Here is a 57,671-nt window from a genome sequence, read left to right as displayed (position 1 = left end):
CAATGCTGTCAAGCCCGACATTGTCAGTGTCTGTGTTCCGCCCCATATCCACGCACCTGTCGTGATGACGTGTGCGGAGAGCGGAGTGATGGACGCCATCCACTGCGAAAAGCCGATGGCAACGAGATGGGAGGACTGCCAAAAAATGGCATCGGCCTGTAAGCGGGCCGGCATCCAACTCACATTCAATCATCAACGGCGGTTCGGAAAGCCGTTCCGGAAAGCAAAGTCGCTGCTTGAAAACGGAAAGATAGGCTCGTTAGAGCGAATTGAACTCGGTGGGAAAAATCTATTTGATTACGGGTCGCACCTGTTTGACCTCTGTGGGTACTTCACCGATCAGGCGATGTCGAAATGGGTGATGGCTGGGATCGAATACAGCGAGGAAAACGTGCAGTTTGGGGCCCACAACGAGAACCAAGCCATCGCGCAATGGCGGTACACGAACGGAGTCGACGGACTTGCATCGACAGGCGACGGTGGCATTGTCGACTGTCATATGCGGTTACTGGGCTCAGACGGAACGATAGAAATCGGTGGTGAGGTTCCGCTACGAGTCCGAGCTGGTAAAAGCTGGACGACGATCGATACCGGTGGAGAGGACGTACATGGTCCCAACGAAACAATATTCGACGCTGCAAAACAGAAGATCAGCGCTCGAATACCGGGAGCCACTGTAGAAAACGCGAGACCCGAAAGCTATATCGACCGTGCCATAGCGGACACCGTCGACGCACTTGCCACAGGCCGTGAACCTGAACTTTCAGCTGACAACGCACTGCAGGCAACGGAACTTATATTCGGATGCTGGGAGTCGGCTCGGCGGTGCGGGCGAGTCGATTTCCCGCTGGAGATTGACGACAACCCGCTGGAATCAATGGTCGAAAGCGGACAAGTGCTCACAGCTGACAATCAGTAAATCTAGTGCACCGAACAGTTGCACACTGAGAGGGTCCGTCAGGATACCCCCTCATAGGTCGGCTGCGTTACAGTTACCCCGCCCATAACAAACAGACGGTATCCGAAGTATGTAGCAACAGAGAGTCTATGCAGGCACAGCAATACAGAGTATTGAGTCGGGAGAGCGAACTGGTGTCCGGTAATCGGCCAGATGTCGTGGCTCGTCACATACGTGACGGGGAGTTCAAGCGACGATGCTAGATAAACTGAAACAGTTGATAAAGCGACTGCTCCCAGCCAGTGATGATATTATGGAGCAGGCTGTGAAGAGTGGCGTTTGGGTCGGCGTAATGAACGTCACTGAGCGGGGGCTAGAGTTGCTATTGCTGGTCATCGTTGCTTCACTGTTGTCTCCGCGTGCATTCGGGTTGATGGGGATTGCGCTGTTAACACTCTCCTCACTCAAGAAGTTCTCTGAGTTGGGTATCAAGTCTGCTCTGATACAGGCCGAGGAGGACAACGTTGACGACGAGCTCAACACGGCCTGGACAATCGAGACAGCCAGGGGGACCGTAATCGCCGTGATCCTGTTCCTTGGAGCCCCGTTTATTGCATCGTTGTTCAACGAACCTGCGGCGACCGACCTGTTTCGGGTCATCGCCCTCTCGCCGTTTATCGTTGGGTTACGAAACCCCGCTGTCGTCTATTTCCAGAAGAGTTTAGATTTCCACAAAGAGTTCGTCTACAGAGTCAGCGGCGCGGTGGCGTACTTCGTCGTCACTGTAGGCATAGCTCTGTATGAGCCAACTGTCTATGCACTGGCAATCGGATACATCGCCGGCGACGCAGCCCGGTTCCTCGTCTCGTATATCGCAGACGGATACCGGCCATGGCCGTCGTTTGACGTCGATGTTGCGAAGAAACGGTACAGTTTCGGGAAATGGGTTACCGCCAACTCGATCCTATACTTCCTGTACAGTAGAGGGGACGATGCGTTTGTCGGCTGGGCGCTCATGGCAAGTGCATTGGGATTTTACCAGCTCGCTTACCGGCTCTCGAACGCGCCGGCGACCGAAATCACACAGACAATCTCGAGTGTAACGTTTTCAGCGTATTCGAAGGTGCAGAACGATGTCGAGAAGCTACGGTCCGGATACTTCCAGACGCTCAGAATGACCACATTGGCTTCGTTCCCAGCAGCGATGGGGATCGCGGCAATCGCACCCGCGTTCGTCGAGGCGTTTTTTACCCCCGAATGGCAGCCGATGATACCGGTAATGCAGTTGCTAGCTATCTATGGGCTATTGCGTTCAATGGGTGCGACGATGGGACCGGTCTGGAAGGCAGTCGGACGGCCTGACTATATCGCTAAGCTCTCCGCTGTACGTGTCGCCCTCATTACGATATTCATCTACCCAGCCACGATGATGTATGGGATCGAGGGCACCGCAGCCCTCATTACGGGCATCTACATCTTCCCGATGATGCCGATAGACACCTATCTTATTGCCCGGACTGTCGAAGCGTCTCCGATTCGAGTCCTCAAGGAGGTCTCGTATCCACTGGTGGCAAGTCTTGGGATGGGAGCCGCAGTGACCTACGTCTATCAGACAGTGACTCTTAATGCGCCGGTATTGGAGTTTATCCTGTTAATTCTCGTGGGTATCGGAGTGTATGTCGCACTGGCTCTGGCCCTCATGTTTAGTTTCAATTGGGAAGTCAAGCAGAACCTCGAATCAATATTCGATGCGTTGGCGTGATCAAAATGAGACAGACAATCCAAATCAATCGACCTGGCGAACAGAGGAGTGAAGCGCGATGAAGCGACGAACAGTGCTTGCTGGCGTCCTCCCGTTTTTACAGGGTACGCGTTGGTTAGATCAGCTGCTGCTTGTCAATCAAGGAGAGGTAGTTCAAAAACGGTTTGTTGGCATCGCTGAAGGGGAGACGACTGAGATCGCCGTCATCGACGATGACGAGACAACTGTTTCGTCCGAGCATGAGGGACAGCTCGGGCAGTCACCAGGGGAGATACCGCCAGAGGTTGCAACTTCGATACGAAAAACCTACGACTCTATACAGTTCCACGTCACAGTCGATCACCACAACAGCAGTTTCAAACTGTTCAGTCGGACTGGAACAATGGATTACCGGACATCAAGAGCGCTCTACAGCGGTACCACAGTGGGGGACCACATTTCGTTTCAGACATCTCTCCTGAACGGTGATACCATCATCTCACTGTCGTGTCTGGCAAACGAAAAGGAGTCCCTACAACGTCGGTGTCGAGTCGGAGTCGAAGACCCGACCACGGAATGACCACTCCAGCGTAGAGACTCGTTCAGGAATATTGCGTAGAGCGTGGCCGCATTTTTCACAGAATATTCCTCTGTGAATATACTGCTACATCAGGTCCAGCAGCAGGGTTTGTTTTCGAGTGAATGCATCCCAAACTTGAATACCGAAGTACCGGACGGAGTGGTTCAAGAAATTCAATCAGCACCATATTAGAAGTCAATAGCGCAGTTGCTAAACCGAATATACTTCAAGAGGCCTGACATCCCACAGCTAAAGATGTGAGTGACAGCCATCCGTTAATCACTGCTGAGAATAGCTGGTACATCGGACGGACTGGTAGGAGCTGTGAACCCTATTGCGAATGGCTCGAACATCTTGAATCCACAAGAGAACTTGAGCGGACGACCTCGTTGTCTCTGAAACAAGACCCAGTGATGTAGGTCTATTGAGTTCCAAACAAGACTGATCTGATTGCCACGAGTTAGGGGTCTAGCTGATGGTAGGACGCTCTTAATATTCCAAATATACAGCAACACAACTATACCAGATAAGATATAATTTCTCAATTGCTATTTTCAAACATAAGATTTTCTCGAAATGTGGTATGCAAGAAAGTAACGGATGGAGATCAAGCTATGTAAACGAGATCTAACCGGTAACAACGAATAAAATAGTAAATAGGGATTACCGGAGTGTGACCAACGAAGAACAGAATCGCTCGTGCGACAGTGGTGAGGTGTCGCGAGATGAAAGTAGTACGACGGGATCGACCATCGTAGACCGCCGCACGTACATGAAAATAGCAGGCGTTGCCGCCGCGTCCTTGGCAGGATGTGCCGGTAAAGATGATCCTACCGCAGGGGGAGCGGCAACAAAATTCGGCTACGGTGGTGAGCCTGCAGTTACGACGCAACTCGCCGCAGTCGACGTTTCGAAGGTGGCCGAAGATACCAGCATGGCAAGTTCGGTCAGCAGGCTCAGCATCGATTCACCGCTCTCGACAACACTGTCTCCAGGTTCCTCTGACCTTTTTGCGTTCAGGCCCGACAGCGGAGATGTAGCGGTTAAATTTACGCCAAGTGCAGATACGGGTGCTGCGGCGCTTGGGATGTTCAATCCCGACGGTGAACTACTCTCCCAGGCGTACGCGAGTTCGGATGCCCCGGTGTATCTGCCGGAGTCTCTCTCAGACAGTGGCACGCACTACCTGCAAGTAATGGATATCAGTCGAAGCGGTGGCGATTACTCACTAACCATTTCGACGGACAGCACGACACAGTCTCAGTCACCCTACGAGGGGACTGTCAGAGCAATTCCTGGTCGTATTCAGGCACAGAATTTCGACCTTGGTGGCGAAGGCGAAGCGTACCATGACACGTCTGGTGGAAATATCTACGGTTCATCAAGCCGAGATACAGACGTTGATATCCGGCCAACAGAGGACGAGTCAGGGAAATACAATATCGGCTACTTCCAGACCGGTGAGTGGCTCGAGTACACACTCGACGTCTCACCCGGAACGTACGATGTTAGGGTCCGAGTGGCCTCGGCACTTTCTGACGGGCGACTCGAACTGTCTCTTGGGGATCGTACCCTCACAACCGTCACTGTCCCTAACACAGGCGACTGGACCTCGTGGGAGACAGTCACCGTAGAGGACATCGAAATCGAGTCCGAGCAGCAATCGACGCTTCGCGTCGAAGCACTAGATTCCGGTGTGGAATTCAATTGGGTCGAATTCGATAGAGTCGATGCACAGAAGCCGTACAATGGGACTCTAGCCACGATTCCCGGACGCATCGAGGCACAAAACTACGACACGGGTGGTGAGGGGGTATCATACTCTGATACGACTGCTGGAAACGAATACGACACCAGTTACCGTGACACCGATGTCGACATTAGAGAGACCCAAGACGACTCCGGGGAATACAACATCGGGTACTTCGAAGACGGCGAATGGCTCGAATACTCGGCCGATGTTTCGCCAGGACAATACGACCTCAGGGCTCGTGTTGCAACAACGCGAGACGATAGACAACTCAAGTTCTCTCTCGGCGATCGGGAATTAGGAACCGTTGACGTTCCCAACACGGGCGGATGGACCTCGTGGGAGACTGCAACACTGGAAGACGTGACCATCGATGCCGACGGACAGCGGGTGCTTCGGGTCGAAGCTATCGGGTCCGGCATCGATTTCAACTGGGCCGAGTTTGAGGTCGTCGGGAATCAGCCATTCGATGATATCCCGACGCTTCCCGGCAGGATACAGTCACAAGCATACGACCTTGGCGGAGAAGGCGTGTCGTATCACGATACTACTGCCGGCAGTGAGTATGGTCTTGGCTATCGGGATTCTGATGTCGATATCCGAGAAACGCAGGACAGTTCCGGGACGTACAACGTTGGGTATTTCGAGGACGGTGAATGGCTCGAATACACCGCGGAGGTGCCGGGCGGAACATACGACATCGACGTTCGCGTCGCGACGACACGCGATAACAGGCAATTGCAGTTCAGCCTCGACGGTGAGCAACTTGGGACAGTAGATGTCCCGAACACCGGCGGCTGGACGACCTGGGAAACGGCGACGCTTCCTGACGTGACGGTCCAAGATGATGGCGAGCACGTCATCCAAGTGAAAGCAGTTGGCTCCGGCATTGATTTCAACTGGTTCGAATTCAGCGAAGCGACCGAGACGGAGACACCAACTCAGACGCCAACGGAAACTGAGACACCAACTCAGACACCAACGGAAACTGAGACGCCGACTGAAACCGAGACAGCGACCGAGTCAGGTACTGACGACTTTGGCAGTGAAGGCTACGGGATGGGTGGGTACGGGGGTACCCAGTAACGCGACAAATCAATGGCAGAACGATACAACACGCCCGCAGAGGGCACGCTCGATTGGCACGTACCGCTCAACGAAAACTTCGAAAAACTCGACAGCCACGTCGAACTCCGGGATGCAGAGTCCAATATCAGCCAGTACGAACCGAAGACGGGGTCGAAGTTCTTGGCGACCGATACCGGTACGGTATACATTGGCGACGGCAGCAACTGGAACCGCGTTGGGAGCCTCAGTGCATCCGACGATTCCGTTTCTGAGGCCGACGACGGGTCGCTCATCGCACCGCCGGGCGAAGTACAGTCCGTAATCGATCAGGCGTCTAAGTCACACACCTGGGCACAGGGCCCGAGCCGAACTGTGAAGCTCGTCTCCGGTGAGAACTACTTCCCATCGGATACTATCAGACTGAAGCGGAATGTCCGGCTCGAATGTAACGGCGCTCGGATCATTCCGGAAGGCGACTTCAATGTCATTGAGATGTACCGCGGGACGCAGCTCATCGATCCGTTCATTGACACCCGGTCGGTTAATTGGAATTCGACACAGGTCGTCGTCGGCGCATCGGACGCAGACAAAATTGAGCTGGCGAACCGCGCAACCGTTGAAGACGCCTATCTCTGGGGAACACCCGGCGAGGGCATCGGACTCCAGTTCTTGGGTGGTTCGAAACCCTGCTCGATGCAGGTCGCTAGCGGAACAATACACGGGTTCGATATCGCGATCGACCTCTATGCCAGCGGCAACGATTACAGTGGACAGGGCGACTGGTCGAACGGGAACCAGTTCTACGGCTCACTGGAAGCCTTCCGTGTCGGCGTCAACCAGCGCTCTGAGGGAGCTGAAGTCTCGGGGAACGTCTTCAAGTTGATGGTCCAGCCTGACAACGATGTGAGCGAATGGCTCTGGTACATGGAGGACGATCCCCGCTCCGATAGCGATCGAGACGACAATATGTACCGGAAGTCGGGGAACACCATGATGGTGTATCCGTGGGACAACAACAATTATATGGACAACAATCCGTTCGCTGAGAGTGGCGATCGGAAGCCACCAGTGTGGTATATCGGCGAGGGGATAAACTACGGTAATTCACTCGTTGACCAATCCGGGAAGCTCGGAAACCAGTATATCGTCAATAATTCTGATTACCCAGATCGAAATGGGATCTTCACCTATCATGGTGGGAAGGTCACCGGCACCAGGCAGTTCTCACATCCGCCTGCGTACCAACGGAACAGCGAAAGTCGGATGTGGCACGAAGACTCGAAGAACTAATCCCATTAGGACTACTTAGGCGCTCGTAGCCGACAGGGAAACTATTTACTCAGCCTCATTTCGTGACTGAGGATGCCAATTTCGGCTATCGTTTTGCTGGTATGCTGGTTGTGTCTCAAACTCTGTTGTACCCACGACAAAGCCACCATGTGCAGTGAAGATGCCGTTCCTGTCTGGCGTATCTGAATTGTTGAGCACGTATTGGTTACCACGCACCCCGCTCATATCTAAGAGTGAGTTTCCGTACCGGCGACCACGCCCGATAAACCAGAACGGCGCATCTCGATCGCTCTCCGAATAATATGAGTTATTCCGCTTGAATGACGATACGTCCCAGGGATATGCCATTACCGTATTGCCTTTCATAACGAATTTATTATCATCTCGGGACTCTCGTGGGTCGGCCTCCATTTTCCAGAGCCATTCACTTACCTCTGGTTCGGGCTGCGTCTGTATGCGAACGGTATTCCCACTGACCTCCGCACCGTCCGACCGCATACTAATCCCGATCCGGAAGTCCTGTATCCGTCCCCAGAACTGATTCCCGTTCGACCAGTCACCTTGTGGATCGCGGTTCTCACCAGCAGCGTAGAAGTCTACTGCCCGGTCAAACCCATCAAGGGTCCCGTTTGCGACCTGCATCGAGCAGGGTTTCGAACCACCACGGAACTGTATTCCGATACCCTTGCCTGCGTCTCCAAGAAGGTATGCGTCTTTTACCCAGGCACGGTTGGCTGTATCTAATTTCTGTGCGTTTTGAGGGCCAATAACGACCTGTGTCGAACTCCAACTCTTGCCCCGAGTGTCGACAAAGGGGTCAATTAGAACTGTATCACGGGCGAGTTCGAAGACGTTGAAGTCACCCGTCGGGACTACTTTCGCCCCATTACATTCCAGTCTGACACCTCTCTTTAGACGGACCGTCTCGGATACTTCGTACGTCTCACCGGAGACCAGCTTGACGGTCTGTGCAGGAGCCTGTCCGAACTCAGACCCAGTAGATGCGGTATCGATAACGTCCTGTAGTTGTCCTGGTTGCGCGACGAACGTGCCGTCACTCATTACTGTGGCTCTCTCGCTGCCCTCAGTAAGTGAGACGGAACGCGCGCGCCCTGCCGCGCTGCCAAACTCCAGCCACTCCTCTCCGTTTCCGATAAATATACGTCGCGAATCTGTTGCGAGGAACTTGGCACCCTCCTTTGGTTGATACTGATCTAGGTTTTCAGCAGCATCTTTGATCTCAACTTCCGTGTCGATACGTGAAAAATTCTCGTTCAACGGGACATGCCAGTTCTGTGCTCCGCGATCCGGGCGCTGGTAGCTGTGGTTCGGTGTCTCTTTAGCCATATCGGTCACTTTACACAAGGCAAGTAAAATATACTGTTGCTACTCTCCCGGTGGATTTTCCCAGGGCTATTACTCAATCAGCGGTTGTGCGTAGGCGGTCTCTTCGGGTCTCGTCTCAAGTTCCCGATACACTCGCTCAAAGCCATCCACCATCGATTCAATCGTAAACTCACGTGCCGCCCGCTGCCGTGCAGCGGTTCCAAGCGTTTCAGCAAGTGACCGGTGCTGATGTAGACGGATAGTCGCCCACGCAATTTCGTCAGGTGACTGTACGTCGACGAACAACCCAGTCTGGTAATTCTCCAGCAGATCATTCGTGCCGTCCACAGGTGTCGCGACGATCGGAAGCTCCGCAGCCATCGCCTCGATCACTGCACCGGGAAGCCCCTCGTAATGAGAGGGAAAGGCGAAGATGTCAATCGAACCGAGAAGCGCTGGGACATCTTGCCGCGTTCCGAGGAAATGAACCGAATCAGCACATCCGAGTGAATTGACCCGCTCCATCAACCGCTCCCGATCGGCACCATCACCGACGAATACAAGATGTGCGTCAGGGATCTCAGCGACGATAGTGGGCCACGCATCAAGCAGATCAAAGTGGCCCTTCCGCTCAACAAGACGGCCGACGGTTCCGACTACAGTGGCCTCCGTCGGGATGTCCAGCTCTGATCGCAGGTCCGCCGAGTCTGTTGTCCGGTACTGTTCGATGTTCCGGCCGTTGTACACCACCGCCACGTTTTCTTCCTCTGCACCGCGTTCAACAGCGTAGTCCCGTCCCGCTGTGGAGTTCGAAACAATCGCGTTTGAGAGCGGTATCGTCATCCGGTCGATAACGCGGCGTGCAAGCGGTTCGTCGTTAGGCACCTCGCGAACCCCAGTGATAATGGTTGTAGAACAGAATACGCCGGCGATCCTGGCAATTACGTTGTCGTAAAAAAGAAACGACTGTATGATATCGGGTTGCTCACGACGGGCGACGATGCAGAACTTGAGCGGGGCGAACAGATAGACGAGCGGGCTTTCGACTCCGTCTATTGCCCCGTTCGAAATACGACCAGCGTCAGTAAGCGACCGAACGGTGACTTCATCCGAGAGTTCTGATTCGAGTGGGTTCGTCGAGAATATCGTCCAGATAGTGATGTCGTACTCCTTGCCATTAACTTCATTCGCTAAATCAACGAGTGTTCGCTCGGCACCACCGACTACAAGTGCGCCGATAAAGTACCAGAGAGTCGTACGCTCTGCTGTCATTCGGGAATCACTCCGTTGAGTTGTCTGGTATTTATGAGATGAGGTGTGGTCTTCATGTTCATACGAACGGTCATACTCAAAGGTAACCCATGTTTTCGAGCTGTTCTGTCGTCCCGTCGTCAATGTCACGTACTGTCTCCTCACTCTCCCCGGAGAGGCGGTCCGCTATCTCCACCCGCGCTTCGTCCGCAGTAAACTGTGGGTTTCCGTACGACTGATGTCCCGGCAGAAACCGACGGTATGAGTCTCGAACCTTCCGGTTGTGGAAGACCTGTCGTCCGAAGGGTTTCTGCAGTAGTAGTGCCATGTAGATAATCGATGACGTTATTTTGTGTCCATCCACGAACGTGTGACCACCGTGTTCATCCCAGAGACTCTTGATTGTCCGCTCAAACCCACCAGTGAGGCTGACGAACTTCTCGGCGGGCCCTGGTAACGAACCGTATCGAATGTGGTTCAGGTGCGTGTAGCCGGTTGTCCTACCCGCTCCTTCGTTGGTCCCGTCTACCTTCCCGAAATCAGGTTGCGTGGCCATCGCGCTGGCGACTGTCGGTAGGATGTCTACATGGTGTAGGAGCCCGTTCTCACCCGAAGAAGCCAAGTCCGGATGAATGAAGCTCGTCGGAACGTATACGACTTCAGGCGTCGCGAGATGTGTGTGTCCGAAGTACCCGTACTCTCCGAGTACCTCACCGTGGTCACTGGTATAGACGACGAGAGTATCTTCTCTGAGCCCTCTGCGTTCAAGCGTCCGTAGGACACGCTTGAATTCTTCGAACGAGCGGTCTACACCCTCGTAATAATCTCTGCGTGCCGTTTCCGGGTCCGAGGATATGCGCCAGAGGTATTCAAGAGCAGTTTCGTTGCGGTATTCGTAGTCGTCCCAGTCAAATCCGTTGTACGGTGCGTGGCCACCAGGCCGACGCGCAACGTGAACGAAGGGGGGTTCAATATCGTCAATCGATTTCCGTGGGGGATCAGCAAACATCTCCGCAATACTGTGGTTCATGCCGCCTTGAGCAGCTATCGAAGCCTCGTGGTCCGCAATATCGAATACCGAGCGGACGTTCGCAGGTACAGAATGCTTGAAGCTGTGGATGTTACTGTTCGGTGGTAACAGCCCAGTCAATAGACTCCCAAACGATGTGGGGGTGTGCGTTGATGCTGCAATCGTTTTGTGGGTCTGCCCGAGTTCCGCAAGATCATCGTTAACTGCGTTATATCTGACAGCGTCGTCAACGTATATGAGGACGTTCTCTACGTCGATCTCCATGCTACCAGAGGGTGGCTACTACAACAATATAGTAAAGATACCCCTACGAAGTATGAAACAGCAGGTAAAAACGCTACCAAGAGACGAGAGATCTATCGAGAATATCTCATTTCGTAATTGCTTCACTTTTGATTGAGTTGAGCGTCTTCATCGCGTTTTTGGCCGGCATATAACTAAATCTGCCCCCGAGCGAAGCAAGTGCAAACAGCCACCTATCGGTTCGAAACGGCCAGTAATACACTGATTTGAGTAGGTGCGTTCTCGCATCTGAGTATGCTCTGGTACGTAACGCTTCCTGTCCAAGAATGAACAGGAGTGACGCGAGAAAGGCCCGCTCGTATTTTCGTCCGTATCTCGCAGCGAGTTCCCGGTGTTTCTCAACCATCAGCGGATAGGAGATATCCCGTTTCTCAGCATAGTTGTTGCTGATTCGGTCCGCCTCTTCAGGACAGTGCCGATATGTCAGCACTTCTGGAATCACGCGAAACTCGGTATGTAGTGAGAGTCGTATCAGCCACTCTCTATCTTGCCAGCTGGGAAACCGCTCGTCAGGGAGTCCGGCCTGTGGAATGATATCGGCCGCAACCATCAGCGTCGAGAATTCACCGAACGATTCCCCCAATAGGAGATCTTTGGTAACATTTCCTTCCGCCGTGAAGATAACGTCACGTGTGTAGTCTCCGTAATCATACTCGCATCCGGTGTAGACTACGCCGACACCGTCAGCACTATCTTCCAACTCAGCGACCTGTCGAGCAATCTTTTCCGAGTCCCAGGCGTCGTCGTCATCTAGTAACGCGATGTACTCGCCTTCTGCTCGCTCAATACCCGTGTTCCGTGCCTGGTTCGCTCCTCTGTTCTCTTGATGACGGACACAGTTGATCTTAATGCTCTCTAGCGGCTCTCCGGCAAGTGTATCGGCTGCCAGCTGCGGGGAATGATCATCAACGACAATGAGTTCGATGTTCGAGTATGTCTGGTTCGCGACACTCCGTGCTGCACCTCGAAGTTTGTCCGGTCGCTTGTATGTCGGGAGAACAACGCTGACGAGCGGATTTGGCATATGGCTGGTGGTGATTTGCGGTATCGAAGTAAAGTTAGTGTCTGGCTATGCGTGGCTCTGCTGGCTAATTTTGGGGCGCCACGGACCAGCCGGTGAACCCTCCATTAGCGTATACCTTGTTCGCCGTTGGATCGTTGTGCATTCTCGCCAGACTGTCTTCGCCGTATCGGAATAGATAATCCTGTTGGTCTTTTGTATAATATGATGCGGTGTGCTGTTTGACATCGTGTGTCTTCGTGACGACGTAGCTTCGTCCAAATGTGTCAGAGGCAATAATGTCCGGACTGAAATAGCCGAGGTTCCGTGGCAAGTTATTGTCCATACTGAAACTCTGTGGGTAGTAGCGCGGATGGTTTGTGCCCAAGACGAACGCTTCCATCTTGTGTGACGTGTCCATTGCATGAATGGGAACTCCTTCATCAATATTCGCTGCCATGAATTGTGACCCGTCGTACTCGGCGTATGTCATGTGACGGTTTGGCTCGTAAGCAGCATTTGCAGCGAGACAGGCGCTTAAAAGCACGAGTACGGTCAAGGCAACGGTGATGGCCGAATGGCGCCTAGCAGCGGTATGGATCAGTGCCAGCCCTGTAAGGACCGCAGCGAACAGGAGGGCATATCTGTTGACTCTGATTATTCCCTTCACGATGAGATTGCTCAGAAGGAAGGTCGCTGCGATACCGAGTCCTGCAACGAAGTGAACCGAAGCGAAGCCCCAATCGTACCGCATCCCTTCGGAGAGAAACCAGTACAAGGTCAAGAGGACGGCTACCCCGGCGATAGCGAAGTAAATTGTAGTCGACCCGTATAGGGTGATGAATTTCTCGGCGAGTTGTAGAGGTGAAAACTGGACTGAGCCGGCTCGCTGTACCTCTCTGGCCGCTGGATTTACCTCATCTTGCGACGTGGCGATTTTTATTATAGCTTGGCGCGTCTGACCAAAGTTTGTGAGCCAGGCAAATAGGAGCGGAAGGAAGGCCACGCCAAGCCGGGGGCTGAGTTGCGGAGTGGATGATAGGGAAAGCCGTCCGAATACCCCGGAATAGATAGAGGTCAACAGTAAGACACCCAGCATAAACAGAGTTGTCATCGGGTGTGAGTAGATGATGAACAAGCCGACCAAAAGAATCAAAAGAAGGTACTCGGTGTCGTTACTCCGTCGGTAGAGTTCTGTGAGCGTAAGCAGAACCGGAACGATCATGAATGAGTTCATCGCCGGGTGGTTTGAGAGGTGGAAAGTCGTATAAATGAGAGTGCTTCCGGCTGCTAATCCGGCCGCTAGACTCCCCCGTTTGCCAGAGAGCGTCTTCACAAGGACCCCGATGCCGATGATCTGGAGCGTCGTAAACAACAACGCTGCCAGGTATGGCATCGCGTCAATCGGGACACCTAGCATCGTCATCTCGGCCATCAGCACGTGTTCACCAGGATACCAGATTCCGGGAAGTGATCCTGTTTCGAGAATCGCCCTGACATCGCCGAAGTGTTGCAGTGCATCTGCTGTTCCCTGTCCGTAAAACCGATAGCCGCGAGCTTTCGGGAGGAAGAAATACAGCGCGTAGTTTGAAAGAACGAGGCCAAGGCCATGTCGCCAGTACCTCGTTTGCGTAATAGCTGCTGCTATCAGGGTCAATATTCCACCGACCATGATCGAATAGAAAGTGAACCAGAACATCTGGGACAGTCCATCGACCAGAGAGGTTTCATATCCAGTTACTGGTTGAATGGACAGGAAGAGCGCGCTCTCGAGGACAAGGACCCCGGACAGTAGTATGACCAGATATTCCTGTATATCACGGTTGGCGAACTCAAAGCTGTCGAACGATTCCCGGTCAAGATCAGTCTCGTGACTCATTTATTACCCTTCTGACCCGCTACGCAGTGTGAGACCCACGTCTTGCCCAACCTTGCGTAGGGTAGATATTAAGTAATCAGCGACTAACGCTTCTGAGGCTATCGCCCTCACCAAGATCATGTTCCGACCAGTGTCAATAGACCGTCTGAACCGCAATGTCGATTGGGCCACAAAACACGGCATGGATGTGGAACTGTGCAACCTGAATCAGTCGAGGCTCGACTCGCCATTCGTTCAAATCTCGTCCTTGATCACGGGTGTAGGGCTGCTGGTCGACTCCTTCTGGTCTCGAATCACAGAGTCACCGATTTCAGCCACTTGACCCAGTATTTCTGTTGTTTCTTGCACTGTCTCTTCCCAGTTGTAACGTGTCGTTACGATTTCGCGGCCGTGTTTTCCCAGTTCTGAGAGACGGCCCTGATCGCTGAGTAAGTCAGAAATCGCCGTCGCGAATCCCTCGACATTGCCAACTTGGACTGTTTTTCCGGTTTGATTGACTATTTTTGAGGTCTGTTCGAGATCGCTGGCAACTACTGGAGTTTCACAGGCTAAAGCTTCGATAACTGTCCGTGGAAAGCCTTCAGTCCGACTCGGAAGAACGAATAGGTCCGCTGCTCTGAATACCGAAGGCATTGCCTGATAGGGGACCCGTCCGAGGAATGTTACAGCATCTGTCAGCCCCTTATCAGCGACAGTCGATTCGAGACTGTCGCGGAGCGGGCCATCGCCACAGAAAAACAGCGATGCGTCCGGACAGCGCTCTTGTATCCTATCGAATGCAGCTAACACGTCTTGGGGCCGCTTTCCGTCAACTAAGCGGCCAACAAATACGATTGCCTGGCCACTCTGGTGCGCGATATCGGGATGGGCCTGTCCAGCAGGTGAAAAGCGGTTGGTATCGATTCCATTGTTTACAACCGCGATGTCAGCGTCAACACCAAGATTACGGAGTTTGGATTGCTCAACATCTGTGTAGCAAAGCGTAACATCAGCCGAATTATATGTCCACTTACCCAGCGTGCGAAGGTGTGCACGTGAGAACCAGAACGGACCTCGTTGTGAGTTGAGGCCGTGGCACGTGATTGCAATTGGGATGTTAGCCATTCGGCAGTACAGCGCGGCCACGTTACTGGAGAAGAACAGGTGAGAGTGGGTGTGAACCACGTCGTAGTCTTCCATACCACGCAAATCACGGACGGTGTTAGCGAAGATCTGATTGCCGAGGAGCTCTAGCTTTGGCGGTTGTTTGATCAGAGTGTATCCCTCTTGGTTAGTGACCTCTCGCTCTTCCACATCTTCCGAGACAGTCAAGACGGTGACCTCGTGCCCCATCGCGGCCTGATCACGGCTCAGAGCATGTATGTGATATGGCGCACCACCGACGGTTTCAGGGAAGATGTCTTGGGCGACCCGGAGTATGTGCATTTATTTCGCCCGACTCTTACAGGTAGACGGGTATAGTTAATAGTCCGATTTTTTGAGTAATAGGCCTCTATAGAGAGTACAAGAAACCAGATTGTGGTGAGCAGTCACACTAACTCCGGGCTCCGTATGCCTATTCGAGGACTCCCTGTTCTTGCATACGCACAGCCCAATGTTTGAAAACGTATACGGTCCAGAGGAACCGCGAGTGATCATGGTTTCCATCGAGGTGCTCTTCGAATAGGTCTAAAATCGCAGCAGTATCGAGAATACCCAGGTCGGTAGAGCGGACCATCGAGACGAACTCATCAGCAAGTTCGTGTTTGAACCACTCACCGATTGGCATATCGAACCCGTGTTTGTTTCGCTGTAAGATAGACTCCGGCAGCACATCATCAAAGGCTCGTTTCAGCACACGTTTTCGATCGCGGCCAGTTAGTTTGTGATCCGTCGGGAGACTGAGTGCATACTCAACGACATCAGTATCAAGGAACGGAACACGAACCTCAAGTGAGTTGTACATGCTGGCCTGGTCGACTTTCGTGAGCATCTGATCTGGGAGTGATAAACGGGTATCGACAGCCTGTATCCGTGCCAAACTCTCTCTATCAGTCAGCTCAGGGGATATCGCGGCATGCTGTGTCCGGAGAGTGGTCTGCCCAGCCTCGATTGGGTCAACGTTCGTCACGGACTGGATAGCTTGGTCATCGGATACGCGCATTAAGTCGAAGTGACGTTCCGGAACCGATCGTTCTCCGCTTCGGTTTATGAACCACTGTCCTTTGTATACGGCGTCGCCGATTGCAGTCCCACGTGAGGCTGGTAGTGCATTTACAGCCGGTTCGACGGCGTATTTCCGTATCTGAGATGGAAGCGCCCGATAGTATTTTGACAGGGACTCGACTCGGTACTTATCGTAGCCAGCGAACAGTTCATCGGCACCGTCCCCTGAGAGTGCGACCTTGACGTTATTTCTCGTGGCTCGAGACACAGCGTAGCTCGGCATCAGTGCCGGGTCAGCGAAAGGTTCCCCCAATTTATTCAGGACATCCGGCACGGACTCGCGTACGTCATTCGCTGTGAGCGTGATCTCGTGGTGGTCAGTGTCGTGGAACGAAGCCACCTCTCGTGCCGCCCAAGATTCGTCGAACCGATCCTGATTGAAACCGACGGTAAACGTCTTCACGGGCTCATCAAGCAACTGTGCCATCGTGCCGACAATTATCGTCGAATCGATCCCACCACTGAGGAACGCGCCGAGTTCAACATCGGCCATCAGGCGTTTTTCGACTGCTGATTCGACAAGCGAACGTAGGTGTGAGGCAGCGGTGTCAATATCGGGGTCACGGAGCGTGATGGATGGCTCGTGGTATTTCTGGCGGTCAATACCATCGTCAGATATGAGTATCCGCTCGCCGGGTCGCACCTTCGAGACGTTACGGAAGGCCGTTTTCGGTGCTGGAATATAGCCGAATGCGAAGTACTGAGCTATTGCGTCTCGGTCAATGCCACCGAGGTCCATCTCACTCTCAAACAACGCTGGGAGCTCGGATGCGAACGCGAGTGTGTCGTCCGCTTCGGCAAGGACAAGCGGCTTGATACCCATCGGGTCACGCGCCAGTAACAGACGTTCTCGCTTACTGTCCCACAGAGCGAACGCGAACATTCCGTCGAGTTCGTCGACGAAACTGGGACCCTCTTCCTCATAGAGATGAACCAGCACTTCCGTGTCAGTTTGAGTGGTAAATCTATGTCCAACAGACGTGAGTCGTTCCCTGAGAGGACCGTAGTTATAGATCTCTCCGTTGAAAATGACGGTTACGGTACCGTCCTCGTTGTGGATCGGCTGGCCGCCATTCTTGGGGTCTATGATACTGAGTCGGCGGTGTGCGAGTCCAACACTCCCATCTCTGAAAATCCCGTCGTCGTCAGGACCTCTGTGGCACTGACAGTCGTTCATACGTTCAAGAACATCAGTTTCAGGTGAGCCAGATTGTACATACTGACCACAGATTCCACACATTGTTCGCGTAATCGACACCAATGCTCAAAATTATACCCTCCCTACAGTGTGGAGTGAGATTGACTCTCTTTTGCTCACCGCTACCATTATGCAGTCTGACAGTCCGCTGCTGAACGTCCACAGCGTAGCTCTATTCGATTACGCTGCCTGAATAAACGAGTCAAGCTATTCGAATCAACTAAAGCACTGCAGGAAGGTCAGAACCGTGCTCCGAGGGTCGGCGTAGGGTGAGTATAAACAAGCCCTCTCACACAGACTGTGAAACTAATGGAAAACACTGGCCCGATAGCGTTCTTCGTTCCCTCCCTGACAATCGGTGGTGCCGAGCGTGTGACAGTTTCTGTCGCGAACGGACTCTCTAGACGCGGATATGACGTAGACCTTGTCGTATCGTACGATGAGGGAGATTTCCGGAGCGATGTCGCCGGAAGCGTGAACGTCGTTGACCTCGGAACACAGAGGATACCAGGGATAGGAATCGGTGCGAGCGTTCCCGCTCTCGTGCGATATCTGCGGCGACAATCTCCCGAAGTACTCTTCTCTCAGATGACGTATGCTAACGATATCCATATAATTTCGCAAATTCTATCGGGCACCGATACTACCGCAATTGCTACAATTCATAATACACTCGGGATGCAGGAGGAATCGAAAGAGAAACTCGTCCAGTGGCTGCAACGTCGCCTCGCCCATCAGATAGACCAGTTCGTCGCTGTTTCAGAGGGTGTTGCAGAGAGCGTCGTGGAACACGTTGGTATCAACCGGGAGAAGGTATCCGTCCTCCATAACCCGGTCCCCGTCAATGAGGTCCAAGAGCGGGCAGGAGAGTTGGTGGATCATCCCTGGATCGAATCTGCGAACCTTGACGTTGTCCTCGGTGTCGGTCGCCTAGAGAGAGCGAAAAATTTTGAATCGTTCCTCCGCGCTTTCGAAAAGGTCCATTCCGCCCGACCGGACACACGTGCGATCATTGTCGGCCGCGGGTCAAAGCGAACCAAACTCGAAACCCTCGCTGCCGAGTTAGGTATCGACGACGTGGTTTCGTTTCCCGGCTTTGTCGACAACCCCTACGGCTACATGGCGGGTGTGGATGTCCTCGCAATGTCTTCGGTCCACGAGGGGCTGCCGACCGTACTCATCGAGGCACTTGCCTGCGGATGTCCAGTCGTCTCGACCAATTGTCCCAGCGGCCCGGCAGAGATCCTCAAAGATGGTGAGTACGGCCCACTCGTGAATGTCAATGACGACGAGGGACTCGCAACGGCAATCCAGACGGCACTTGACGATCCACTCCCGAGCGACGTGCTAGTTGAACGTGCGAACGATTTCGCCCCGACAGCCGTAATCGACGAGTACGAAGCGTTTATTCGAAGTTTCGCATCAGTGGATATCGCCGATGGTGCCGGTAAACGATCCGAGCCGCTCACCCCTTCGTGAGCGGCGCAGCCTACAACAGCCATCAGAACTGTGCAAAATCTACCCCAGACTCCTGTCGTCGATAGCTTACGTTACGTCGATCCAGATATGCGTCTCACGGTACGCGTTCTCAGCCGTGGGTTGATCCGGAAGACCTCCCCTGTACAACAAGTACGTTAACCGCAGGCGTTCGCCCTCCAGTACCGGCGTAACCGTGTGACGCTGCAGCCAACGGTCTCCAGCCGCTGTCCGGTTATTATAAGTATCGAGACGTGTGCGCTCAATCACCTCTCCAGTCGGCGCCGTTCTGGCCAACTGCACGGTGACGACGTACTCAGTTGTTGCCATCTCGTGATTCGTGACAGTGAAGTACATCTGTTCGGACTCGCCCATCGTGATCTGTTCCGGATAGCCGCTCGCCTCCAGATCACCAGTCTCATTCTCGGTCAACAGTCCGAACTCTGTGTACGCTTCGCCACGCTGTGGCTGCGCCGCGACCAATGTTACGCTGGCAAGCGCGACGAGGATTGCCACACCAACGACTATAGTCCCCAGCTGGACCCCCTCCCCTTCGGAGCCTCCGCTCGCCGCTCGTGAGTTTCCGAAGGGCATTGAGGTCTGGCCCAGACCCGTCGGTGTCCTTTGGTGGCGGCGATACCACGCGATTCCAGTTGCCACCACAGTTACGATAGCAAGGGTAGTGACAACTGGTGTTGGACGAATCGACCACGGTGTGAACTCAAGATTGACGCCAACGATGATTGCCAAGCAAATACTTGCCGCAACCGAGTATAGTATCCGTTCCGTGGCGATCAACCGGTGGCTCTCGTACTCTGGGTTCCGAGTCGGAAAAAGCGACGCGACCACGGCGTAACCTGGGACAAATAGCAAGAACGGCAGCGCGATGGCAGCGAGGAAAATTCCTTCAAGAGACGACAGTGTTGTGAGGAGCACAACCGCTGTGTACCCCACGACAGCAAGCAAATCGACAGTCGCTAGCGAAGTATCCGACCACCTTCCCATACGTTCCGCTCGCGCCTACGTCATAATAAGTAGCAGCCGCATAACGGTCTTTGAGTATGCCGATCGCGGTATCAAACGACTACAACCGTCCGGAATGAGTCCTACGACTCGGTTCGGGAGAGGTATTTTTGCTGTAACCGCCGGACGCACCCACGAAGTAACAGAAGCGATAGCTTCGGAACGAATGAGTTGTATCTGATTCCGCTCGATTCGTCACCATAAAGCGCCTCCATCGGCACATCCCGAACAGTCATTCCATTGGCGTCTAACTGAATTAGCATATCGTTCAGGAACCCGTAGTCGTCGAACAGGTCGTTCAGAGAGAGTTGTTCGAGCGCCGTCGCGGAAATCGCGGTGTATCCGTTCTGTGGGTCGCGCATTTTCCAGTGTCCGCTCGCGATTTTTGTCAGCATCGTGAGCAGCGCATTCCCAAATAACCGCCAGTTAGACATCTGAGTACAGTGGCGACGCGATATCAGGCGGTTACCTTTCGCGTAATCTGCTTCTCCCTCGACGACTGGGTCAAGTATCTCATCAAGGATGTTCGGGTCCATCTGACCGTCGCCATCAAGGACTGCAACCGCGTCCATGCCGCTCATAAGCGCTAACTCATATCCAGTTTGTACGGCGGCCCCCCGACCACCGTTGGTCTGATGACGGACCGGGACGATCCGCTTGTCGAGGAAGGTCTGGCTTTCAGAAACCGTTTTTCCGGCCCCGTCGGCGACAACTATTTGTTCTGCGGAATCACTGGTTACACCTGCCTGTTTTACCTCGGTATCGACGTATTCTTTGATCTCGGTCCATGTACCATCTGTCGAGCAATCGTCAATAACAAAGACCTGATCAACGTACGCCGGGAGTGAGTCGATGACATCACCGATGAACCCCTCTTCGTTGTATGCAGGGACAACAACACCAATCGTCGAACCCTTATACACGCTCTGTCCCCCCTGAGAATGAGCCGTGTCGCTTCGCGTCTGTGAGTTGCACGGCATGGTTGCATTGCTGGAGTGAATCCGCTACGAGACACACAGAGTTACCGGAAAGTGAGCTACTCATCTCGGGTCTGCTTTCATGCCAGACCCACGCGCCAATAGCAACCTCTGATTCAGTGATAGTCATGGTAGGTTCGTAGGGCCACTCACCGGCCACCAATAGGGCCCTCTCTGTCGCCATGTTGGAGAAATCAATCTATTGTTATTCCTTACTTTCCAGGGTTAGCGGTTATATACAGTGAACTGTTGGGTCGATAAATATCGCGTTAGATTAATTCTGAAAAGCACCCATGTACGGCGATTACTCCTGTGAGAAGGAGTGGTTACTCGAATTGGTCCTGATACGTCGTCCTGATGTCCGCCTGGCGACTAGCGGTTAGATTTTCGTATGACGACCCATATGTATCGTTGGCCAGTTCGTCCCATGACTCAATTCGGTCGCCAGAATCGGTCTGGAACTGTGCATCGAAGTCCGCTTCGACATTCTGTTGAGTTTCGATTTCTAATTTAGTGAAATTAAACTTCTCGCCGGCTTTCACATCGGCATCATACTCTTGCCGAGCTATTTCCTCACGCGTCCGCACCTCTGCGGCTGCAAGACCGTCTGCGAACGGTTGGCGTTCGTGGATCTCTTCGACTTGGCGCTTCGTTTCACTACTCACCTCATCATAGTAGAGTCCGTACTTGTCTTGAGTTATTTCGTCAAGCGAAGCACGATCACCCTCAGAGACACTGGTACTTCCACCGGAACCGCTTGACCCTCCGTCTTTTGCCCAAGACGGCTTGACCGACATAGCTGTGGACGCACGCGCGTCTTCTGAATAAATTCCATAGACGTACGTCTGCAGCCTCAAGGGTTCTACGGGGTACTCTGTCGAGTCAGTTACCGTATATTCGATCTCGAACTGAACGCGAGTCGACTCGCCGGGTGCAAGCGTGACGTTTCTATCGACTCCATAGGCCTCCGGTCGATCATCGTCATCGCTGTCGATCCGATGCTGGATCGATTGGGCTCCAGTTATGTTACCGGTATTCGTTACGTCCGCGGAGAACACAGCCACATCGCCGACGTACAGAACATTTGGTCCATCCAGATCCGACACCTCAAAATGACTATCTTCGACTGTCATGGAGACAGCTTCTGTGTCGGTACCAGTTCCGAGAGAATGGTTGTGTGTCCCACGGCTCAAATTTGTCGTATTCACGCCAATAGACACCGTTGTCGTTTCGTTGGCAGCAAGTGAAACGGAGCGTGAATAGGTGGTATTTAGCGCATCACTGCGGATTGTGACGTTGTCGGTGCCGTCCACATCACCAACGTTCTTGACGACTACGGAGACATTGGCGGTTTCGCCTTTTGTCACGTTGGCCGGTGTGGTCGTGTTCTGCACTTTGAACGTCGCCGGTTGCTGGACAGAGAGTGTGCCAGTCGTTGTTGTGTTTTCCGTGGTGATCTTGTACTGATATTGCCCAGGAGACATATCAGTGGTGTGGACCGTGGTAGTACTCACCTGACTCTGGCCGCCCGCAAGCGAGTATACGCTCTCGTTCAGCGTTTCAGCATCGGTGTATTGGCCGTTTTGGTCCTCGTCGATAGCGATTCGAACGGTTTGGACGCCACGATATGCACCGACATTGGTCAGGTTTGCTCGGACTGAAGCGTTCGTTCCACGGACGATAGTCGCGTTTTCAGTGGTATCCTCGAGTACAAACGTAGGAGGGGTGAGGACAGCCACATTCCCAGTTGCCTTCGGGGACGATGATTCACCGACAGCAACACCGTACGTGTACTCTCCGGAACTGAGTTGCTCAGGCTCGACAGCCAGAGTCACGTTCGTCAGTTCAGCTGCCGAAGCCTCTACTTGTTTTGTTGCTACTGTTTCGGGAGGCTGTTGATCTCCGTCCCCGTTCAATCGTAGTCTTACTTGTTTCGTTGTCGGTTCCGACCCCGTGTTTGTAATCCGAAGTTGTACATGCAGTGGCTCGTCCGGCCGAATTTCGGTCGGAGTCTGCACAGCACGTATTTCCAGTTCGTCCTCGTCCACAGTGGTCGCCGAATCTGCCGGCACATCGGCGAAGCCACCGATTCCAAGCCCTAGCGTAGCGCCTCCAAGGACTAACAGTCCAGCGACGCACCCAATCAGTAATTTTCCATAACCTATTGACAACATGCGTACGCAGGTAGGTTACAAATCATTATTGTTACGACCGCTATACCCGCCGGTAGAGACCCTTTGCATTCAAGATCGAAGAGCGGCTTTCGTTCGGCGATATCTTGGAATGGGTAGCATTCGTTTACCACCAGACGCATCCGTCAAAATGCGAACTGACAGCCACAGTCGTAGTGAATCGATATCGTTCGTTGGCGTCTCAATTAACCGACGGTCGTTAGCTGGACCTGTGGAAATCACACCAAGTTGTGACTCAATACCGGAATTGATCTCACAGAGTCGCGTGTACTCGGGCTATCCAGCTCCGGCTACAGTTACAATCTCAATTCGAACCGAAGAAGGACAGGGATGATTCTAAGTCGGCGCACCTGTACGATCATATCGGTATGAGTCCGAGCCGCGACGGTTATGCCATATTCTTCCGTTCGATTGTTTCCCAAATATCGACACCCTTCTCAGTAATGTCGTACACACGGCCTTTCTTCCGATCTTCCGAAACTAGTAGATCAACCAGTTCCGACTCACGAAGCTCTTGCAAGGCGCGTGAAACGTGAGCAATACTCATTTCTCTATCGTCCGCGATTAACGACGGTGTCGCAGGGCCTTCTGACAACCGTCGGAGAGTCTCGACTCGATACCGTGAGCTGATTACGTAGCTCACTTCGTCCCACTGATCAAAGTCTGCCATCGTATCTATTCGTATGCACGAGTGTACCAACTACTTTTCTTGGACACAAACTCGTGTACAGTGATATTCCATGTGCCTGTGGTTAATTGTTTCGCTCGTGTCGCTTGGTATCGCTTCGTAGCCATACACCATTTCGGTTGATTACCCTGCATACTGAGTATATGGTGAGTAATGTCTCCCTCCCCTCTGGTTCACAGATCGCGCGTTTCACCTGCGTATTCGGCAACCAGTCAACAACCGATCTACAGCAGACACTGCAGAGTTCGTGAGGTTCCAATTGCTGACGACCAGCCAAGTAAAGTTCCATCAAGGGTTCGTACGTAGAAGGCATTTAGCGGTGGAGGTAGCCGTTCAATTGCGATGCATAGGATTACGTTACTTGAACAGCCGACAGCAATAGACGGTATACGCGATGATTTATCCTGTACAATCATAGACAGAGTGATAGCGTATAACGGTAATATATCCGCCCCTCAGGAATTGAAACGTCCATTCTATATCTCTATTGTGTCTCAACACATTCCGAAACGGCGTCTTACCGTGGATCACCGGAGATTGATTCCAAGAACACTGTTACTCCCAGAATACCAACGCAGCTACTGACTATCCCCGATGGTAATCAGAGAAAAACTATTCAATATATTACATAACAAAGTATTAAGTGGCAAGGTGATGTTGATTTGAAATGCTGGCAGACAGCGTAACGCTCCGTCGATACAGCCGGGGGGCTGTGTGAGCGCAATTCCAGACGGGTGGACGATGTCGCAGCACACAGGAAGTGGGTAAATATGGGAGTCAAAGACACCGCACAAACGAAAGCAGAACCGAATAATGAACTAAGCGATGATTCCGTCCCAGCGCCAAAGGAGAACGAAAACAGTGCCGACCAAGCAGCATCACAAAAGCAGGACGACCCTAGTGCATCTCTGGACGTTATCTTTGAGATACTGAAAAACAGCCGCCGTAGAGAGGTCCTCCATTTTCTTCGAGAACGAGATGAACAGGTCTCTCTTGGAGAACTTGCAGAACACGTCGCGGCCATCGAGAACGAGACCACAACTGATGCGCTGACATCGAGCGAGCGCAAGCGCGTGTACGTAGGGCTTTACCAGTGCCATCTCCCGAAGATGGACGATATCGGTGTCGTCGATTTTAACCAAGACCGTGGGCATATTACCCTTACCGAGAAGGCCAACGACTTCGAAAAGTACCTCGACCGCTCTGAGGGGGAGGAGGTAGATAATCGACCGTGGTATCAGTATTATGCAGCTGTCTCGGTGCTGGGTGCAATGGTCCTCGCTGCCTCTATCGCGTTCTCACTTTCCGGGAGCATGGTTTTAGGACTGTTCTCCCTAGTTGTGGGTGTTGCAGGCGCGTGTTCCGTGTATCACTGGTCAGTTGAGCGGGAAGCGCCGGACAGCGGGTAGCTCAAATAACAACGTTTTGGTTCCGAACCTAATTTTCACGCAGTACGCGTACCGATTAGCTATGCCGAATAATACACTTCGTCGCCGGCAACATATGTTCGTACTATGGATGGAGACGGATCTGGATCAGCGATAATAATATCTGCCCTTGCCCCGCACTCCAACCGTCCTCTGTCGTACAGGCCGGCAGCAGCAGCTGGCGCAGTAGAAACACGTAACACCCGGTCTTTGAGCGGCTCATCGTTTTCAATGAAAACAGAGCTGAGCAGTGACTGCGGACGAAAGTCGCTACAAAGGATGTCGACGACGTCGTCTTTGATTGCCTGAGACGCATCGGGCCCGTCACACAGGCTCCCACCGCGAACCACATTCGGCGCACCCATCGCAACGGTCAGATTTAGCTCGGTTGCACGCTGCGCAACACGGTGAGATGGCGGGTATTCACTGATGTCGACCCCGATGGCAGCGACGTTATCTACACTCGCAACAGTTCCATCGTCGTGTGAGGCGACCGGCATGTTTCTACTCCGTGCTAATTCTGTGATCCCTCGTGCGCGCGATATCAGTTCTGCCTCGGAGACACCACTACGGCGTGTTTTGAGGGCTTGAAGGCTGGTTTCTAATTCCCCGTCAGGGTGGTCATAGCGTTGCGCAAGTGTATTTTCGCTAGCGAGCGGACCTGTTCCGGGAACATGTGAGACCAAGGAAACGAGGTCGCCCCCTGATTTGATTTCTTGCGAAACAGCCTCAACTGCCGTTTCATTAGTTATCTCACACCGCATATGGAGTCTATTATCGACTCGGGCGCCAGTTTCGGAGTTGAAATTTCGTATCTGCTCTGCGAGGCGGCGGGCTAATTCGATACTCCGGTTATCATCTGGAACGTCTTCGAACGAGATAGCGTGATATTTTGTCGTAACGCCAGCGCTGGCATTAGCAATATCACATCGATCTAGAGCGATAGCTGTATCGACGCGCTCCCCTTCTCTTGGAAAAAGGTGCCGTTCGATGTCATCACCATGGAGATCTACCAATCCAGGTAGAATATATTTACCCGTCGCATCAATATCGGGGTTGGCATGAGATTCTGCTTCCACTGAGACTATTTTTCCGTCAGAGAACGTCACTGTCCCGTTCTCTACTACAGCTGTTGGCGTAACAACATTTCCTCCTGAGATCGATGTTTGGTTTGCGTTGTCGTTCATTCACTGTGGCTCCCTGTCAGATGTATCAGTGTGGTAATGATCCACTTCCTCGAAACATGAATATGAGCTTGCTACGGCTACACCACGGTCGAATATAGAGTTTATATTTATATGTGAGAGACGGTTGTAGCTGAGAGTTATGCGGAATAAAATAATCGGAGACCTTCGTCAAGCCCACTATTAATTCGTGGAGATGCGATCCACAGAATTCGACACCACGTAACATACCAAGTATTAATTCATATGTCAGTCGAGCACATGTTCTAAGTTATATTTATATAATACCTTCACAGAGTGAACAAGATACGGATGATTTTGGCAGATTCATATTTATTAGGTTACACCTACTCACATAATACCACCTTAACTGTCTGAACGAGAGTGTTTGACCAGTGATTTCTCCCTACTTTTCCCGTAGTGAGAAAGAGTATAATGGCACCTGAGTAAAGGACAGAGTCGCTTGTAACGACATCACAGTACCGAGTAGTGATTGACTCCGGCGGCATCAATTCACTCGCCAGCAGATCAAACGCGGAATCGATCAAAACCAGGAACACCATCAAGTATCGCCATCAAGAAGGACTCGGTCGGTCGGAGTTGTACCGAAAGTCTACGTGTTTCTACTGCCAGCGTGGTGTTTGCGTGTCCGGAATCCGAAGTTTTTAGCGCTGAGCGTTTAAAACAAATTCGTATGAAAGATTGGGTTGACACCTATAACGAGCGTGACTGGGAAACTACAACGGACGGAACGGTCCGGTACGCACTATTGGGCCTCGGCTGGTGGACAATCGATCTAGCGTTCCCCGCAATCCAAGACTCTGATCTGGGTGAAGTCACGACGTTTGTGAGTAGTTCCTCGGAGAAAGCTAAACGTCTCGCCAACGAGAACGGTGTGGACCATGGGATCAGTTACGAAGAGTTCCATGACGGGGAGGTGTCCGACGCGTTTGATGCCATCTACATTGGGACACCGAACGCTTTGCACCTAGAATACGCAAAGACAGCCGCGGAGTTAGACAAGGCAGTCCTATGTGAGAAACCGATGGAGTCAACAGTCGAACGGGCGGAGGAAATGGTTGAAGTATGTGAGGACGCCGCTGTGCCGCTGATGATTGCCTATCGAATGCAGACTGACCCCGCGGTCAGGCGTGCAAAAGAACTCATCGAAGACGGATTCATCGGCGAGCCAGTATCCGTCTACGGCAACAACAGCCAGCCATTGCTTGAAATGAATCCGGACACAGACCAGTGGCGGCTCGATCCGGACCTGTCAGGATATGGCACCTCAGTGATGGACCTAGGGATTTACTCGATTAATACGACTCGCTTCTTGCTCGAACGAGAACCACTGGCGGTGCAGTCACAGATGGAATCTCATGGAGAGGCCTTCGAAGACGTGCCTGATGAGCGCTCTGGGGCATTGCTTGTGCTCGAAGACGGTGTGAAGATGGTTACGACCGATAGCCAGAACGCCCACAGTGATACGCAATTGAAGATAACTGGAACGGACGGGCAGATTGAGCTCCGTCCAGCATTCCACGGGAAAGTAAACCTCCACCTGTCTCGGAACGAGACCACAGTAACTGTCGAACACGAGAACGTTGACGCAGAGGACGAAATGCGGGAGGAGTTCGATTACTTCGCTGATCGCGTTCTGACTGGCGCTGACATTGTCCCGGACGGCCGCCATGGGCTCCAAGATATGCGAGTTATCCGAGCAATTCACGAAGCCGCGGAGAGCGGCGATATCGTCGAGCTGTAACAGAATCGTTCGGATTTATCTAATCCCACCGCTGGCTCATTGTCTTGAGACTGAGTTATGTGCCGATAACGGTTGTTATGTCATCCCAGTCAGGACTGAGTACAGCGTGATCACAGATAGTATTTCGAATGGATTTCCAGAAGAGGCACCACTCCGCTCACCTATCCGGGATTGAAGATCTGTTTTTGCGAGCCATAGTTAGCTGAGAGGCCTAACGAAGATTTACAATACAGCGCACCAGGTGTCATTTAAAAAGCTGTGGCCTAGGCATAAAGCCGGAGCGTAATAACATCTGTACAGATGTTATATATATCCCAGCGAGCTCGACAAACCCTCGAAAGCCGTGTATTGACAATTGTGTTTGATATAGAGCCTTACTGATTTGATTCTACAGGCACCATATAGGGTTGAATTTACCTATCTGTTATCATCTAAGTCAACCTATCTTCAAGATATTACTATCTGTAGATATAAATGACGAGTATGGTTTCAAAGTTATCTATTCCAGCCTGATATTTTGACCCCGCATACTCATTTTTTGCCGTTACCACTGTTATGATCGTATTTGTCCTATAGAGATTATGCGGTGGTATGTTTACAAGTAAAAAGTGGGGAGATATAGTAGGCACAGCAAAATACCGAGGAATTCTGTCACAGATTGAAATTGATCAACATCTACTGCAGTAATAACGTGGTCAGTCACTCGTACTGCAAGCAAGGCACAGAACATCCACAGTGGAACCGATTACCTGTCGGAGGCTAACTGGAGCTGACGATGCGTAACCCGCCGTTCGGGAGTCATCATGGAACGTCCTCGGTGAGTAGTGGTGCTGTCTGGGTGTTCTGGGTCGCCCTGTCAGTAATCAACGTTGTCGTCGGGAGCGTGGTTGTATCTCACCGCATTCGGACTTGGTTTCTTCCTCACCGTCAAGATCCTTTCGTATACCTAGCTGCAGATGTCCGATTAATTCGAAAGTCATATACACAGGATTAGGACAACCTAAAATATGGATAAGACAGGCGACACGGGTAGTCTCACACGGCGCGACTACCTTTCCGGCAGTAGTGTGCTGCTTGGCACGTCGATACTCGCTGGCTGTTCCAGTGACGGTGGCGAACCATCCAGTACAGCTACATCGGACAGTGGTGAAACGGGCACATCAACCCCATCAGATAGCGGCCTCTACACTGCCTCACTTTCTCCTGTCGGGGAAGTCGAATTCGACTCCGTCCCGGAGAACGTCTTCACGATGTACAATCAGTATGCAGATATGTTAGTTGCGCTCAATCACGGTAACGCGGTCAATTCGATGTTCGTACCGGATATGGCTGGGCCAGCAATGAACCACTACTACGAGAGACTTTCTGGTGTCTCTTTTGAGTGGGAAGACCTTCCGAATCCCTACGATAATTTCAGCAAGGAGTTCTTCTACAGCCTCGGTAGCGACGTTCACTTCCTCGATCCTGCATGGGCGATTACCCAAGAGAACTGGAATATGGGCGATATCGAGGAAATTGTCGACAACATTGGACCCTTTTTCGGAAATTTCTACAGCGGAACACACGGTGACCCGCAGGAACCCTACAGTGGGAACTACCAGTATTACACGCTGTGGGAACTTTTCGGTCGTGTTGCCACCGTGTTTCGGGAGCGAAAGCGTTACCAACAGCTCAGAGCCGTTCACAATGAGCTCATAAATACCATCCAGACGGACCTTCCACCGGAAGAAGACCGACCGACAGCGGTTCGGGTTACACTTGGCGACGGCCAGTTTTGGACGTATCACCTGAACCGCCCTGGCTTCTGGCTCGCCGACACGCGTCCGCTCGGAGCCAACGATGCTTTCGAGGATGCAACGTGGGACGGTCTCTGGGGTTCGGTCGGCTATGAAACAATGCTGGCGGCAGACCCTGATGTAATCCTCCACCTCTGGGGAATGACACCGCGCTACAACATGGACGATGTCCGTGAAAGCCTCACATCACACAGCGTTGGGAAAGAGCTCGCCGCAGTCCAAGCCGACCGTGTGTACGCACACGGAATGCGATACCACGGCCCGATCATGAATCTGTTCCAGATCGAGATGACCGCGAAACAACTCTACCCAGAGATCTTTGGTGAGTGGCCAACCTATGAAAACGGAGATCACTACCCGGAGATCCCGACGGATGAACAGCTTTTCAGCCGTGACCGGGTTGCCAAGATCATTACTGACGGATAGTGTAGTCAAGCCGGCGTCCGAAGCCTATGGCGCATTCCAGTCGTACCGCATGACGAGGTCGTCCTCGTCGATTTCACTTGCGAGTTTATCTACGATTTCATCCCGTTCGAGATTGCCGAACCGCTCCAGTTCGTATGGCTTGACCGTTACCGGCGAGGACTCACCCTCAGCGATTCGCTCTTGCAGTTTGGCGACGCCGTAGATGAGTGCCTCGGGACGTGGCGGACAGCCCGGCACGTGGATATCGACCGGGATGACCTGCTCTACACCTTTGATCACGTTGTATCCTTCCTGAAACGGGCCACCGGAAATAGTACAGGATCCCATCGAAACGACGAACTTCGGCTCGGGCATCTGGTCGTAGACGCGCTTCATCCGCGGCGCGAACTTCGAAACAATGGTCCCCGGGACGATAATCAGATCCGCCTGTCGCGGTGACGCCCGAGGGACTCCGGCAGCAAAGCGGTCAAGGTCATGTTTCATTGCGAGAGTGCCCATCATTTCAATGGTACAACAGGCGATGCCGAACTGCAGCACGAACATGGAAGACCCCCGAACCCAGTTCAGGAACGAGTCAAATTTCGTGAGTATGAACGGGGATGAACCAAGCACCTCTCGAAGTGTAGAATTAAATCGGTTGTTCGTGTTTCTGCCGCAGCGTGCCCGCTCAGCAGACTGTGCATCGTCCACATTTCGCCGATCACTACTCATGACCAGATGGTGATAGATAGTGGAGGCGAATACGCGAACTGTCGTACACACTAGTGTCTTTATTTAGAAGCCACCTCCAGGACTCGCCTGTGAGATATCTCCGCTTGGAGATTCAGTATGCACCGGAGTATCAGCGTCCGATGCACCGCTTTATAACCGAAAGTGAGGCAATCAAGCGCGAATGGCTCGTTACATGGAAAGTCGGCGTCGAAGACGGAATTGCCTATACGTTGTTCTATGTCGTCGGCGATCGCGATCCCTACGAATCGGCGCTTTCTGCTGTCGAAACCATGGAAAGCTACGATATTACACCCGTTCGCGACGAGGCGTTCTACGCATTTGTCCGTGGCCAAGAGACCGACCAATCACAGCAGTTCTACACGGCGTTCGAACAGCCGACGCTAATGGTGGTCCCGCCGATTGCCTACCGACCGCATGGGGTAGTGTTATTCGATGTCGTCGGGGAGCCTGCCGCTCTCGAACAGGTCCGAAATGCACTCCCCGACGGAATTACGGTAACTGTCCGGAAAGTCGGCGAATACGATGCCAGTCCCGGAACATTCGCCAGCGGCCTTACTTCACGCCAGCGCGAGGCACTCGCCGCAGGACAGGAAGTTGGTTACTACGACGTCCCACGAAACGGGAGCGTCAAGGACGTTGCCGAAGAACTCGGTTGTGCCCCAAGTACTGCATCGAATCATCTCAGAAAAGCGGAGGCACAGCTTGTTGAACGCGTGTTCAGATGACAGCTACCACAGAGGCAGTTAGATATCAGTGCGCCACTCCCGTGTTTGAATTGCTTGAACGGATGGAAAGCAGTAGAACGTAGCGAGTGGATTGTTGGTCATTGAGAACACCACAGTGTCTGCAGTAACACCGTATTAGATGGTATCTACTGCCGAATTACTGCGGACATTGTGGCGTCTGACCGAAGAAGACAGGGCATAACTCTAAGTGGACACCACGATGTCCGCTGTTCTACTGAGCGCTTGAGAAGTCGGGGTCAGTTACTGCGGACATCGTGGTGTGGCTACGACGGAATAACACCACGATGTCCGCTGTTCTGGTGGGTTAGAGAGGAGAACAGCGGACACAGCGGTGTGTGCTTAGACAATAGAAATGCTATGAATCGCTTAAAGGGAGTCTGAGAGCCGCAAACTAGGTCAGTAATTGGAGAGAACACTCCCACCCCACTTTGTCCGCTGTTCTTCGCGATGAGGCGAGAGGGGGAGAGAGAAACAGCAATTTTTGGGTGAAATATGGTTTGCCTAGGCTAGGAATGCTCTAGAGTAATACTATAGTGCTGTCGCTTACAGCTATCAAATTGCATTACGGTCTAGCTCTTCATAGACTGTAATAAACCTTTCTATAATTTATCCTTCCTTTCTTTCACCCCCTCCCACCCTTCTCTGGTTACTGCGGACATAGTGGGGTGGGAGGGTCCCCCCAATTCTTTATAAAGAAAAGAACAGCGGACGCTCCGGACACTGCGGATGGGGGTGGTTTTATATATGTTCCTTCCAATACGTCAAGCAACGACTATGGGGATGTTCGAACGCGACACCGAGATCTACTTGGATCGGGACGCTCTTCGAGAAGATTACCAGCCTGATAATCTCGTCGGGCGTGATACCGAGCTAAACCGGTATCGAGCCGCTCTCCAGCCCGTAATCAACGGTGAGCAGCCCAACAATATCTTCTTATACGGTAAGACGGGGGTTGGGAAGACTGCTGGCACGCGGTATCTAATCGATCATCTCGAAGAAGACGCAGCAAAGTACGAGGATATCGATCTCACGGTGAAGATGTTAAACTGTGATGGCCTCTCCAGTAGTTATCAAATCGCTACCCGACTCGTCAACGAATTCAGGGACGAAACGAGCCAGATCAGTACGACAGGATATCCCCGCGCGACGGTGTATGATATGCTGTGGACCGAACTCGATTCCTGTGGTGGTACTATTTATATTGTTCTCGACGAAGTTGATCACATCGAAGACGACAGTATCCTCTATCAACTCCCGCGTGCGCGAGCAAATGAAAACCTTAGTTCTGCGAAGATTGGGATCATCGGCATCTCGAACGACTTCTCTTTCCGTGATGACCTCTCCCCAAAAGTCAAGAGCTCACTCTGTGAAGAGGAAATCCAGTTCCCTGCATACGACGCGAAGGAGTTGATACAGATCCTACAACAACGCGCTGACGTAGCGTTCCATGACGGTGTCCTCGAAGACGGCGTCATCGAGTTGTGCGCTGCGTACGGTGCGAAAGACGCTGGTGACGCACGACAGTCACTTGACTTGCTTATGAAAACGGGCGATCTGGCCCGGGATAAAGACACAGACACGATTTCAGAAGACCTTGTTCGGGAGGCACGCGACGTTCTGGAACGGGGCCGGATTCAGGAAGGTATTTCGGGACTGACCCAACACGGTCATCTGGTCGTATACGCGATGGTGACACTTGATCAGGAAGGGAAGACGCCGGCCCGAACACGGGATATCAGACCTCGATACACGAACTTCGCGGAAAAAGCAGGGATCGACCCCCTTGTTCCACGCCGGATGCGTGACCACCTCGGTGAGTTGTCGATGTTGGGTATCATCTCGGCAATCGAGCGGAACGAGGGACGGCGTGGAGGGACCTACCGTGAGTACTCTCTCGAGATGGATCCGGAAATGATTCTCGCGGCGCTTGAGAAGACTGTTGATGATGTTGGAATCCACAAATCCGTCACTAACCTTGTTGACAGCGAAGCGACACTCTCGGACTTCCAGTCCACGTAGGAACAGCGGACATGGTGGTGTCGAAACCGACTAATACGGAGTGGTTTTCAGGATATAGAACAGCGGACACAGTGGTGTCGTCGCCGACAATTGGAATCGTCTATTTTTACTTTAGTAGCGCGAATAACTCCGGACACGGTGGTGTCTCATAGTGACGATTCTCCCGTTGCTGCGACTATACTTCCTGTGAAATCTACTGATATTGCTTTTGAGAATCAAATACGTGTGATGTGTGTATTCAAAACCATCTTTCAGGAAGGAATGGCTGGATAGTAGTTTTCCCCGTCAAATGATTGCTTGTTCGAAAATTCAAAACGATCTCGCCTACTACATGAATCGGATCTTTCATCTGGTCATTCCGTAAATCCTCTGTCTGCACAGTTTTACAGGCCTGATTACTGCAGCCTGTCGTGGTGTTCCCGTTTGATGGTGTGAGATTCTCCAACTCAGTAAGTGAAGACTCTGAGATTGATCGTCAGTGAGGTATACACACAGAGAAGCTATCAGACCGGCTAAGATGTCCTATAGCCCTGCGATTAGTTCCGTCTTGGACTGCAACTGTCAGTGCCCGACAACTGGATTACTCCGTCAGCGCGAACTGTCACCAGAAAGTTTTGGTATTGAAACGTGATGGTCTGGGTCGCTGATCCGGTTGACTCGTTTGGCTGCGTGCCGAACAGTAGTGTCTCAATTGCACCGACATCAATGTAGTCGTGCAGTGGAGACTCATGATATGTTTCTGTTCTCGTCTGGTCGGCGATGGCTTGAACAATAACTGCAGCAAGCTCTTGATCGCCAGTTGGGTCGTACCGAACTTCAGTTGGGGTGCCGCTTGTCGCCGCGAATAGGCCCGCATCCTGGTCAGCCTCATGATTCTGGCTGTTGTCGGTCATTTATCTAGCAAACAACTGGAATGCATATATAATACATGTATGAATATTCGGGTACGATATTTACTTTCTCCAATCTGACTGGGTTGAATTCATATCTACTCGAATCAGCTATACTATATAGCTATACAGCCTTCAGCAGTCAGCCCATACACATACGCCGATCCGACTTACAGCCAGATTGGCACACAAATGGTAACAATAAACATGGTATTTTGTGTGGTACACGTCAGTTGAGGATGTCTGTATCCATGCACCAACTACACAGGCGGCAGCTACTCGGAGCCGTGTGTTCGGGCTTGACTGTACTTGCCGGTTGTGGCAGCAGTCAAAGCGGTGGCCCTGGTGAAACCGAGAGTGGTGGCGGTGCCGAACCAACGCCTGACTCAGCCTCGACAACCACTACAGATAAATCAACGGCTCGCGGTAACGACGACAGATCGACACAGTTCGGTCAGGTTACACGATTCCCCGATTCGTATGCGATGATAGCCACAGTCCAGTCTGGAGGGCGGACCGTCGAGATGTCTGGCCGTTTCTATCAAGGGGATATGTACTGGTCGTTCGACCAGCAGGGACAACAGATGGAGATGTATTACATTGGGAACAGCACGTACACTGTTACTGGAGGGCAGTGTCTCCAGGGAACGATGCAACAGGGGATGAATCGTGACGCGGTCGATCCAGGCCGTTTCTCCGATCAGCCGGAGGAAAACCCGGAAATCACGCCGGCCGGTCGGGATACTATCGATGGTGAGGCAGTGCTGGTGTATGAAATCTCTCAGGGAGGCTCTCAGGAGCCGCTGACATACTATATCCTCGCGGACTCCGGATATCCGCGACGCATTGAAGGCGAGTCAATGCGGTGGGACTTCCATTCATGGGGTACGGTTGACCCGATCCAGAAACCCGAAGAAGACTGCCAGTCGATGCCCGGTGGCGGCACGATGGCTGACGGTGGCAGTTAATCGTTCAGCTAGACGTGACTTGGCGGGGCTACTCGGAGAGTAAACAGTTCTCGATATACCGCCGAAATTCGGCTCTCACGTCGTCGATTGTGTCCTCGTCGCTGGTAATCCGCTCCGCCTGGATCCCAACTAAAACCGTGTGGAACAGTGCGGCTGTCTGCGATGGGTCTTCGACAGCAAATGCGCCGGCATCAACACCCGCCTGGATGACACGGGCGATCTGCTTTCGAATAAAGTCATCACTCCTGCGAAAGAGACGGTTGTAATCCTCGTCGTGTGCTGCCTGCGCTCGCAGCTCAATCACAGCCTGGGAAAACTCGATATCACTGTTGCTGCTGGTCCCAAATATTTCGTCGACGATTACGTCGATGTACGCTTCAGGGGACTGGTTGGGAAGCGGAACCTGGTTTTCGACCTGCTCAAGCATGTAATCAAGAAGATCTACCAGCAACTCGTCTTTATTGTCGTAGTGGTGATATATCAGCGACTGACTCTTCCCGAACTCATCGCCTATCTTTGAGATAGTCAAATCCGCGTATCCGTGCCGACGCAGTGCATAGAAAGTAGCCTCGAGGATCTCCTCGCGGGTTCCATCCGGATTCCGGAAAAAGGATATCTCGTTAGTCATCGTTACATCGACCGTTCCCTGCTTGAGCGGTACGGTTCAAATGACTCACGGTTTTACTGTTTCCTCGTTGTCGGCCACGTGGCCTGTCTGGGATCTCGTTTTCATCACTGGATTGAGTCGGGGCAGCTGTTCGTAGATAGCTATACTGTTGATTATACATTCAATAAACTTAAGCGTACTGTTGCCTCCTACATCAAGGGGTAAACTGGACTGCATTCCAGTTCTCCGTGTTCGTAGATCGGTTTGTGTATCGTCTCTCTAAGTCCACTTGGGGCCTTTACGGCCGTTCTGAGGCAAATAGACCGAAGAACCGAAACCGAGTAGCGCGGACTGTGATTGATTGGATGTTCCGATCCGATCCCAAGAGATACGAAAGCACTATATGTGATTGAACGTTTAGTCAACTTCAGGAACATGACGACTGGTAACCGAAGAATTTCGAAGCCGTTTACGACTACTAACGAACCGCGGATTGAATGGAAGTCTTACTAATATGGCATCTAACGCACAGAAGCTGCTACTCCTGGCCGTAGTTGGCGTTGTCGTAACTAGCGGAACGGCAACCGCTGCGATTGTTGGGAGCCCCGATATCGTTGCAACGCTTGAAGACGACACTGTCTCCCCTGGTGAGCAAAAGACAATAGAAATTTCGCTGGTCAACACTGGTGATCTTGACAGCGGCTCCACCCAGAACCCGGCGTTAAACAGTGAGGTAACCACGGCAAAAGGACTCACTGTGAAACTTATCTCTGGCGACGCGCCGATATCGGTCAAGAACTCAAAGCGAAGTATTGGCACTCTCCAAACCGGACCGCAGGCGACAGTGCCGTTTGATATCAGCGTGGATGACGACGCTTCCTCTGAAACGTACGAGGCACAACTGAAACTAAACTACAAGCACACGAGCTACATTTCCGAAGGAACAGGATCACGGGACGAAGAGACGAAGACCCGAACTATTGACATCGAAATCGATGTCACCGATGACGCCACATTCAATGTGACTGATGTTGAATCAAATGCCCGTGTTGACTCTACAGGCACGGTGGCGGTTAGCGTCGAGAATACTGGAGACGGCTCTGCACGGGACGCCGCGGTAACGCTGGCATCTCAGAATCAAGACCTCGAAGTAAGTGGTGGCGAGGCGACTTCACGGTTTGTTGATAAGTGGGAGCCGGGTGAAGTCCGGACGTTCAACTATCGTGTAAGTTCCGCTGAATCCGCGGAGCCGGAGCCATACGGGTTTGAGCTGTCGGTCGCATTTGACAACGAGGACGGCCTCCGAACACAATCAGTCGGACAATCTGTCGCGGTCGAACCTGATCCGGAACAGCGGTTCTCGGTCGTCAATTCAAGCAGTTCTGTCGCCGTCAGCAACACGGGAACGTACGAGGTTCAACTCCGCAACACGGGTCCGTTGACTGTTGATGACGCATCTGTTACGTTTGTCTCACAGAACGCCGATATAACGTTCGGCAAGAGTTCCTCAACAATAGCATATGTGGGCGACTGGGAACCCGGTGAAGTTCGAACCGTCCGAGTCGATACAACAGCGAGCCCCGATGCTGAGGAACGAAGCTACGCGCTATCGGCCAACGTCCAGTACGATGATCAAGAGGGCGATACCAGCACCTATGACGATGTACAGTTGAGCCTCAGCCCGGCACCTGAACAGAACTTCGACGTGTCTAATATTGATACCTCACTTCAGGCCGGCGAAGACGGATCACTGAGTGCAACTCTCACAAACACCGGAACGCGTGATGTCGAGAACGTTGTCATCGCGTGGGAAAGCCAGCAATCGACGCTATCGCCAAAAGAGACGCAGTACGCTGTCGGAAATCTCGATGCGGGCGAATCAGCCAACTTCAGCTTTGGCGTTGACGTGTCTAACAGCGCGGAGGCAGGCGCTCGGCAGTTTGACTTCGGCGTGAGCTATCGCGACGATAACGGTGACAGGGTTGACGCAGACACACTTGAGGTTCGTTCAACAGTCGATGGCAGTCAGGACGAATTCGACATCGAAGTGCAGAATTCAACGCTCGGTGTGGGACAAGACCGGTCGATTACGTTTACGATAACGAATACGAAAGACAAGACGCTGAGCAGCATTGAGGGGAAGGCGTTCGTCAATGACCCGCTCAGCAGCAGTGACGATGAAACGTTTATCGCTGAGCTGGAGCCCGGTGAGTCAGAAACGGTCTCCATCCAGCTCTCAGCGGGAAGTAATGCGCTGGACAAGACGTATCCGCTCAATCTTGACTTCCAGTATGAGACGCCTGACGGGGACAAACGGGTTTCAGACACCTACAGTCTCCCGATAGAAGTCACGGACCAGTCTGGAGGCGGCGGGACGCCACTGTGGCTGATCGGTGGTGTTGGACTCCTCGTAGTCGTTGGCGGTGCGGTCTGGTACAGCCGACAGTAACCCTCCGAGGCTAACCTATATGTCACAATGTTAGACTACCAGAAATATATCGACGTCCTAGACGATTGGATTGTCAACCGTGACAAGACAGTCGTTGCTGCGTTCATCGTGATGACCCTCATTCTGTCGGCAGGGTTCGGCATGACCGCAACCGACTCTGGGACATCACAGTTCACCGACGGCGTTCCTGCACAGGAAGCCTTCGACGAGGTCAACGACAACTTCGAGCGCGAACCGTTCGGTGAAGGGACCGGCTCTACGACGCTAATCCAGAAGGACCAGAACGTCCTCTCGAAGCCAGCGATCCTCAATATGCTGGAAGCCCAGAATCGGCTGACACAGCGCGAATCACAGGACGTTGTCGGAACGACGAGTGTCGCACAGGCCGTCGCACAGACGCTTGACCCGGAGGCGGAGACACTGCCTGAACAGATCGATGCCGTAGAAGCAGCCTCACAGTCGGAAATCAAATCGGCCACTCGAACGACGCTCGAGCGCCAGCCGGCAGTTGCAGGACTTCTCAGCAACGACCTAAACACGGAAGATCCGTCGGCATCGGCAACACTGACGACTGTGACACACGAGGTGCCAGGTGTCTCAAGCAGTGCCGGGACAGAGGGGACATCACCACTGACGCCCATTCAGCAGGAAGCTGAGTTTATCGTCAGCTCGGTCGACGGTGATATCTCTGTCTTCGGCAGTGGGATCATCTCTGCAGAACTGAGCAGTGTCATCTCTGATTCGCTGGGACTCGTCGTCCCAGCTGCCGTGGTCCTGATTCTGTTCTTCCTCATTATCGCGTACCGGGACCCGTTTGATCTACTCATTGGCCTCATCTCCCTAGCGATGGCAATTATATGGACATTCGGGTTCATGGGATGGGCCGGTATCCCCTTCACGCAGATGTTGATCACAGTCCCGCCGTTGCTTCTCGCCGTTGGAATCGACTTCGGGATTCACGCCGTGAATCGATATCGTGAAGAACGCGTCGAGGGCATTGAACCGACGCCTGCAATGCGGACCGCGACAGACCAGTTACTCCCGGCGTTTTTCATCGTGACTGGCACGACAGTGCTGGGATTCGCCGCCAACGGGACCAGTCAGCTTGGTCCGATCCGTGACCTCGGGTTTGTCGCCAGCGTCGGAATCCTATTTACGTTTCTCATCTTCGGTATCTTCCTGCCGGCGTTGAAGCACTTCACGGACCAGCAGCGGGTGCGATATGATCTCCCCGAATTCAGTACCGCTCCAATCGGCTCTGAGGACTCCGCAGTCGGCAAATCGCTGACTGTCGGTGTCACAGTCGCTCGCCGAGCCCCGTACGTATTCTTCGCCCTTGTACTGGTCTCTACGGCGGCTATGGGGGCGTATGGAACTGGAATCGATACCCGGTTTACCACTGAGGACTTCCTCCCACCGGAGGAGAACCCCGGATACGTCGAGGTCCTGCCGGAAGCTGTGGCTCCGAGTGAGTACACAGTCACGAAACAGATAAACTACCTTGAGGACAACTTCGAGAGCGGCGAGAGTGATACAGTAACGATATACGTCGAAGGATCGATGCAGGACGGAATAGCGCTAGAGGAGATATACCGAGCGAATCGGGACCCACCGGGCTCCTTTGTCACAGCCGGTGGGAGTGCAGATTCGACAAGCATCCTTACGGTGATTAACCGTTACGAGCGTGATTCACCGGAGTTCCGACAACTCGTCGCACAGAACGATCAGAACGGTAACGGCGTCCCCGACCAGAACCTTCCGACCATCTACAACGCGCTGTATGACTCACCGTACGGTGACCGCGCGGCATCGTACATGACTGACGACTACACGCGCACGCGAATCGTGTACTCTGTCGAGTCCGATGCGAGTCAACAGGAAGTGACAGACGACACAAGGGCCGTTGCTGATGAGTTCCGGATGGAGGCGACCGCAACCGGCAGCGTTGTGGTACTCAAAGCCGTCTCGGACGTAATCGCAGAATCGGCGTACATAAGCCTGGGTCTCGCCATCCTCGCGTCTGCAGTGTTCCTGTTGTTCGCGTACTGGCTCCTCGAACGCCGTCCCGGGCTTGGGATTGCGAACCTCATCCCGATACTGCTCACCATTGCCGCCTTGGCTGCGACAATGCGATATCTGGATATCCCATTTAATGTCCTCACCGGAACGACGTTATCGATCGGAATCGGGCTCGGTATCGATTACTCCGCCCACCTCGTCCATCGGTTCTCTGAGGAGTACCGTGGCGACACCCAGCTGCTTGAAGCACTCGACATTAGCGTCCGGGGAACAGGTGGCGCGTTGGCCGGCAGTATGGTCACCACGACCTCCGGCACTGGAGTGCTCGTCCTCGCGGTCGTCCCGATCCTGGGTCAGTTCGGGTTGTTGATCGCCCTCAGTGTCCTCTACTCGTTCACAGCGTCCATACTGGTGCTTCCGACCTCGATCGTCATCTGGGACCGCAGCCGTGGACCGCTTGGGGAACTGCTCTCGTCGCGCCAATCGCGGAGCGCAAACTAATGCGGTCCACTCACTTTGGCTCCTGCTCACCTGAGGCCCGCCGTGACCAAACTGAACGAGTTGGTCAGAATCGTTCGGGTACTGCGTTTGAGCAAGCGATACCGTACTGCCAGCCCAGCTACAGTCAGGGGGGACGACTGTCTCTATGACTAAAGAGAGCGATGCACTGTGCGCAACTGAAAAGGAAATTATGCACGCAACTCACAGAGCGCTTGTTAACAGCGGGTACGCTGAGCTCTCGATATCGCGTATTTCCGATGAATTTGACAAGGCTAAGTCGACGATATACCACTATTACGACTCAAAAGACGAACTGCTACTTCGGTTCCTCAGATTCACCGTTGACCGATTCGAGGCGACAATCACGACCAGCATCGGTGACGACCCGAAAGAAGACCTCAACCACATCATCAGAACACTCCTCCCGTGCCAGCTAACGGAGGAGAAACGCCAGCTACACAGCGTTTTAGTCACGCTCTCCCCACAAGCGCTGGAACGGGCGGTATTTCGCGAGCAGTTCACCGAAATCGATACTCGACTCGTTACAATCATCGAAAAAATTGTTCGCCGGGGCGTTGATGCGGATGTGTTTCGCGATGTCGATCCGACGCACGCGGCCGAGCATATTCTAGCAACGATTAAAGGAACCATGTATAGCCGCCTCACGACCAACCGTGAAGCCGCGACGACCGCAGCGAAAGCGTCTCTGTTCTCGTATATCGATTCGCATCTGGTTTCGTAGCTCCTGTCAGTTATCAACTATTTCTGCTACACAATTTTATCAAGCTGATTAACAGGATGTCCTCCCGGAGACTACGAAGGCTGGGAAAGTATCGACAACTGCTGTTTCTCGATAGTGTATTTCTAACCTGAAAGGAAGGGTAGCGGAGCCGACACCGTTCAGCCCCGAATTACTGCAGCTAGTAGCCGAGGTGTTCGCGGATGAGAACAACGGTCGTGCGATCCTCTTCGAGCTCTTGGCGGAGGATGAGTTGCTTGGCGATCGCGGAGTCGACGCCGTAGGCCTCCTTCGCACGCTCGTTTTCCAGAGGGTACGCGACAGTTTCCAGTCGGTCGAGCGCGTCCTCGAGCGTCGGCACGATCTTGTTCGCGCCACTGACGATGACGACGTTACTGGCCGCGAACGGATACGCACCGATGCGGCTTCCCGAACGATCCGCCGCGACGAGTTCACCGGTCTGGGAAATGCCGTTGATGCCCCCGAGGAAGTAGTCGGCCGTTTGTGACTCCCGCCGGGCAGCTTGGCGCTTTGCGTCGTCGTCGATACTCCAGATCTTGTCGGGAAGACTCTCCCAATCGTGGTCCCCATCACTCAGGTACTCGTCGAACCCGATCTCTTCGAGTGTCGTTGAGTGGCCGTTCATGACAGACGCTTCTGCCGGAATGAGTGATTGCAGTTCCGCGAGCGCATCATCGGCCGAGTCAACGACGATGACTTCGAACCCGTTTGCCTCCAAGTTCTCGACGGTCTCCTCGATGGTTTCTTCGGAGGGCAGTTCGTCCAGTGATTCGTCGATATCCGCGTCGTCTACGTAATCTGATTTCTGTTGAGACATATTCTTTGGCGGTAGGTGTATCAGCATCAACACGAAGGCGTACCTAGCCCAAAAATCCTCGCGGACACCGGTGTCAGGTAGTTACATCGGTGATACTCCATCCTCAGACAGGCTGTAATATGCGGCTGGAACCTCTGTGAACACCGTTCTCTGGATTCAAATCGTTCCTTCCCCGATGCGGTCGGACTCGACTCTGTCCGTACACAGCAGGGGTGGCTGTGATATCAATTGCTGAAAACCGGGGGGTAGCATATATTGCTCTCCATTCATCATGTTACACTATCAATGCAAATGGCACGGAAGGAAACTACAGACACTACTGGGACACTCTCGAAGATGGTACTGTTCTGTCCGGACTGTGATTTTGAGAGCGGGATGGTCGGTGGAGACTGGGATGTTTCGAGCACCGAACGAACGACCCGCTATCACTGCCCACGATGTCAGCACTCGTTCGGCGTTTCCAACCGCCGATAATCCTGAGCAGAGAACGGACGACGTATAGCGACTCGAACGTTCACGTTCGAAGAAATTCCGAGACGTACACTGTCATTCCCAGCGTATACCTCGATATTGGGATGGTACTCGGCACCCCGCCCACCGCCGCGACCGATATGGCACGCGCGCCACCGAAGTTCTACGATACTCTCCCGGTTGTACGTTTCAACGAGGACGACATCATGGCACTGGCGGCGGCTCCGAGTCCGGCTACGACAAGGCGAACTTCTACGCTGCCGACCCCGATGTCAATCTCACCGACCCTTGGAGATTAAAACGGTACACTGACTGGGCGGACTCCGACATCTTGGAGATTGAAACAGCCACCGGCCCGCTTGTTGCGTCGGCGATCCGTTTCGGCCTTGAACACCCTCTGGGAATGAACAGGATACCTACTACGAACTCTACGACGTTTTCGAGAAAATGGCGGCAACCTTCCAGCGCCAGGTACGGCATCAGGCCTGGAGTCGCTGCACGACAAATTTACCAGACCATCCGGTCTTATTTTCTGCCGGAAGATGAGCGCCTCCGTCATTGCGGTGTGGCGCGGCGTCGACCCGACTACCGAGTGGTCCCGTTCGAATTTCAGCGAGTTGCTAACGAGCTGCTGGTCTTTGAGTAGGTAGTTGCTCTCTTAGTCGTCGCTCGGCACAGCGTCAACGGATCCCTGCCCCTCGTCCTGCCAGCTGAAGAAGCTTGCCAGCGCCGGTCCCGTGATGTTGTGCCAGACGCTGAACAGTGCGGGAATGAGTGCGGCCGCAGGATCAAACAGGGTCGTCGCCAGCGCAACGGCCAGCCCGCTGTTCTGGAGCCCGACCTCGAACGCACAGGTCCGAACGCGGTCTTTCGGCATCCCGGCTGCCCGACCGACACCGTATCCCGAGCCGAGTCCGATAGCGTTGTGAGTAACGACTGCCACCAGCACAAGCAGACCAGCAGTGAGAATATTGTCCACGTTCGCACCAACGACGCCAGCGACGATCGCGACGATGGCGGCGACACTGATAACGGGGAACACATCGGTACCGATTTCAGCGGCTTTGGGCGAATAGCGGTCCAGCAGATACCGGATCGTGAACCCGAACAACACCGGAATAATGACGATCTGAATGATGCTCTGAAACATCTCCGCGAAAGTGACGTTGATCTGTTCACCGAGAGTAAGCACCACCCAGGCCGGCATCACGATCGGTGCTGCAAGGGTTGTGAGAGTCGTGATCGCGACGGAAAGGGCCACATCGCCCCGACCGAGATACGTCATCACGTTCGATGCAGTCCCACCGGGGGCGGCACCAACCAGAATGAGGCCGACACCGACCGCATCTGGAAGATCGAGCAGGACATACAGCCCGTACGCAGCGGCAGGCATCACCAGCCACTGCGTGGCAGCGCCGATACCAATATCCACTGGTTCCTCAATTAGCCGGCGAAAGTCCGCCGGCTGGAGCGTCAAACCCATCCCAAGCATAATTAGCCCGAGTAGCGGGGACACGTAGTTTAGAACTGGGACAAACGGGTCCGGCCTGACAAGAGCGAGTCCTGCCAGAATGATTACCCAGACAACGAAGTATTTGCTCGCAGCGCGACTCACCGCTCGAAGCGTCGATATCGAAGTCACATATCTGGATGATGAACAACATAGAAAAAGTTTACTCTGGACCGTCATAATGCTGAATTCCGACCCGTGGTGAGGGGCGGCAAGTGGTTCGTCGGTAAGCTATGCGATTGTTGGTACCAAGGTCGGTACCGACCTTCGACAAAATGTTCGAGCGAATAAGTACTCCTGTTGCTGTACTGCGAAAGAGATCTTGTTGCTCAATTTTCCATCGTATTCCACCCCATACTTCTATTTGAAGACTTCCGCCAGCAGCGTAGTAACCGAAATTCATCAAAACCGCGCAGCAACGTGACGGAAATAAATCATGTTGCTATCGGATGTGGTATAACTGGTTATTTCAATTACATTCTATGTCCGTACTAGCTTACTATTAGATATCTATCGCTATTCAAACGTAATCAACTGGAAACTACTATTAGTAGCACATACCAATCAAGCTGGAACATGATGACTCAACCCTCAATTCTGCTGCACCGGGGCAGACACCCGTACAGTACTCCGGCTACGCCAGAGGTGGCTCACCGGTGAGCACTCTTGCACGTAACATCAGTTCCTGGCTACTCATCGTCACTGTGGTCGCTACTAGTGGGACAGTCGGGACAACGGTTGCATTTCAGGATTCTGCACAGGACATACAGACAGAGAACGAAGCCCTCCGCGCTGAAAACGAGGAATTGCGTGAACAACTGAACGAGACTCAGGAAGACCAACAAGCCGCAAAAGCCCGCGCTGAAGAGCTCAACAGACAGTTAGAAACCCGTAACGAGGACGTAGACACACTTGTTTCGGAACTAGAAACGAAAGAAAAGATGCTAAACGCCAGTCAAGCCCGGCTCGCAGAGTCCCGAGAAGATCAAGCGGGTATGTCGCGATCCGAAATGGAAAAACGGCTTGATTACCTCTGCGCACAGCCAGAGAACAGGGATCGGTTCGGCTGTCAAGAGTTTGGTCCCGGTGAATGACAACGGGCTGGGTCCCAAGCAAATCCGTCCTTCAGAACTGCTGAATCCTCTTCTGTGCTGTTAGATGTGGCCACTGCATAAGACTTCCATCCCGGGTGGCGAAATTCCTCATGGACTCACGACGGTCGCAGTCGCAGGAGCTACTGTGCGTACTCGGAATATGATATCACTGTTGCGGGTTCCTGCCCACCAGTGCTCTGTGAAAGACGATGGAGAGTGGTTGTCCTCAGCATGGGTGTGTCGGGAGATAGTGCCTGACTCTTCGCACGGTATGCGGAATCTGCATGCAAATGAACCATATCGCATAAAATCGGACTTTCTCCGGACTGGCTCCGCTGAGATTTTGATATAGCCACATACAGTTTATGTGTTATGGTAATACAACCACCAGTGCTTGTCTTGTTGTGGGTTTCTGCATGAGAAAACAATACAAGACAAATTATTAGTGGTACGACGGAAACACGCTACATACGAAATTCCGGAGACTCAGAGTACCAGTAAGGACAGTACGTCGGTTACGCTGTCCACATACTCAGATCAATGACTGAAACCCGCTACTCAACGATGGACTTGGCCGACTGCAAAGCATTCTACCATGAGACCGTTGTGCCGGCGATGAAAGACGACGGCCTCAATCCAACCACTGAAACCCCCACATATGCGTGGCTGAACGGACAGTTTCCGGGATTCGTCAAGCATCTCCAGCGGCGATTTGATCTGTCCCCCGGGCAGTTCTACGACGAGATCGAAGCGATAGAAGATAAGCAGACACCGGAGCCATTCGATTTCCTCTCTGATAACACGCAGCGCGCCATTGAGGATTACCTCATCGAACTTTCGACCCGGCGTGGGCGTGCTGATGCGACAATCGACACACGTCGGTCGATTTTGCGACGCTACGCGAAAGTATATACCAATATCCACGATACAAAAGATTTGCTCGCACCACTGGAGAAGCCTAGTGAACGCGTTGCAGAAATGGATCGGGTTGCAGCGACATTCGACGCACTTGACCAGTTGGACGAGGCCCTGACGACGCTTGCGTCCCGGCGTAAATACGTTCAGGACACACGGCAGTTCTACAAGCACCTGGTGATGTTCGGTAATGCCGCGTACAACCCACTCGCCGACCTTGAAACTCGATTTGGGTGGGATAAGACTCCATCTTGGGACAACAAAGCACTCGACAGAGATGCCGTCCAGCGCCTCTATGCAGCGGCGACTGAGCTACGCGACCGATTCATCGTGGTCGCATGTTGTGGATGGGGACTGCGACCGAGCGAAGTCGCATCGCTCCATGTCCGACAGCTCAATCTTGATCCGGATGATGACTCCCATCCGTATATAGAGTTCGGCGATGGCGAGCGGAAAAACGGCCCTGGGACTGTGGCTCTACTGGCCGGTCTGGAAACAGTCTCTGAGCGTATTGAAAGGCTCTCTGATCCGGATTGGAATGGTTATCTGCTCCCTTCCTCGGCCGCAGTCTCTGGCCACCTGACCGCTGAAACCGTTCGCCGTCGGTTCAAATCAGTGGCCGAAACCGCGGATGTTACCGTTGATGATGCTAGACCAACGCCGAAGACGGGTCGCCGATTCTGGTATACGACGTATGGTGCTGCTGTCAGGCGGGTCGCGGAACGGTTTGAAGATGTCGCAGCTGAGCAGGGATCAGCGTCTGCGCAAGTCGTGCTTGATAACTACCTCTCGGAGTCTGAGGCCCGGTCGCACCGCCGGGCAGAGATGCGGGAAACGCTCGCAAGGTTGTTTGACGAGTAGCTGGCTTCGCCGGGCTACGTAGTTAGCTGAAATAATGTGGCTATACTGTATAGCTATACCGTCTGACTAATCCTTATATCTGTGCAGTGTATTCGGTAGAGTATGCTGACCTACACCGTGTACAGCGAGGCCGGCGGTGTCGGCAAGACAACGATGGCGGCGAACCTCGCCGTCGCCGACGCCCGCGCTGGTCACGACGTACTCGCAATCGACATGGACCCACAGGAGGGGAGCCTCTCGTTCCTGTTTGACGTTGCGGACCACCGAACTGACTCAGAGGCCGATAGTTTGGTTCGACATCTCGTCGAGCGGCCACGGGGTCCTTTCGCCGACCTCATTGAGACCGCCGAAGGTGTCGATGTCCTTCCCGCACACAACTCTCTGGAAGTGCTCTCGAAACACCTTCGTCGCCGCGAGGAGGAAGCAGCGGACTTCGGCGAGAATTGGAACCCGAATGTCCAGCTCTTGCGTGTGCTAAAAGACGCGGGCGTTCCGTCCGAGTATGACACTGTCATTATCGATCCACCGGCAACCGCGGATGTGAAACTGTACAATGCGTTGCACGCGACGCGAAACCTCGTCATCCCGTTCGAGCCGAGCGGGAAGGGCCAGCAGTCCGTTGCGGGACTTGCGGATCTCGTTACTGGCCTCGAAGACACACTGGACATCAACGTGGGCGTGTTAGCCGCAGTACCGAACCGATTCAAAGGAACGAACGATCAGGAAGAGATGCTTAAACGGCTTCAGGCGGAATCGTACGATATCCCGGTGGTGTTCCGTGAGCGAACGTCCTTGCTTGAAGGGTGTTGGCGCAAGCAGTGTTCGGCGTTCAAATATATCGAAGAACATCGGAGTCGGGAACGTGACTACGAAATCGAAACGCTGGAGCAGTTCGAGGAATTGGCGGCACACCTCCGACAGACCCGCGAACAGGAGGCAACAGCATGAAATCCGGCTCCGGTGACGATCCGTTTGCAGAGACGGATGCAGATCCAGAGCCAGAACCGGACGACCAACAGGATGAGATGGCTGTCGAAACTGAATCCGCCGACGTAGAAACTTCGACCCAACCCGATATCCCATACAAATTTCGTCGGGACTCTGTCAAACAGAATCGCAAGCAACGGCCAATTTTCATTCGGCCCGAAGTTGAGGAGCGCGAGTCTACATTTCTCCGTAACTTGGAAGATGAAGTCGGTGAAGACGTGTATAAGACCGACGCGCTGGAGGCTGCCCTCGTCGTCGCTATGGACAATCCGGACCTTGTCGCGGAAAAGCTCCGCGAGTGGGGCTACGACTGGGAGCAGTCAACCGCTTCTCCATAAGCTCTTTTTGCTTTCTGAGTCGCTGTTGACGAGGTCCTTCCTTCGTGTTCCGCTAATGGTTCTGTCTGGTGTGCCTGTACCGATGATTCACTAGGTTGCCGAACAGAACTGGAATTGATAGTTGTGTCCACTGACTGCTCTTGGCCGCTGGACCATTCGGCTACTTGTTCTAGCTACAATGGCTAGCTATACTGTCTAGACATACTAAATAGCTATTCTACTTAGCTATTCTTTATGGCTATGGAGACAAGTCAAATCTAATAGCTGAAGGGCTTTATTAGCCCTTGTAGGTGTTACGGCGAGCTAATACAAATAATCCCTATCCGAACCACCCAACTACTCAGACGGTTGCTGCCGACAGGCTGAAGCAGGTTGCGCCAATTGTCGATGCAAGTGCAGACTACTGGTAGCGGGTATCGACTCCCTGGTAAAGTAACCCACAATATGTCGAATTCTGTATCCACGGCTCCTGACCGTACACCTGTCTCTGGCCAACCGAGTGTCTAATCTGATTGGAGACGCTAGACGAAGGTCCGAACAGCGCTCAGAATATCTGTTGGCTGCTGTGGTTCGAAGCTCTCCTGATACTCAATATCGGACTTTGCCAGACGAGCGATTCCGTCTAACCCGATGGTGTGATGGATGGGGGACGCCGCACTGGTGACCGCTTTTGTCCAGAAGTTCTGGCACAGTAACCTGCGTTTATACGACTCTCCTTGCACGAAGGAACTCACAGCAGCTCGGCCAGATTGTGCCGCATGCACCATCCCAAAGCCCGTCAGGCGGTTCGCCAGCCCGATAGCATCGCCAGCGATATGAACTGCACAGTCGTTTAGCTCGTACGAGCAGTCTGAGAGACTTCGCAGGCCGTTTGAAACGTCGGTTCCGCTGTATAAGGTCTCACGTTCGGGGGGCTCAATATCGACTTCTGCAAGTAATCGTCGCATATCTTCGTACAGTTCGTCAGGAGACTTGTCCTCCCGGCAGCCGAGCCCGACAGTTGCTTCCGCTGGTGATTGTGGGACGATCCAGAGGAAGTAATTCTCGTACGCAAGCGCTCTCGGCTCCGGATACAGGTGTGAAAAGTCGGCCTCTATTCTCCCGCTCAGTGTCGGACATGCCACGTCATATGACAGGGACGTGAACCGGCTTGAAATCGGGAACTGACCGGTAGCATCAATTAGCAGATCTGATTCCGTAGATAGCCGCCGAAACTCCGCTTCGTCGACTTCTGCGTCCTCTACAATCTCTGTTTCTTCGAGTGTGCCTGCCCAGTGTTTCTCTAATTCCCCTCTATTCAGTATCACACCATCAGGGACATTTATCGCAGTCTTCCCGTCGGCACCGACAAATATCCCGGTTGTAGCTTCCCTGACGTAGCCCGGAACGTGCCGATCTAGTGGCACTTGTGAGTAGTCCCAAACCATCTCCCCCCAAGCGCCTCTTCGGTCACCAGTATATGCGCCCTTATCGTAAAGTTGCACGTCTGACGTTACCTCTTCAGCCAGTTGTGCTGCCGCTAATCCGGCGAATCCCCCTCCGACAATAGAAACCCTCATAGTGTCTCCTTTGGTGGTAGCTATTTCAAACATACCCTCTTGCCCGCATGCATTTCGCGCCGTTTTGTGAACTCCGTGAGCGGCTGATCTGACCGTTGAACAACGGTACTCGCGTGTTACCCCCGGCTTCGACAGCACTATCTGCGTATTAGAACTGTAGACTCGATATCTACCAATAGGGCTGCTAGGGTGATGAAGGGGAACCCGTTGGTCGATGTCTGACAAACCCTGTAATAAGCTTAGCCGCAGATCGAATTAGAAACACAGTCATTCTTTCTACCTGTAAGACTCTAGAAATGGACTTAAATGTCCTATGTATGTACCTATTTTCGAAAGTAAAGACAAAAAATCGAAATATGGTAACAGAATACCTATACATAGTCATATGAGAAGAAGTATAGTTTTAACCTTCCAGCCATTGCCTGGAATATAGCGACCGATATTGAAATGTGGCAAGGACTTCGAATTGCCATCTTCGTTCAAATTGTACCGTGCGAGAGTATAACGAATGTACCACTGTTATTGGCTTGCGGACATACCAATCCCGCTGGTTCCGAACGCTTAGTTCCCACTACAGCACGCTCCTCCGATCTGACCACGTGAACCGACTGAGGGGTCAGAGATGTAGTTGCTGGCGAGCGGAACAGAAGCCACTGGTGTCGTCTGTGGGTAGTATCTGCCCGATCAGGTCACGACTGGTGGCGGCGAGTGGATTGGGGACAAGCTGCCCACTATATACCCAGCAAAGGTCTGATTCCCCGCTGCCCTCTGCTGTATATGACTATACCGAACAAAACCTCGGTTGCTCCGGTCCCTGACGCGCTGGCTGACGTGTGGCTGAGCCCCCTCTATGGCCCACAAGACGTGTCGTTGTCGGCACTGGGGTTCCCTGCGTTAGCACGCAACCCCAGTTCGGAATTACCGAAGACAGCTAAAATTCAAGCTGCTTGACGTGGTTTCAGGAAGATTCACAGTACTCGCTACGACCTGTTAACTCATATAGAGAGCGTCTGAAATACGACTCTACACGGGGCCTCCTGTGCTGTCTCTGAGCCAAATAACTGTAGTACCGGTCTGCTAAGTACCCGTAATTATTTGACATACGTGAATACTACTCGCTGCTGGCGGCTGCGGACTCCAAATTGATCTCGATGATGTTTGCTGCCTGCATCACCAATTCCGGGAGGTCACTACAGAGGTATTCACCGGAGAGTCGCGTTTTCGGTGCGGTCACACTGATCGCACCACAGACCGTGCCGTCCACGTCCTGTATCGGAGCGCCTACGGATCGCATCCCCCGGATTTCTTCCTCATCGTTTACCGCGTACCCCCTGCTTTGAATTTCTGCGAGTTCTTCCCGCAGCTCGTCGGGTTCGGTGATCGTCTTCTCAGTCTGCTGCACAAGTCCTTCAGTAGCCACTGTTTCAGTGATTTGATCGTCATCGAAATATGCCAGCAGCGCTTTTCCGGTCGCAGTACAGTGGAGATACTGTGGGGATTCTCTGGTTCGCCGTTGATAGTCCACGGCGACAGTTTCGCCCTCATTATGCTCGTACAGCGTTACCTCCCTGTTCCGGTACGCAACTGTGAGATGGACCCATTCGTTTGTCTCTTCGGCGAGGCGCTCTACTTCCTCTTTGCCGTGCTGATAGAGGTCAACCCGATTCCGGACGCTCTCACCGAGCGGTATGAACCGCAGGCCTAATCGATAGACGCCATCTGATTTATCGATAAAGTCCTCAGCAACGAGTGTCTGTAGATACGTATGTAGCGTACTTTTAGCAACATCTATATCCTCACAGAGATCGGACAGCGTCGCCTCAGACTGTGACTGAATTTCACGCAGGACCTCACTGGCAGTCTGCATCGACTTGATTCGTCGGGACGGTGGCTCGCGTTCAGTCATGTACTGATCCTCGGTTATCATGGTTATATGATTTTGGTATATCGAACGCACAGTCTGTTGCTGTAGCCCTTTCTCTACTATATACGGACCAGACTGGGACGGTCCGCCTCAGTGCATTGGATTTCGACGCACAATTTAATCTGAGCCAGATTCATCGACTGTCAGCATCCCGCCTCTGCATGAACTTTTATTAATGATGGTGTCGATGGAGCAAACGACATGCGCTGTTGCCACAGTCGGTGTAGTCGCCAAACTACCGGTATAGCGACTGAAAAGCTGATCCGAACCCCATCAGTCAGAACAGACTCTGATGCAAATAGATCACTGCGCAACGAGCGGAAACGCGATACGTAATTGAATTACTACGAATGAGTTCTGAATTCGACATCAAGCTGTACGACGACATTGACCCCGAAGACCGACCCTCTCTGGGGGAGGCGCTGATACCGATCATCGGGATGCTAACCGCGCTGGGCATAGGAATCGGAATTTACGGACTTGACCCGCAGTTCCCTCTCCTCTGGGGCATTGCCTTCACTGGACTGTTCAGTTACTACCGATTCGACATCTCTTGGGACGAGATGTATGCTGGAATCACACATACGCTGCTGATGGGCATTCAGGTCGTATTCATCCTGTTTATCGTCTATGCGCTTATCTCGACCTGGATACATGCTGGAACGATTCCGACACTCATGTACTACGGCCTTGACCTGCTGCACCCGATAGTGTTCCTCCCGCTCACAGCGATCATCACTGCGGCGATAACGTTTGCCATCGGGTCATCGTGGACCGCGGCGGGGACGCTCGGTGTTGCCTTCATCGGAATCGGTTCGGGACTCGGGCTCCCTGAGCCGATGACCGCAGGTGCAATCCTCACCGGCGCATACACGGGTGACAAGCAGTCACCGCTCTCGGACACAACAAACCTCGCTTCGGCGGTGACGAACACCGATCTGTACGATCATATCAATGCGATGCGGGCAGGGACGTTCCTTGCCTTCTCTATCGCTGTCGTCCTGTACGCCGGTCTCGGTATTCGCGCGTCAGGATCTATTCCTGTTGATCGGATCGCTGAGATCCAGACGGCACTTACGGGTTCGTTCACGATCTCTCCGCTCGCCTTCTTCCCGCTTCTCGTGACATTCGGGCTGGCGATCTACGGCATCTCCGCGATTCCAGCTCTCGGTGCTGGTGTCTTTGCCGGCGCGATAACCTCGGCCGTGCTTCAGGGCAACTCGTTCACGTCTGTCTGGACCGTTGCACAGAGTGGGACAAGCCCGGAAACGGGGATGGAACTCGTAAACGGCCTCCTCGCAAGCGGTGGCATGGTTGGCGGTGCATGGGCGGTAACAATTGCTATCGCCGCACTCGCACTGGGCGGCCTGTTCGAGTGTACTGGAATTATCGCTGTCTTAGCTCATCATCTCGGCCGGCTCAGCAAGAGCGTTGGAAGTCTCACCGGCATTACGGTTCTGTCGTCAGTCTCGATGAACGTCCTTGCGGCAGAACAGTACATCAGTATCGTTGTTCCTGGCGTGACGCTGGGCAGTCTCTACGAAGAGAAGGGACTCAAGACGGAGAACCTTTCGCGGGCGATTGAATCTTCCGGGACTGTCACAAGTGCGCTCATTCCATGGAACAGCGGCGCGGTGTTCATGGCTGGCACGCTCGGCGTCAGCACGTTCCAGTATGCGCCCTACTACTTCCTGGGCTTCCTTTCGCCGCTCATCCTCATTCTCATGGGAGTTACCGGCTGGCAGATCACATATACTGAGACTGAGGCTGACGAGCATATGACGAGTAACGTGGCTGCACCGGCAGATAGTGACTGAGCGCACCGCTCGAAACGAGTAACCATGTGAGAATCCGGAGCCAATTCTGAATCTACAGCACACCTCCGTTCTCGTGACCTGCTGCCTACTGGGTCCAGCGTAGCAGTGAGTGAAATACAGTAACTGACACAGCCGCGTGAGAAACAATGATTGAAGGAATTGAATGTATGAACTATTGTATGATATCTTATCTATTTGGGAACGTAACAACTGTTTCCATGACTTGTTGATGAAAGAGGCTAGTCTTCTGGAGATTAAAACCGGACCATCTCACGCTTTAACACTTTAAACCCACATTCAGCGATTCTTACGCTTAGAGAACCAATTTAACATACCGACAGATCTAGTTTCACCGGGTATAGTGGAAAACTACATTTTTTGTTCATCTGTGTATAAAGTGGCAAGTGAGGTACTGAAAAACTGAACAGCGAGATCTCATTCTTTGCTGCTAGGGCAGTGCATCTGGCGTTAGTGGCTCGCCGCAATAGCGTAGACGGCAAAATGACTTGAACTACCATCTAAATAGTAATATATCCTTCTTATATTAGAATATTACACGATCGCGGAAGAGACGTTCTGATTGAAGCGTTCTCGTATTATTCATCCCACTGTCTTGTGCTGGCGGGCCGACACCTGTAGAGCGTTCTCTGGGTAAAAACGCATGAGAGAGATGCCAGTAGCACCTGAGCGGATGGAACTAGCAGTAGCTATTGCAACCTAGTTCACAACACGGCACAAATCACCAATTCGGTTGGCACTGCCCCCGTTCAGACCACCACAACACGGTCAGTCTGCCAGCAGCCCCGAAACTCGCCGACGGACTGCACTGACAGACCGAACTCGTACGTGGTTGTCTGTCTATCCGGCCCGGTAATCGTTACCCGCTGTTCAGCGTAGTTCTCATCCCGCTCTACAGGGCCTCGCACAGCCTCCCTGAAGTTGATCATCGGGCGGTACTGCGGTGACTGGACCATGGCTATAAATCGGTCAAGTGGGCCAGTCGAGCGGCGGTTGGCCGGGGAGGCGAAATTGTACGCCGTCATGATCCCCGCGTTCTCAAACGGGTCGTCGTTCGTTTCCAACGCAGCAAGCTGGAGGGAAACGGCGTCGCCAGGGCTGTACGTCTCATTAGGCGTCGGAAGGTCGGCCACCGGATACTCGCGTTCAGACATTGGTATCGTAGGGACGAGCGCGTACCTGTAACAGGTGCTGTATCAGCATGAATGGCACGGCTGAGCGGCCACAGGCCGGACACCGACGGGAGTTTGTGTCACCGCCGACTAGATCAACTGACCGCGAACATGGCCTCACTCAGGGACGTACTTATCGAAACCATGCTGCTCGACGAGGAGCAGTTTCGCCGTCGGCTTCCGGACCTCGTCGAAACACACAACCTCCAGAGTGTTGACCCGGAACCCGCTGACGAGTCACCGGCCGCTCTCCTTCAGGATTTCAAGGGATTCGAGCCTACCTCGGTAACGGGTTTTGAGCGAGAATATATCGCGAAAATGGTGCGACTTGGGACGATCCCTCTGGGCCTGACGCTCACTGGCCCGGCGTATCAGGACAATCCAGTCCGATATGCGACACAGACGTTCCAGGAGATGACCGGGTACTCGCTAGCCGCGCTTCGCGGCGAGAACCTTCGATTGCTGCAGGGACCAGCAACTGACTCCGATGCAATCGCAACGCTCCAGGAAGGGATCGATATCTGGGAACAGCGGACCGTCGAACTGTGGAACTACCGAGCGGACGGGACACACTTCAAAAACCGAGTGACGATAGTGCCACTTACTGGCCCCGACGGCTCTATCACGAACTGGCTCGGTGTGCAGGAGGCTATCGATACGCCGAACAGCTGACTACGGGTGGCACCACTGTGGTGGCCGGCTACGTCTATTCGACTGACAACCGAACCGAGACGCTACACCTCGTCTACCTTCCCATCGCGTCGGTCACGCTCTCTTGCTTCCGGGTCCCGCTCTGCCGGATCGCCGTGTCCGCCGCCACCGGGCGTTCGGACGGAGACGGTCGTCCCGGCCTCGATGTCAACGGACGCCTTCGCAGGAACGGGGTCGCCGTCGACCAGATTCTCCCCTCTCGCGCCATCCTCGCCGCCATCGATTCCGGCAGGAGCCGTCCGCCGCCGCTCAGTCAGCAGTGACACGGTGGCGTCGGTCTCAACGGTAACGGTGCGTTCGAGGCCCAGTCCGCCGCGGTATCGGCCGTCGCCGCCGCTTGACCGACGCAGCGCGTACCGCTCGACTCGGAGCGGATACTCGGCCTCCATCGATTCGACAGGCGTGTTGAGCGTGTTCGTCATGCCGACCTGTACGCCGTCCATCCCGTCTTTCCCGGGCCGGGCACCGAACCCGCCGCCGATAGTCTCGTAATAGGTGAAATCGCCGGTCCGGTCACCGATGATGAGGTTGTTCATCGTTCCCTGTCCGCCGGCAGGAACCCTATCGGGGACTGTTTCGGCGAGCGCTGCCAGTGTGACGTCCATGACGCGTTGACTCGTCTCGACGTTGCCACCGACGACTGCGGCCGGCGCGTCCGGGTTGAGTACTGACCCTTCAGGTGCGGACACGGATACCGGCTCGTAACAGCCGTGGTTTGGGGGTATTTCCGGATCGGTGATCGCTCGAACGACGAAGTAGACCGCGCTCTTCGCGACCGACAGGGGTGCGTTCAGGTTGCCCGCCACCTGGTCGGCAGTCCCGGCAAAGTCGACGGCTATCGAGGCCCCATCGATGGTGACGGCCACTTCAATCGGGATGTCGGCATCGGTCACGCCGTCGCCTTCGAGGATATCCTGCGCTCGATACGTTCCGTCCGGGAGCGCGTCGAGTTCAGCCTCGACCCGCTCGCGGGAGTACTCGATGACGGCATCGAACGCCTCGAGCAGTGTCGGCCCGTGCTCCGACAGGAGTTCACCGATGCGTTCCTCGGCCCGTTCGTTTGCCGCGCGCTGGGCCCGAAGGTCCGCCTCGCGCTCGTCCGGCGTCCGGACGTTGGCACGGATGAGGTCGTGAACCGCCTCATTGGGATCGCCACCGTCGACGAGTCGGACAGCAGGCAGGCGGAGCCCCTCCTCGTAAATTTCCTGTGCGCCCGGTGGCATACTTCCCGGCGAACTCCCGCCCACGTCGGCGTGATGGGCCCGCGAGACGGCGTACCCGACTATCTCGTCGTTAGGCGCGATGGTCGAGAC

General features: G+C 53.3%; 42 protein-coding genes (2 of these 42 only partly in view). 21 read left to right on the top strand and 21 right to left on the bottom strand.

What is annotated here, in order from left to right:
• From RBH20_RS16965 to RBH20_RS16945, 5 genes are all read left to right on the top strand, one after another.
• A protein-coding gene (locus tag RBH20_RS16965; RefSeq protein WP_306710832.1) for a Gfo/Idh/MocA family protein crosses the window boundary here: on the top strand, positions 1 to 919 show its 3' portion. The gene continues 218 nt to the left of window position 1, outside the view; 919 of the gene's 1,137 nt are visible here — the last part of the coding sequence; its start codon lies off the left edge, out of view; its stop codon occupies positions 917 to 919.
• Between the two features lie 235 nt (positions 920 to 1,154).
• Positions 1,155 to 2,660, top strand: coding sequence for a lipopolysaccharide biosynthesis protein (locus tag RBH20_RS16960; RefSeq protein WP_306710830.1), 1,506 nt, complete (start codon positions 1,155 to 1,157; stop codon positions 2,658 to 2,660).
• 58 nt (positions 2,661 to 2,718) lie between these two features.
• A complete protein-coding gene (locus RBH20_RS16955; RefSeq protein ID WP_306710826.1) occupies positions 2,719 to 3,219 on the top strand; it encodes a hypothetical protein in 501 nt (166 codons plus the stop codon).
• A 673-nt stretch (positions 3,220 to 3,892) separates the two neighbouring features.
• Positions 3,893 to 6,055 (top strand): carbohydrate-binding domain-containing protein, encoded by a 2,163-nt coding sequence (locus RBH20_RS16950; protein WP_306710824.1) that lies wholly within the window; start codon positions 3,893 to 3,895, stop codon positions 6,053 to 6,055.
• A gap of 12 nt (positions 6,056 to 6,067) precedes the next feature.
• Positions 6,068 to 7,327, top strand: coding sequence for a hypothetical protein (locus RBH20_RS16945; protein ID WP_306710822.1), 1,260 nt, complete (start codon positions 6,068 to 6,070; stop codon positions 7,325 to 7,327).
• 45 nt (positions 7,328 to 7,372) lie between these two features.
• Here RBH20_RS16945 and RBH20_RS16940 read toward each other — a convergent pair whose 3' ends face one another.
• From RBH20_RS16940 to asnB, 7 genes are all read right to left on the bottom strand, one after another.
• Positions 7,373 to 8,674 (bottom strand): hypothetical protein, encoded by a 1,302-nt coding sequence (locus RBH20_RS16940; protein ID WP_306710820.1) that lies wholly within the window; start codon positions 8,672 to 8,674, stop codon positions 7,373 to 7,375.
• Positions 8,675 to 8,743: 69 nt separating this feature from the next.
• The gene (locus RBH20_RS16935; RefSeq protein ID WP_306710819.1) at positions 8,744 to 9,925 is read right to left on the bottom strand and encodes a glycosyltransferase; all 1,182 of its coding nucleotides are present in this window, start codon (positions 9,923 to 9,925) and stop codon (positions 8,744 to 8,746) included.
• Between the two features lie 76 nt (positions 9,926 to 10,001).
• On the bottom strand, positions 10,002 to 11,198 hold the full coding sequence (locus RBH20_RS16930; protein WP_306710817.1) for a sulfatase-like hydrolase/transferase: 1,197 nt from the start codon (positions 11,196 to 11,198) through the stop codon (positions 10,002 to 10,004).
• 106 nt (positions 11,199 to 11,304) lie between these two features.
• Positions 11,305 to 12,261: a glycosyltransferase gene (locus tag RBH20_RS16925; protein ID WP_306710815.1), complete on the bottom strand. Its 957-nt coding sequence runs from the start codon at positions 12,259 to 12,261 to the stop codon at positions 11,305 to 11,307.
• 64 nt (positions 12,262 to 12,325) lie between these two features.
• A complete protein-coding gene (locus tag RBH20_RS16920; RefSeq protein WP_306710813.1) occupies positions 12,326 to 14,116 on the bottom strand; it encodes a hypothetical protein in 1,791 nt (596 codons plus the stop codon).
• A 234-nt stretch (positions 14,117 to 14,350) separates the two neighbouring features.
• A complete protein-coding gene (locus RBH20_RS16915; RefSeq protein ID WP_306710812.1) occupies positions 14,351 to 15,541 on the bottom strand; it encodes a glycosyltransferase family 4 protein in 1,191 nt (396 codons plus the stop codon).
• A 130-nt stretch (positions 15,542 to 15,671) separates the two neighbouring features.
• Positions 15,672 to 17,561: an asparagine synthase (glutamine-hydrolyzing) gene (gene asnB / locus RBH20_RS16910; protein WP_306710809.1), complete on the bottom strand. Its 1,890-nt coding sequence runs from the start codon at positions 17,559 to 17,561 to the stop codon at positions 15,672 to 15,674.
• A 267-nt stretch (positions 17,562 to 17,828) separates the two neighbouring features.
• On the opposite strand from asnB, the gene RBH20_RS16905 reads away from it, so the two are divergent.
• On the top strand, positions 17,829 to 18,998 hold the full coding sequence (locus RBH20_RS16905; protein ID WP_306710805.1) for a glycosyltransferase: 1,170 nt from the start codon (positions 17,829 to 17,831) through the stop codon (positions 18,996 to 18,998).
• A gap of 66 nt (positions 18,999 to 19,064) precedes the next feature.
• Here the strand turns inward: RBH20_RS16905 and RBH20_RS16900 are convergent, their stop codons facing one another.
• From RBH20_RS16900 to RBH20_RS16885, 4 genes are all read right to left on the bottom strand, one after another.
• Positions 19,065 to 20,000, bottom strand: coding sequence for a DUF1616 domain-containing protein (locus tag RBH20_RS16900; RefSeq protein ID WP_306710803.1), 936 nt, complete (start codon positions 19,998 to 20,000; stop codon positions 19,065 to 19,067).
• Positions 20,001 to 20,101: 101 nt separating this feature from the next.
• Entirely contained in the window at positions 20,102 to 20,941 is an 840-nt protein-coding gene (locus RBH20_RS16895; RefSeq protein WP_306710801.1) for a glycosyltransferase family 2 protein, read from the bottom strand.
• A gap of 380 nt (positions 20,942 to 21,321) precedes the next feature.
• Positions 21,322 to 23,169, bottom strand: a complete 1,848-nt coding sequence (locus RBH20_RS16890; protein ID WP_306710797.1) for a hypothetical protein — start codon at positions 23,167 to 23,169, stop codon at positions 21,322 to 21,324.
• Between the two features lie 406 nt (positions 23,170 to 23,575).
• The gene (locus RBH20_RS16885) at positions 23,576 to 23,857 is read right to left on the bottom strand and encodes a winged helix-turn-helix domain-containing protein (RefSeq protein WP_004515801.1); all 282 of its coding nucleotides are present in this window, start codon (positions 23,855 to 23,857) and stop codon (positions 23,576 to 23,578) included.
• A gap of 788 nt (positions 23,858 to 24,645) precedes the next feature.
• On the opposite strand from RBH20_RS16885, the gene RBH20_RS16880 reads away from it, so the two are divergent.
• On the top strand, positions 24,646 to 25,284 hold the full coding sequence (locus RBH20_RS16880; protein WP_306710788.1) for a hypothetical protein: 639 nt from the start codon (positions 24,646 to 24,648) through the stop codon (positions 25,282 to 25,284).
• Between the two features lie 59 nt (positions 25,285 to 25,343).
• Here the strand turns inward: RBH20_RS16880 and RBH20_RS16875 are convergent, their stop codons facing one another.
• Positions 25,344 to 26,489 carry an alpha-D-ribose 1-methylphosphonate 5-triphosphate diphosphatase gene (locus RBH20_RS16875; RefSeq protein WP_306710787.1) on the bottom strand — a complete coding sequence of 382 codons (1,146 nt, stop codon included), beginning with the start codon at positions 26,487 to 26,489 and terminating at the stop codon, positions 25,344 to 25,346.
• 691 nt (positions 26,490 to 27,180) lie between these two features.
• Between RBH20_RS16875 and gfo6 the strand changes: the two genes are divergently transcribed.
• Positions 27,181 to 28,251, top strand: coding sequence for a D-xylose 1-dehydrogenase Gfo6 (gene gfo6, locus RBH20_RS16870; RefSeq protein WP_306710784.1), 1,071 nt, complete (start codon positions 27,181 to 27,183; stop codon positions 28,249 to 28,251).
• Positions 28,252 to 29,258: 1,007 nt separating this feature from the next.
• Positions 29,259 to 30,473 (top strand): ABC transporter substrate-binding protein, encoded by a 1,215-nt coding sequence (locus RBH20_RS16865; RefSeq protein ID WP_306710782.1) that lies wholly within the window; start codon positions 29,259 to 29,261, stop codon positions 30,471 to 30,473.
• A 24-nt stretch (positions 30,474 to 30,497) separates the two neighbouring features.
• On the opposite strand, the gene RBH20_RS16860 is transcribed toward RBH20_RS16865, so the two are convergent.
• Positions 30,498 to 31,184: an NADH-quinone oxidoreductase subunit B gene (locus RBH20_RS16860; RefSeq protein WP_306710780.1), complete on the bottom strand. Its 687-nt coding sequence runs from the start codon at positions 31,182 to 31,184 to the stop codon at positions 30,498 to 30,500.
• Between the two features lie 152 nt (positions 31,185 to 31,336).
• Between RBH20_RS16860 and RBH20_RS16855 the strand changes: the two genes are divergently transcribed.
• Positions 31,337 to 31,930 carry a helix-turn-helix domain-containing protein gene (locus RBH20_RS16855; protein ID WP_306711226.1) on the top strand — a complete coding sequence of 198 codons (594 nt, stop codon included), beginning with the start codon at positions 31,337 to 31,339 and terminating at the stop codon, positions 31,928 to 31,930.
• A 795-nt stretch (positions 31,931 to 32,725) separates the two neighbouring features.
• Positions 32,726 to 33,970, top strand: a complete 1,245-nt coding sequence (locus tag RBH20_RS16850; protein WP_306711223.1) for a Cdc6/Cdc18 family protein — start codon at positions 32,726 to 32,728, stop codon at positions 33,968 to 33,970.
• A 536-nt stretch (positions 33,971 to 34,506) separates the two neighbouring features.
• On the opposite strand, the gene RBH20_RS16845 is transcribed toward RBH20_RS16850, so the two are convergent.
• The gene (locus tag RBH20_RS16845) at positions 34,507 to 34,863 is read right to left on the bottom strand and encodes a HalOD1 output domain-containing protein (protein WP_306710777.1); all 357 of its coding nucleotides are present in this window, start codon (positions 34,861 to 34,863) and stop codon (positions 34,507 to 34,509) included.
• Positions 34,864 to 35,384: 521 nt separating this feature from the next.
• On the opposite strand from RBH20_RS16845, the gene RBH20_RS16840 reads away from it, so the two are divergent.
• On the top strand, positions 35,385 to 35,828 hold the full coding sequence (locus tag RBH20_RS16840) for a hypothetical protein (protein WP_306710775.1): 444 nt from the start codon (positions 35,385 to 35,387) through the stop codon (positions 35,826 to 35,828).
• Positions 35,829 to 35,856: 28 nt separating this feature from the next.
• On the opposite strand, the gene RBH20_RS16835 is transcribed toward RBH20_RS16840, so the two are convergent.
• Positions 35,857 to 36,456 (bottom strand): TetR/AcrR family transcriptional regulator, encoded by a 600-nt coding sequence (locus RBH20_RS16835; RefSeq protein WP_306710771.1) that lies wholly within the window; start codon positions 36,454 to 36,456, stop codon positions 35,857 to 35,859.
• A 493-nt stretch (positions 36,457 to 36,949) separates the two neighbouring features.
• Here RBH20_RS16835 and RBH20_RS16830 point away from each other — a divergent pair, with 493 nt between their 5' ends.
• The 3 genes from RBH20_RS16830 to RBH20_RS16820 all read left to right on the top strand — a co-directional run bounded on the left by RBH20_RS16830 (position 36,950) and on the right by RBH20_RS16820 (position 42,146).
• A complete protein-coding gene (locus tag RBH20_RS16830) occupies positions 36,950 to 38,884 on the top strand; it encodes a COG1361 S-layer family protein (RefSeq protein WP_306710769.1) in 1,935 nt (644 codons plus the stop codon).
• Between the two features lie 27 nt (positions 38,885 to 38,911).
• A complete protein-coding gene (locus RBH20_RS16825) occupies positions 38,912 to 41,404 on the top strand; it encodes an RND family transporter (protein ID WP_306710767.1) in 2,493 nt (830 codons plus the stop codon).
• Positions 41,405 to 41,549: 145 nt separating this feature from the next.
• Positions 41,550 to 42,146 carry a TetR/AcrR family transcriptional regulator gene (locus tag RBH20_RS16820; protein WP_306710765.1) on the top strand — a complete coding sequence of 199 codons (597 nt, stop codon included), beginning with the start codon at positions 41,550 to 41,552 and terminating at the stop codon, positions 42,144 to 42,146.
• Positions 42,147 to 42,324: 178 nt separating this feature from the next.
• On the opposite strand, the gene RBH20_RS16815 is transcribed toward RBH20_RS16820, so the two are convergent.
• A complete protein-coding gene (locus RBH20_RS16815) occupies positions 42,325 to 42,981 on the bottom strand; it encodes a lactate utilization protein (protein ID WP_306710763.1) in 657 nt (218 codons plus the stop codon).
• A 1,129-nt stretch (positions 42,982 to 44,110) separates the two neighbouring features.
• The gene (locus tag RBH20_RS16810) at positions 44,111 to 45,067 is read right to left on the bottom strand and encodes a bile acid:sodium symporter family protein (protein WP_306711221.1); all 957 of its coding nucleotides are present in this window, start codon (positions 45,065 to 45,067) and stop codon (positions 44,111 to 44,113) included.
• A gap of 551 nt (positions 45,068 to 45,618) precedes the next feature.
• Here RBH20_RS16810 and RBH20_RS16805 point away from each other — a divergent pair.
• From RBH20_RS16805 to RBH20_RS16790, 4 genes are all read left to right on the top strand, one after another.
• Positions 45,619 to 46,056 (top strand): hypothetical protein, encoded by a 438-nt coding sequence (locus RBH20_RS16805; RefSeq protein ID WP_306710761.1) that lies wholly within the window; start codon positions 45,619 to 45,621, stop codon positions 46,054 to 46,056.
• A 540-nt stretch (positions 46,057 to 46,596) separates the two neighbouring features.
• Positions 46,597 to 47,832, top strand: a complete 1,236-nt coding sequence (locus RBH20_RS16800; protein WP_306710759.1) for a tyrosine-type recombinase/integrase — start codon at positions 46,597 to 46,599, stop codon at positions 47,830 to 47,832.
• Between the two features lie 102 nt (positions 47,833 to 47,934).
• Positions 47,935 to 48,780, top strand: a complete 846-nt coding sequence (locus RBH20_RS16795; protein ID WP_306710757.1) for a ParA family protein — start codon at positions 47,935 to 47,937, stop codon at positions 48,778 to 48,780.
• Complete coding sequence (locus tag RBH20_RS16790) at positions 48,777 to 49,157, top strand: hypothetical protein (protein ID WP_306710755.1); 381 nt, start codon at positions 48,777 to 48,779, stop codon at positions 49,155 to 49,157. Before RBH20_RS16795 ends, RBH20_RS16790 begins: the two co-directional genes overlap by 4 nt.
• Positions 49,158 to 49,678: 521 nt before the next feature.
• On the opposite strand, the gene RBH20_RS16785 is transcribed toward RBH20_RS16790, so the two are convergent.
• Both RBH20_RS16785 and RBH20_RS16780 read right to left on the bottom strand, forming a co-directional pair.
• Positions 49,679 to 50,749, bottom strand: coding sequence for an NAD(P)-binding protein (locus tag RBH20_RS16785; protein ID WP_306710753.1), 1,071 nt, complete (start codon positions 50,747 to 50,749; stop codon positions 49,679 to 49,681).
• A 1,078-nt stretch (positions 50,750 to 51,827) separates the two neighbouring features.
• Positions 51,828 to 52,622, bottom strand: a complete 795-nt coding sequence (locus RBH20_RS16780) for an IclR family transcriptional regulator (protein ID WP_306710751.1) — start codon at positions 52,620 to 52,622, stop codon at positions 51,828 to 51,830.
• Positions 52,623 to 52,990: 368 nt separating this feature from the next.
• On the opposite strand from RBH20_RS16780, the gene nhaC reads away from it, so the two are divergent.
• A complete protein-coding gene (gene nhaC, locus RBH20_RS16775; protein ID WP_306710749.1) occupies positions 52,991 to 54,457 on the top strand; it encodes a Na+/H+ antiporter NhaC in 1,467 nt (488 codons plus the stop codon).
• A 767-nt stretch (positions 54,458 to 55,224) separates the two neighbouring features.
• On the opposite strand, the gene RBH20_RS16770 is transcribed toward nhaC, so the two are convergent.
• Positions 55,225 to 55,629 carry a DUF4864 domain-containing protein gene (locus RBH20_RS16770; RefSeq protein WP_306710747.1) on the bottom strand — a complete coding sequence of 135 codons (405 nt, stop codon included), beginning with the start codon at positions 55,627 to 55,629 and terminating at the stop codon, positions 55,225 to 55,227.
• A 129-nt stretch (positions 55,630 to 55,758) separates the two neighbouring features.
• Here RBH20_RS16770 and RBH20_RS16765 point away from each other — a divergent pair, with 129 nt between their 5' ends.
• The gene (locus tag RBH20_RS16765; RefSeq protein WP_306710744.1) at positions 55,759 to 56,319 is read left to right on the top strand and encodes a PAS domain-containing protein; all 561 of its coding nucleotides are present in this window, start codon (positions 55,759 to 55,761) and stop codon (positions 56,317 to 56,319) included.
• Positions 56,320 to 56,381: 62 nt separating this feature from the next.
• Here the strand turns inward: RBH20_RS16765 and RBH20_RS16760 are convergent, their stop codons facing one another.
• A protein-coding gene (locus RBH20_RS16760) for a hydantoinase B/oxoprolinase family protein (RefSeq protein ID WP_306710742.1) crosses the window boundary here: on the bottom strand, positions 56,382 to 57,671 show its 3' portion. 339 nt of this gene lie beyond the right edge of the window; the window shows 1,290 of its 1,629 coding nt (coding positions 340–1,629); its start codon lies off the right edge, out of view; the stop codon is at positions 56,382 to 56,384.

Origin of the sequence: Haloarcula sp. H-GB4 (assembly GCF_030848575.1) — an archaeon.
Classification (GTDB): Archaea; Halobacteriota; Halobacteria; order Halobacteriales; family Haloarculaceae; genus Haloarcula.
Note: the sequence above shows the minus strand (reverse complement) of the source record. Positions and strands in the feature narration are given on the sequence as shown.

Coding starts and splice junctions, on each gene's coding strand:
- RBH20_RS16960 (WP_306710830.1), top strand. CDS start 1,155: ATGCTAGATAAACTGAAACAGTTGATAAAGCGACTGCTCCCAGCCAGT.
- RBH20_RS16955 (WP_306710826.1), top strand. CDS start 2,719: ATGAAGCGACGAACAGTGCTTGCTGGCGTCCTCCCGTTTTTACAGGGT.
- RBH20_RS16945 (WP_306710822.1), top strand. CDS start 6,068: ATGGCAGAACGATACAACACGCCCGCAGAGGGCACGCTCGATTGGCAC.
- RBH20_RS16940 (WP_306710820.1), bottom strand. CDS start 8,674: ATGGCTAAAGAGACACCGAACCACAGCTACCAGCGCCCGGATCGCGGA.
- RBH20_RS16935 (WP_306710819.1), bottom strand. CDS start 9,925: ATGACAGCAGAGCGTACGACTCTCTGGTACTTTATCGGCGCACTTGTA.
- RBH20_RS16930 (WP_306710817.1), bottom strand. CDS start 11,198: ATGGAGATCGACGTAGAGAACGTCCTCATATACGTTGACGACGCTGTC.
- RBH20_RS16925 (WP_306710815.1), bottom strand. CDS start 12,261: ATGCCAAATCCGCTCGTCAGCGTTGTTCTCCCGACATACAAGCGACCG.
- RBH20_RS16920 (WP_306710813.1), bottom strand. CDS start 14,116: ATGAGTCACGAGACTGATCTTGACCGGGAATCGTTCGACAGCTTTGAG.
- RBH20_RS16915 (WP_306710812.1), bottom strand. CDS start 15,541: ATGCACATACTCCGGGTCGCCCAAGACATCTTCCCTGAAACCGTCGGT.
- asnB (WP_306710809.1), bottom strand. CDS start 17,561: ATGTGTGGAATCTGTGGTCAGTATGTACAATCTGGCTCACCTGAAACT.
- RBH20_RS16905 (WP_306710805.1), top strand. CDS start 17,829: ATGGAAAACACTGGCCCGATAGCGTTCTTCGTTCCCTCCCTGACAATC.
- RBH20_RS16900 (WP_306710803.1), bottom strand. CDS start 20,000: ATGGGAAGGTGGTCGGATACTTCGCTAGCGACTGTCGATTTGCTTGCT.
- RBH20_RS16890 (WP_306710797.1), bottom strand. CDS start 23,169: ATGTTGTCAATAGGTTATGGAAAATTACTGATTGGGTGCGTCGCTGGA.
- RBH20_RS16885 (WP_004515801.1), bottom strand. CDS start 23,857: ATGGCAGACTTTGATCAGTGGGACGAAGTGAGCTACGTAATCAGCTCA.
- RBH20_RS16880 (WP_306710788.1), top strand. CDS start 24,646: ATGGGAGTCAAAGACACCGCACAAACGAAAGCAGAACCGAATAATGAA.
- RBH20_RS16875 (WP_306710787.1), bottom strand. CDS start 26,489: ATGAACGACAACGCAAACCAAACATCGATCTCAGGAGGAAATGTTGTT.
- gfo6 (WP_306710784.1), top strand. CDS start 27,181: ATGAAAGATTGGGTTGACACCTATAACGAGCGTGACTGGGAAACTACA.
- RBH20_RS16865 (WP_306710782.1), top strand. CDS start 29,259: ATGGATAAGACAGGCGACACGGGTAGTCTCACACGGCGCGACTACCTT.
- RBH20_RS16860 (WP_306710780.1), bottom strand. CDS start 31,184: ATGAGTAGTGATCGGCGAAATGTGGACGATGCACAGTCTGCTGAGCGG.
- RBH20_RS16850 (WP_306711223.1), top strand. CDS start 32,726: ATGGGGATGTTCGAACGCGACACCGAGATCTACTTGGATCGGGACGCT.
- RBH20_RS16845 (WP_306710777.1), bottom strand. CDS start 34,863: ATGACCGACAACAGCCAGAATCATGAGGCTGACCAGGATGCGGGCCTA.
- RBH20_RS16840 (WP_306710775.1), top strand. CDS start 35,385: ATGTCTGGCCGTTTCTATCAAGGGGATATGTACTGGTCGTTCGACCAG.
- RBH20_RS16835 (WP_306710771.1), bottom strand. CDS start 36,456: ATGACTAACGAGATATCCTTTTTCCGGAATCCGGATGGAACCCGCGAG.
- RBH20_RS16830 (WP_306710769.1), top strand. CDS start 36,950: ATGGCATCTAACGCACAGAAGCTGCTACTCCTGGCCGTAGTTGGCGTT.
- RBH20_RS16825 (WP_306710767.1), top strand. CDS start 38,912: ATGTTAGACTACCAGAAATATATCGACGTCCTAGACGATTGGATTGTC.
- RBH20_RS16820 (WP_306710765.1), top strand. CDS start 41,550: ATGACTAAAGAGAGCGATGCACTGTGCGCAACTGAAAAGGAAATTATG.
- RBH20_RS16815 (WP_306710763.1), bottom strand. CDS start 42,981: ATGTCTCAACAGAAATCAGATTACGTAGACGACGCGGATATCGACGAA.
- RBH20_RS16800 (WP_306710759.1), top strand. CDS start 46,597: ATGACTGAAACCCGCTACTCAACGATGGACTTGGCCGACTGCAAAGCA.
- RBH20_RS16795 (WP_306710757.1), top strand. CDS start 47,935: ATGCTGACCTACACCGTGTACAGCGAGGCCGGCGGTGTCGGCAAGACA.
- RBH20_RS16790 (WP_306710755.1), top strand. CDS start 48,777: ATGAAATCCGGCTCCGGTGACGATCCGTTTGCAGAGACGGATGCAGAT.
- RBH20_RS16785 (WP_306710753.1), bottom strand. CDS start 50,749: ATGTTTGAAATAGCTACCACCAAAGGAGACACTATGAGGGTTTCTATT.
- RBH20_RS16780 (WP_306710751.1), bottom strand. CDS start 52,622: ATGACTGAACGCGAGCCACCGTCCCGACGAATCAAGTCGATGCAGACT.
- nhaC (WP_306710749.1), top strand. CDS start 52,991: ATGAGTTCTGAATTCGACATCAAGCTGTACGACGACATTGACCCCGAA.
- RBH20_RS16770 (WP_306710747.1), bottom strand. CDS start 55,629: ATGTCTGAACGCGAGTATCCGGTGGCCGACCTTCCGACGCCTAATGAG.
- RBH20_RS16765 (WP_306710744.1), top strand. CDS start 55,759: ATGGCCTCACTCAGGGACGTACTTATCGAAACCATGCTGCTCGACGAG.